Consider the following 57,671-nt stretch of genomic DNA (forward strand, 5'->3'; position numbering starts at 1 on the left):
CGGGGACAGTGTCAGGCGGGCAGTTTGACTGGGGCGGTCGCCTCCTAAAGAGTAACGGAGGCGCCCCAAGGTTCCCTCAGAATGGTTGGAAATCATTCGCAGAGTGCAAAGGCAAAAGGGAGCTTGACTGCGAGACTGACAAGTCGAGCAGGGACGAAAGTCGGGCTTAGTGATCCGGTGGTACCGCATGGAAGGGCCATCGCTCAACGGATAAAAGCTACCCTGGGGATAACAGGCTTATCTCCCCCAAGAGTCCACATCGACGGGGAGGTTTGGCACCTCGATGTCGGCTCATCGCATCCTGGGGCTGAAGTAGGTCCCAAGGGTTGGGCTGTTCGCCCATTAAAGCGGTACGCGAGCTGGGTTCAGAACGTCGTGAGACAGTTCGGTCCCTATCTGTCGTGGGCGTAGGAAATTTGAGAGGAGCTGTCCTTAGTACGAGAGGACCGGGATGGACGCACCGCTGGTGCACCAGTTGTTCCGCCAGGAGCACAGCTGGGTAGCTAAGTGCGGACGGGATAAGCGCTGAAAGCATCTAAGCGTGAAGCCCCCCTCAAGATGAGATTTCCCAACTAGTAAGACCCCTTGAAGACGACGAGGTTGATAGGCCTGAGGTGGAAGTGCAGCAATGTATGGAGCTGACAGGTACTAATCGGTCGAGGGCTTATCCAAAAAATCACCCCACAAAGTGAAGAACAGCTTCGATGCTGATTCCGATTACTTTGCGGGGACCCCGAAAACCAAGTAGGGGCTAATTCGCAAATTCGTTTCGTATCCAGTTTTCAAGGATTAACGCCTTGAATCGTTTGGTGGCGATGGCGGAGGGGTTCCACGCGTACCCATCCCGAACACGACCGTTAAGCCCTCCAGCGCCGATGGTACTTGGACCGAAGGGTCCTGGGAGAGTAGGACGCCGCCAAGCAACTGAGAAAGAGCACTACCGTATGATGCGGTAGTGCTCTTTTTGTATGCTCAATAAGTATGCTTTATAAAATACCTGCAAATCTGCAGGAATTTCCGAGCGTTTTAGCCTCGAAAAGCGAAAAAGATGCAAAAGTGCAGGGATTTTCGGCTCGTCCGCCCGAATGGGGCTCCTACAGCAAAAAAGCCTGCAGATTTGCAGGAATTTCGCTCAGCAGGGGCTATCTCCCCAAAAATTCCTGCACATTTGCAGGAATATGGCCCATAAGGGGCTCGCCCCAAAGATTTTGCGGTATCGCAGGAATGGAGAGGTTAAGGGATCGTCAATTTTTCCGCAAAAGTAAGAAAAAACTGTAACGGACATTGTCATCCGTTCAGGAAAGAAATGGGATACAATAGAACTTGGCACGGAACACCCTAGGGCGTCCCTAAATCATTCCCTAAACTTCAGAAAGTACCAGAGGGAATGTAACCTTTTTGTTACCGACGGCCCGGTGACTAAGGATATAATTAAGATTGGTGTTTTAGCGTTGTTGAAGGGCTTATTGACATCCTACATTCGGGTTAACACCGGTGTACAAATACACAATGAGAATAAGGCAGGGTAAGGAGGGATACATCATGCGGCAAAGAGGAATAAGGCATTCCTTGTGCTTCATGGGAGGAGTCTTGCTGATGTTGTTCATCATCGCAGGCTGCGGCACTTCCGAGCCTACCTGGTCGACGTTTGTCGGATCGGCGGTAGAGAAGAGTTTTCCGGTTCCTAAGGAAGCCAAACGCACGGAGACCGCGATGAATAATTCGAAAATGGATTATGTTCATTATTCGCTGTCGGGTCTTAAAGAGAGCAACAGCGTGCCGGAAGCCTACGAGAAAGCCATTAAGGAATGGGGCTGGACGGAGGAGAAGGAAGAAAGCGCAGGAACGACGAGGGTGTATCATAAAGATAGATTGGTAGTTCAACTGACGATACACGATAACGCCTTTACGGTATTGGTGCCGAAAATGGAAGGGAAAGCCGTGATACAGGGATTGGAGAGTCCTTAGCGATGATTCGGGCAATAGCCCTGCGCCGACCGTGGTCGCTTGCCATATATTTGTTGACTATACAAAGAAGCCGGATCCTGTTAGGAGATACCAACAAGGAGCCGGGCTTTTTTTGTTATATAGAAGTTACGAGATCAGGACATGTAATAAGAGGTGTCATGCTCGTTAAACTTGATCCAGCCGTTTTTGGGCTGCTTTTTAAGACCCGCCAGGATATACAGCCGGGGGGCCAAGAACCAAAAATGCCATACGAGCAGCGATATAATGAAGGAGAGGGGAGACCAGGGGATCAGAATGGCGATGATGCCAAGGCCGATCCAGGATGCATGCAGATGCACTTGCCGATAAGTGCTATAGCTCACGTACTGATCCGGTAAATAACCGACCCAGGGCAAGCGCCGGGTAAACCGCCAGCGTTTGCGATAAGAATGGCTGGTGATGATAAGTACGGACCGTGCAATAACGAAATGAACCCATAATACGATGGGAACGGCAAGCACAAAGTAAAATATACTCGTCCACGAGATGAAGATCATTTCCGCGATCAGCCAAATAAAAGGGAGAGTCAAGAAACCTTGAATCAAAGGCTTGGGCAGAACGATTTTTTTCAATAACCGATAATTGTAAAACGTCGCATTCCTTCCCGTATCAGCAGACATCTGAAACAGCAATCCTCCTTGGCTAACTTGGGTGCGTCCACTAAGGATGACTACAAACAATACCAGCAAAAAAACACACCTTACCTTGTATATCGGTCGAGTCGAAACAATTTTTGAGTTGGATGCCGTACAAACACGGACGAACGCAAACCGGCATATATATAATATTAGAAAACCAACTATGAAAAGGTTTAAAATAGTAGAATCTGCGCCATACTGGTAGTAAAACATACAAGGTGGGATCGACAATGGACCAGCATGCCGAAAGCACGTGTATCATTTGCGGGGAACCGAAGTCGGAAGGCATCCATATCGTATCGGAGTTCATTTGTGATGCCTGCGAGGCGGAAATGGTGCATACGGATGTACAGGAGGAAAAATATCATTTCTTTATTCATCGCATGAAACAGATATGGGTAGAAAAAAATGCATAAGAGTACTAGGGGAGGGACCTGTTCTGTGAATTGACGGGTCCTTTTATGTTGCCCTTTCCAAAGGGAACGCGTTACAATGAAGCGAAAGAGTTTTTGCAAGACAAGCGTCGAAAGGGTCAGATCGAGTTGAATGCGGAACAGAAGCACGGCAAGGATACAAAACAATTGAACCAAACTATCGACCAGGATGATTATCATAAAGACCCGAACGCGGGAAAAAAAGAGCCGGCGGCCCAAGGTACGCGCGCAAGCGCTCCCTTATACACCGCTTTGCAGGAGTATATCGCCAAGCGCGACGCTTCTTTTCATGTGCCGGGGCATAAGAACGGCACGGCCTATGAGCGAGGCGCGGCGGGGGCCGAGCTCGCCGGGGTGTTGGCCTTGGACGTGACGGAGATCAACGGCACGGACGATTTGCACCACCCGGAGGGCGTCATTCGCGAGGCGCAGGAACTGGCGGCCGGCGTGTTTGGCGCGGAGGAGACGTTTTTTTTGGTTGGCGGCAGCACGGCCGGCAACCTCGCGATGATCCTGAGCGTGTGCACCGCTCCGGGAGATGTCCTGCTCGTGCAGCGTAATGTCCATAAATCCGTGATCCACGGATTGATGCTGGCGGGCGCGCACGCGGTGTTTCTGGCGCCGCAGCAGGACGCAGGCAGCGGCCTGGCGACCATCCCGTCGGAGCGGACGGTGCGTGAGGCCCTGCGCCGGTATCCCGGCGCCAAGGGGCTGCTCGTCACGCACCCGAATTACTACGGGATGGGAGCCTCGCTGCGCCCGCTGGCCGAGCTCTGCCACGCCGCCGGCGTGCCGCTGCTCGTGGACGAGGCCCACGGCGCCCACTTCGGCCTGCACCCGGCTCTGCCGGAGAGCGCGCTGCAGGCGGGCGCCGACGGCGTCGTGCAGTCCACGCACAAGATGCTGACCGCGCTCACCATGGGCGCCATGCTGCACGTACAGGGCGGCCTGCTGGACCGCGGTCTGCTGCGGCAGCGGCTGGCGATGGTGCAAAGCTCAAGCCCGTCCTATCCGATTATGGCGTCGCTGGACCTCAGCCGAAGCAAGCTGCAAGCGGAAGGGCCCGCCTTTTTCGAACGCGGCTTGGCCGCCGCGGAGGAACTGAGGCGGGGCCTACGTGATCTCCCTCGCTTCGGGCTGCTGAAGCCGGGCGCAAGCGGAGATCATCCAGCATATGCTATACAAGATCCGTGGAAGGCGGTTCTCTACGATACCACCGGCGAATGGAGCGGATATGAACTGCACGCCAAGCTGGAAGAAGGGGGCTGCGTCCCCGAAATGAGCGACGAACGGTACGTTGTGCTGGCGCTTGGCCCAGGGACCACGAATGAAGATGTCTCCCGCGTATTGCGGAGATTGGGGCAGCTTTCGGCGGCCGGAGATGCCTCCCGTTTTTCCACGTGGAACATCCAAACCGATGCGAAATGGCCGGCGTGGGATGAGGTATCATCGCCGGTAGCCTTCGGGCTTCGCCCGGTGGGGCCGGAGGAAAAGGAAACGATCCTCCTTGAGGAATGCGAAGGACGCCAAGCTGCCGAGATGGTAATCCCCTACCCTCCAGGCATTCCGCTTCTTTATCCGGGGGAGTCGGTCAGCCGCCGTATGAAGGAGCAGTTAATGGCGCTCCGTCGAGCCAAGGCCAAGTGTCAGGGGCCGGCCGATCCGACGTTAAAGACCATACAAGTGATTAAGCACAGGACGGAAAGCAGGGAAGGGCATTGAACGTAAAAAAACGGGGATTATTTATAACGCTGGAAGGCGGCGAAGGATCGGGAAAGACATCGGTCATCCATGAATTGGGTAAAGCATTAGAAGAGAGAGAAATTCCCTATCTCGTAACTCGGGAGCCGGGAGGAATTCGGATCGCCGAGCAAATCCGCGAAGTGATCTTGAATCCCGCCCATACGGAAATGGATAGTCGAACCGAAGCGCTTCTTTATGCGGCGGCCCGCAGGCAGCATCTTGCGGAGAAGGTGGAGCCGGCTTTGGCTCAGGGGATCACGGTGTTGTGCGACCGATTTGTCGACAGCAGTCTGGCTTACCAGGGCTACGCCCGGGGACTAGGCATCGACGAGGTGCTGTCGATCAACTTGTTTGCTACCGCCGGCCGGTTTCCGGACATCACCTTTTACATGGATATTGAGCCTGAGGTGGGAATCGCCCGAATCGCTGCGGCCCAGGGCCGGGAAGTCAACCGGCTGGATCTGGAAGGAATGGATTTTCACCATAAGGTTAGGGAAGGCTATGAGATTCTGGCGGCCATGTATCCGGATCGTATTCGCAAGGTGGACGCATCGGTCAGTCTCGAAGAGGTGGCAACCGAGATAAGGGGCCGGCTTGCCGCGGCTTTAAAGGATTTTGGACTGTAAGTGTCAAATAGTAAAGAGAGCTATTCAATCATAAGTTAACGAGGAGGGGCTGCAAATGAAACTGATCGTTGCAATTGTCCAGGACAAAGACAGCAACCGGTTATCCAGCGCGTTGGTGAAGGAAAACTTCCGGGCGACCAAGCTGGCGAGTACCGGAGGGTTTCTGCGGGCGGGGAATACGACGTTCATGATCGGGGTGGATGATAACCAGGTTGAAGCCGTGATGAATGTGATCCGTAACAGTTGTAAAGTACGCGAGCAATTGGTTACCCCGGTTACGCCGATGAGCGGAACTACCGATTCGTATTTACCGCTGCCGGTGGAGGTTCAGGTTGGAGGAGCTACGGTTTTCGTTCTGCCGGTAGACCGGTTTGAACATTTTTAAGACAAATCCTTAAATCCATTTAGATTATAGAAAGACGGCGGTGATTGCTGTGAAAATAGATCCGGGTTACCGGCCGCTAAAAAGCGGTCTGGGTATCAATGAAAATGCGGCCAAGCCGGTTCAGGCGAAAAGCTTCTCCGATGTCATGCAGCAGCATGGCACGCAGGCATCCAAGGATGAGCTGAATCGCAGGTTTAAAGAGATACAAATGCAGGGGGATCGGCTTGCCCATTCCATGACGATTCGGGAACTTAAGGCATACCGTCTGCTTGTGAAACGATTTTTGGAGGATACGGTCCGCCGGGGCGTAGGTATTAAAGAAGCTCGGGGCTGGGATCGCCGCGGGCGCGGCAAACGCTACAAGCTGTTGGATGAAGTGGATGCCGCCCTGTTGGCCATGGCCGATGAGCTGCTGGAAACCGAAGAAGGAAAAATCGAGCTTCTGCAAAAAATCGGCGAAATCCGAGGGATGCTGATCAATCTCTGCTTTTAGAGTCGGCGCTCCCTCCTTTGGAAAGGTAGACCAGAATTATGTCTTTCAAGGATATTATCGGGCAGGAGGCGGCGAAGCAATTATTGCAGAGCGGCCTCCGTCAACATCGTATTTCCCATGCTTATATATTCAGCGGACCGCCGGGAAGCGGACAGAAAGAGATGGCCTTGGCTTTTGTTCAGGCCTTGTTTTGTACCTCGGGGACCGAGGATGCCTGCGGAGAGTGTCTGGAATGCCGTAAATTGCTGCACGGCAATCACCCCGACCTGCATGTCATCGCACCCGAGGGGGCAACGATCAAAATCGATCAAATCCGCGATTTGCAGCGCATCTTTTCGTACCGTTCGGAAAGCGGTAATCCAAAGGCGTACATTATTGAACAGTCGGACAAAATGACCGTGCAGGCGGCGAACAGCCTGCTGAAGTTTTTGGAGGAACCCTCTTCTCCGGCGTTGGCGATTCTGCTCTCGGACAATGGACGCGCCCTGCTTCCGACGATTCAATCGCGGGCTCAGTGGGTACCATTTCAGCCGCTCGATCCGGAGACGATGCTGCAAATTTTGTCTGGCGAGGGTTTTTCCGGAACGCTGGCCCGCTGTGCCGTCCAAGTGGCGGCCGGACCGGAGGCATGCCGCGAACTGCTGCGCCAGAATTGGTTTGCAGAAATTAGAAACGTAGTGTTACAATTAGGGAAGGAGACCGCTGGCCGTGGCGGAACTCCGTTGGTAACAGCGCAGCAAAGCGTATTTAAAGCAGGTTTAGGCGATCATTTGGACATGCTCTTTGACCTTTTCCATTTGTGGTTTAAAGACATGCTCCATGCGCTCTATCAAAGACATGATCATATCGTTTTTATAGATGAGCTGGACTTTATTCGTAGACACGCTTCTTCCCGTAATCCGGGGCAATGGATCGATGCCATGACGCTGGCTGCGGAGAGCAAGAAGAAGCTGCGTCAGCATATGAATAGCCAGCTCTGCCTCGAACAGTTCCTGATCGGTATTGGCGGATAACGCCGATCTCAGGGTTTTAGCGATTTCGGACCGGACAGTTAAACTTTCTCCCGTGCAAGAACATGGGTTTTTACAGAATTTGTGTGTTTTTTATTGGTATACAAGGGGGTTAGTTTTTGTACACTGTAGTAGGTGTCCGTTTTAAAAAGGCGGGCAAAATATATTACTTCGACCCGCTGGAGCTTCCCGTAGAGAAGGATCAGAGTGTGATCGTCGAAACGGCGCGCGGGATCGAGTACGGTAAAGTGGTTGTCGGCAAGAAGCAGGTCGGAGAGAATGATGTCGTGCTTCCGCTGAAGAAGGTCATCCGGATCGCCGATGAGTCCGACGCCCGTGTTGTTGAGGAGAACAAGTTTGCGGCAAAGAATGCCTTTGCTACATGTTTAAATAAAATCAGAGACCATGATTTAAAAATGAAGCTGGTCGATGTGGAATTTACGTTTGACCGCAATAAAATTATTTTTTATTTTACGGCGGAAGGCCGGGTCGATTTCCGTGAATTGGTTAAGGATCTGGCCAGTATTTTCCGGACCCGGATCGAGCTGCGGCAGATCGGTGTTCGCGACGAGGCCAAGATGCTTGGCGGAATCGGGCCCTGCGGGCGGGTATTATGCTGCTCTTCCTGGCTAGGCGACTTTGAGCCGGTGTCGATCAAGATGGCCAAGGATCAAAGCTTGTCCTTGAATCCGACCAAGATATCGGGGCTTTGCGGCCGATTGATGTGCTGTTTGAAATTTGAGCATGATAATTATGAAAGCGTGCGAGAAGAGCTCCCTTCGGTCGGGAAATTGGTCGTCACTTCGCTGGGTGACGGTAAAGTGGTCGGCCTGAACGCGGGGGCCCGGACGGTTCATGTACAGCTGTTTGAAATCGGCAAAGTCAAGGAGCTCCCGCTCGACGATGTCGTCGTGAAATAGAAGACAATACATTCAAGAAAGACTTTAGAGAATGGACTCTGGGGTGGGAACTTGGAGAATAAGGATATATTTAATCATATGCAGGCGCTGGAAAAACAAATGGGTAAGGTTCACGGCCAATTTAGCACGCTGATGCTGGAGGTCAAGAGGCTGCTGGAAGAGAATCAGCAGCTTCGCCTGGAGAACGAGAAGATGCGCAAAATTCTGAAAGGGGAAGGCGCGGAAGGTAATCCGCCCATCGATTCCCCGGCTTCTCCGGCACCGATGCCGGAGGGCGGCGAAAGCATCGATATCGTCGGTGAAGGGTACGATAATCTGGCGCGTCTTTATCACGAAGGGTTCCACATCTGCAATGTCAATTACGGACATTTGCGCACGGAAGGCGACTGCCTGTTCTGCTTGTCTTTTTTGAATAAATAACGAACCGTAGGGATGCTTCCTACGGTTTTTTTTAAAGATTTAAGAATGTTTCGATTACTTTTTACAGAATGGAAGATCAATTTGAAGAAGCAACCTGTACTCTATGAAAAAGAGCGTATCGATGACCTGCTGACTCACGAGTTGGGGATTATTCAAAGCGACGAGGTGTTCAGCTTCTCGATGGATGCCGTGCTGTTAGCCCGGTTTGCCCAAATTCCCGGCCGCGGACATGTGCTGGATATGTGTACCGGCAACGGCGTTATTCCGCTGCTGCTGTCGACCCGCAGTCGGGCAAAGATCGACGGCATTGAAATTCAGCCGCGGCTTGCGGATATGGCCCGGCGGAGCGTGGAGATGAACGGGCTTACGGAGCGGATCAGGATACGCGAAGGGGATCTACGGGAACTCCCTAAGGAGAAGGACCGCCCGGTTTATGACGCCATAACCGTCAACCCGCCTTATATGCCGCTGACGGGGGGAGATTTGAAGATTAACCCGCACCAAGCCATCGCCCGGCACGAAATCCACTGCACGCTGGAGGAGGTCATAGCTGCGGCCATGCGGCTGCTTCGACCCGGCGGCAAATTCTTCATGGTACATAAACCCCAGCGTCTTGGGGAAATGATGACCTTACTGCGCCAATACCGGCTCGAGCCGAAAATCGTTCGCTTTGTTCATCCCCGAATCGGGACGGAAGCCAACATGGTGCTGATTGAGGCATTGCGCGACGGCAAGCCGGATGTTCGGATCCAGCCGCCGTTGATTGTTTACGACGAGTCCGGCAGCTACTGTCCGGAAATTATGAATATCTATTACGGACCAAAAGAGGGAGAAGCATGAGTCTAACGATACAGAAGAGTTTTGCGGAAGCGCAGGGGACCCCTTACGGTAAGTTATACCTGGTGGCTACACCGATCGGCAATCTGGAGGATATGACCTACCGGGCCGTCAGAACGCTGCGGGAAGCGGACATTATTGCGGCGGAGGACACGCGGCAAACCCGCAAACTGTTGACGCATTTTGAAATTTCGCCGGGCAAGCTGCTCAGCTACCACGAGCATAACAAGGCGGCGAGCGGGCCGGAATTAATCCGGTTTATAATAGAAGGAAAAAATTTGGCCCTGGTCAGTGACGCCGGATTACCGGCGATTTCCGATCCGGGCAGCGATTTGGTGAAATTGGCGGTAGAAGCCGGAATTTCGGTGATTCCGATCCCGGGGGCCAACGCGGCTTTGTCGGCGCTGATCGTATCCGGTCTCCCTACCGAACGGTTTCAATTTATCGGTTTTCTGCCGCGGGATTCCAAAGAGCGCGACGTTCTGCTCCGTTCGCTGGAGGACGAGGCGAGCACATTGTTGTTGTATGAATCTCCCCATCGGGTGATCAAGACGCTGGAGGCCATTCTGGAGGCCTGGGGGGACCGTCGGGTCGTGTTGGCTCGTGAGCTGACAAAAAGATACGAAGAAATGGCACGGGGCCGTGTGAGCGATTGCTTAACGTGGCTGACGGAACATCCGCCGCTGGGGGAATACTGCCTGGTGGTGGAAGGAGCGGATCCCGCCAAGGTCAAAGAGAGGAAGGACGCTTGGTGGCAAGAATTATCGATTGAGGCGCATGTACGCCACTATGAGGAAGAGCAGAATCTCTCCCGAAAAGAAGCGATGAAAAAAGCGGCCTCCGACCGGGGAATGACCAAACGCGACGTCTATAAATTGTTATTATAGTGGGCTTCCTTTGGATCACGATAAAAAAAGCGCACAAAAAAAGGGGCCTTGCAGGCCGGGTTCAAGCCTGAAGGCGCCAAGGAGATATGAAAAAGGTTAGAATTAACAGTTTTTAATAAACCTATTATATACTATATTTCTTAATTTGTCACAGGGGTAGGAAGTTCGGTCAAACATTCCTGGCAAACAATTTTGCCTTTGAAGTAAGTGACGTTCTCAGCATTGCCGCAGAAAATACAAGCGGGCTCGTATTTCTTTAGCATAATGCGCTCGCCGTCGACATAAATCTCGAGGGCGTCCTTCTCACCAATACCGAGCGTGCGGCGCAATTCGATAGGAATTACGACCCGTCCCAATTCGTCTACTTTTCTTACGATACCTGTTGATTTCATCATAACCGATGATTGCCCCTCTCGCTATAATTTAAAAGTGTCATTATTCGACAAACTTCTATCTTTTATGATAATTATAATACCAACCATTGCCAGATCAGTCAACCTATTTATGGTAGAGTTCAGTATAATTTCTAATTTTAAGCTTTTTGAGGTCATGATGCAATGGGATTCTTGGCGTTTTACCCCATAATTTATAGATTCGACATCTTGGAAGTTACTATACTGACTTATTACGACAAAATTCGACATAAAAACCTACGACATCAGTCACAATCCTTCTTTATTTATCAAAAACTATTTTTTGAAATTAAGAAAGGGGATTTTATGCCATGCACCTTCAGCTTCGGGAAGAAAAAGTTTTTAAGGATCCTGTTCATAATTATATTCATGTTCAGGATGAAATGATTTGGTCGCTGATTAACACGGCGGAATTTCAAAGGCTGCGTCGGATCCGCCAATTGGGAACCTCTTATTTAACCTTCCACGGAGCCGAGCATAGCCGTTTCTCCCACTCCTTGGGCGTTTACGAGATTACACGTCGCATTATATCGCAGTTTGAGCGCGCCCATTATCCGGATTGGCCGCAGGAGGAGAAGCTGGTCGCGTTATGTGCGGCGCTGCTGCATGACCTGGGGCATGGACCGTTCTCCCATTCCATTGAGCAGGCGTTTCAGATGCATCATGAGGACTGGACCTGCAAAATCCTGCTCGGGGATACCGAAGTAGGCGAGGTACTGCGAAGACATGCCGAGGATTTCCCCGAGAAGGTGGCCTCGGTCATCCGCAAAGATTATGAGCATCCCATCGTGGTAAACCTGGTTTCCAGCCCGCTCGATGCGGATCGCATGGATTATTTGTTGAGGGACGCCTACTTTACCGGCGTCAACTACGGAACGATCGATATGGACCGGATATTACGGATGCTGCGTCCTTTCCAGGGCCGGATTGTCGTCAAGGAATCGGGAATGCATGCGGTGGAAGACTATTTGATGTCCAGGTATCAAATGTATTGGCAGATTTATTTTCATCCGGTGACGCGCAGTTCGGAGATTATTTTGCGGCAAATCTTTCGGCGGGCGAAGGAGCTCCATGCGGGGGGACACGAGTTCCGGTTTCTTCCGGAACCGCTGCCGGGTCTGTTCAAACGGGATTTGACCGTGCAGGAATACCTGCTGCTTGACGAAGCTTTGGTTCAAACCGCCTTTATGCAGTGGAGGAACGAATCGGACGAATTGTTGAGCGATTTGTGCTCCCGTTTCTTGAACCGCAAATTGTATAAATATGTAGAAGTGGAGTCGCTGGACCTGGAAACGATTGATGAAATTCGCGCTGCCTTCGGGAGAATCGGGCTTCATCCGGAATATGACCTGGAAATTGATTTTCCGACCGATCTGCCTTATGATGTGTTTCGTCCGAACGGCGAATTTCGGGACAAACAGATCCTGTTGTTGGACCGGCAGGACCAGCTGAAGGAAATTTCCGAAGTGTCGGATATTGTGCGTTCCATTAGCGGTTTGCACCGGGGCAAGTATCATTTGTACTACCCGGAGAATAAATTGAGACCGGTTATGGATCGGCTGCCGCGGCATATCGCGGAATATTTTGAACAGGGAACATAGGAGGGACAACCCATGGAACTATTTGATACACATACGCATATGGATGCGCCACAATTTGACGAAGACCGTCATGAAGCGATCGAACGCGCCTTGGCGCAAGGCGTGACGCGGATGATCAACATCGGTTTTAACCGCGATACGATCCCGACGACGATGAAGTTGGCGGAGACTTATGACTTCATTTATGCGGCGGTAGGCTGGCATCCGCAGGACGCCATTACGATGAAAGAAGAGGATCTCGACTGGATTGCAAATTTATGCAAACATGAAAAGGTTGTCGCTATCGGGGAAATCGGTCTGGATTACTACTGGGATACGTCCCCGAAAGAGGTCCAGCACGAGGTATTCCGCAAGCAAATCCGGCTGGCCCGAGAGCTGGGAATGCCGATTTCCATACATAACCGGGATGCCCACGAAGACGTTGTTCGGATTCTCCGCGAGGAGCGGGCGAACGAAATCGGCGGGGTCATGCATTCCTATTCGGGCAGCTGGGAAATTGCCAAAATGTGTCTGGATTTGGGATTTCATTTGTCGTTTGGCGGACCGATTACGTTTAAAAATGCAAAGCAGCCCAAAGAAGTATTGGCGAAGACTCCGCTGGACCGATTGCTGATCGAAACGGATTCCCCATATTTGACTCCCCACCCATTTCGTGGGAAAAGAAACGAGACCGGGCATGTCCGTTTGGTCGCCGAGGCCGCTGCCGAGTTAAAGGGGATCTCGGTGGAGGAAATCGCTGAAATTACAACTCAAAATGCGCTGGAACGATTTGGTATCTCGAGTAATCGGGAGAAAAACGGGTGAAAAAAAGAGTATTTCGGAAAGATTAATGCTTTTTAACCAACTCCAGTGAGTATATTACATTTTTTTAACCAATTATTAAAATAAACGTTGTTGATTCGTCCTTTACAACATGCATCGAAACAGGATAGAATCTTTTCAGTAATCGATTTGGGGTCGTTAACTTGCCGTTGACGATTCCGTTATATGGTTCCATGAACCAGTCTCGCTGAGTCTCCGAACATGGAGAACGGGGGAACCGACTACAGTGCCGAAGGGATTTCCAACCGGACTGTAATTGATTTCTTTATCGGGTCTTTGGGGTGAATTCAAGGTCATTGCGCCGTGAGCGAATGGCGGAGAAAGGGCGGCTCTCTGCGTCCTAACCCGACAGCTAACCTCGTAAGCGTACTAAGAGAGGGCAAACTCGTGCATCCTATTACACCAAGACATTCGGAAGCCACGAAAGAGAGCCTCTTACTCTTTCTAGGGCTTCTTTTGTTTTGAATAAACGTAATAGGGTCATCATACTGTGTTAAACAGGAGGTGACTTGATGCCGGGTAGACTGGGACGGGATGCGGAATGCGGCTTTCATTAGGCATTTCGTAAAAATGAAATGTAGTCACGTCATATGTAACACGATTCGACCTAGACGGCGGGACTATGAAGGAGGACGGAAGAAATGGGCATTTTCCGCAATGAGGAATCCCATGAATCGCGCTCATCCAGCATGTCTTACGCAATGCGGTGGAAACAAGAACATCTACGTCAGATTTCGGTCGTCGGAATTTTGTCCATCGCGGTAGTTCTCATCATCCTGATTTGGTTTTACAGCCAAAGCAACAAAAAAGTATACTTGGTTGTTGACGGGCAGAGTCAGCAGATCGAAACCCGGAAATCGCTGGTCAATCAAGTGCTGGAAGAACAGTCCATCGTTTTGAAGCCGGAGGATAACGTGTCTCACTCTCTGGCCAGTTCGATTCAAGACGGGGACCGGATTGTCATCCATCGCGCCGTGCCGGTCAAGGTAAGCGTGGATGGAACGACAAAGACCCATTTCACGACACAGGATAGTGTCCGGAAAGCAATCGAGGAACTTGGCGTCACTTTGGGGCAGGAAGATAAAATTACACCGGCCTTGGACAGCAAAGTCTCGGCGAACTTGAACATCAAGGTCGTCCGCGTTACCAGACATAAAATACAGACTACGCAAAACGTTCCTTTCACCGTGGTGAAAACCTCCGACAAGAACCTGCTTAAAGGAACGACGAAGGTGATGTTCCCCGGGAGCGAAGGCGTTGTAGTCCATAACATCGAAAAAGTGTATGAAGACGGAAAGTTCGTGTCCAAACACTGGCTCGGCAAAGAGGTCAAAAAGGCCGCTTCACCGAAAGTCGTTGCCGTTGGCACGAAGAAACCGACAGCAGTCGCATCCGCCAGCATTTCCCGCAGCGCCAACGCGGTTAATATCAGCGGCCTTACGACGAAAGGCGGCGTCTCTTTTAAATATAAAAAAGTGCTCAAAAACGTGACTCTTACGGCCTATTCCGCCGAGGAGGACGGCATCGGCACGCGCACGGCTTCCGGTACCCGGGTAGCGGAGGGAAGAACGATCGCGGTCGACAAGGATGTCGTTCCTTTGGGATGGTGGGTTTATATCGAAGGGGTCGGCTTCCGCAAGGCTGAAGATACCGGCGGAGCCATCAAAGGCCACAAAATGGATGTCTATTACGATTCCTTGAAATCGGCGAAGAATTTTGGACGCAAAAAAGGCCGGACCGTTTACGTCATCGGACCGACCAAACCGGAATTGAACTAACCGGAGCGTTTACTTTGCTTGGGGAATGGGATAATATTAGGATGATGAATAAGACGCGGATAAGAAGAGGAGAAATCCTCTTCTTTTTGTTATTGTGATGATGGAAACTATAAGCGGTCTTTAAACCAAAACGAGAGAGGTAAGTGCGGGGATGATCAAGGAGGTCATTGTGGTCGAGGGCCGGGACGATACGGTCGCCGTCAAACGGGCGGTGGAGGCCGACACCATTGAGACGGGAGGGTCGGCCATTAATGAGGCGACCCTACGTAAAATTGAGCTGGCTATGGAACGCCGGGGAGTCATTATTTTCACCGACCCGGATCATGCGGGGGAGCGGATCCGCAAAATCGTGGCGAAGCGGGTACCCGGCTGCAAGCATGCTTTCCTTCGGGAGGCGGACGCGACGAAGGCCGGCGACATCGGTGTGGAGAACGCCTCGCCGGAAGCCATCCGCGAGGCGTTGGAGCGAGTCCGCACCGAAGCCCCCCCGGAAGAAGAGGCGGCTCCCGCTCGGATCGACTGGGAGGACCTGCTGGAGGCCGGGTTGATCGTTCATCCGCGGGCGGCCGAGCGCCGGCGTTTTATGGGTGAACGGCTGGGAATAGGGTATTGCAACGGGAAGCAGTTTTATAAACGGCTCGCCATCTTCCGGATCAGCCGCGAAGAGTTTGCGGGCGCGCTGGCCCAATTGGAGACGAAAGAGGCGAAGAACGAATGACGATGAGAGAAGAAGTGGCGACACCGCGCCGAACGAAGGAAATTATTCAGCGGCATGGTTTTTCATTCAAAAAAAGCTTGGGTCAAAACTTTTTGATCGATCAGAATATCCTCGGCAAAATCGTCGGCGCCGCCGATTTGGACAAGTCCAAAGGGGCGCTGGAGATCGGACCGGGGATCGGCGCTTTAACGGAGAAGCTGGCGCAGCAGGCGGGGCGCGTTGCCGCCGTTGAGATCGATCAGCGGCTTTTGCCGATTCTGGAAGAAGTCCTGGAGCCCTACCCTCAGGTTCATGTGATCCATGGCGATGTGCTTAAGCTTGATCTTCATGCGTTATTTGCGAGTGAATTCAAGGAATGCGAGAAAGTCAGCGTGGTGGCCAACCTGCCATACTACGTGACAACGCCGATTTTGATGAAGCTGCTGGAGGCCGGCCTTCCTCTGGAGAACATCGTGGTGATGATTCAAAAGGAAGTGGCCGAGCGGATGGCGGCCGGACCCGGCGGCAAGGAATACGGCAGCCTCAGCATCGCCGTGCAGTATTACAGCGAGCCGGAGCTGGTATGCATCGTGCCGCACAGCGTGTTTATTCCGCAGCCGAACGTGGAATCGGCGGTGATCCGGCTGAAGGTCCGCAGCGCGCCGCCGGTGACCGTGACGGAAGAGGCTTTCTTCTTTGAGGTGGTTCAGGCCGCATTTGCGCAGCGCCGCAAGACGATCTCCAACAACCTCAAGAGCCGCTTCTTCCCGGGCGAGGGACGAGAGCGCCTGGAGTCTTTGCTGGCGGAGGCGGGCATCGAACCGGCGCGCCGGGCCGAAACGCTCAGCCTGGAGGAGTTCGCGAAGCTGAGCAACACCCTGCATGCGGCGGGAATCGGCGGTTCAAAGCTGTAACCAATCCCTCTTTTCGCCCATACGATGGGGTAGAGGTGATGGAGTTGACGAATTTGGGAGACTTGGTCGTCCGCAAATCGTACGGTGGAGATATTACGTTCCGCGTCGAGCGTTTTGTGAGGGAGCAGGCCATTATCAAGGGAACGGAGTTTCGTCTGCTAGCCGACGCGCCGATATCGGATTTGGTGGTCATCAATGCGGATACGCCGGGAGAAAAAACGAAGCGTGCCCGGATCAAGGCAACCGAATCTCTGCAGCGGCTGCAAAAGGATCGGCTGGACCTGACCGAGCGCAATCGGTCGTCTTTGGGCCGCGATTTTATTCCGCAGGGGGAGCCGTCTTTTTTTGAGGTACCCGGTAAGGTCCTGCATTTGGACGGGGATGAGAGGTACCTGAAAAAGAGCCTGAGCCTGTACGAAAAGCTCCGTGTACCGGCACACGGCTATTACGTCACGGAATCGGCGATGGCCGGGGCGCTGTACCGCCTGCTGCCGAACATCCAGCCCGATATTTTGGTGGTGACCGGACATGATGGGGTATTGAAGAACCGCCCGACGGCGGACTTGTATAATTTGTCCAGTTACAAGAACTCCAAGCATTTCGTCGAGGCGATCGCGGCGGCCCGCCAGTATGAGCGTAATTTCGATGCGCTGACCATTGTGGCGGGCGCCTGCCAATCCCATTTCGAGGCGCTGCTGCAGGCGGGCGCGAATTTTGCCAGCTCGCCATCCCGGGTATTGATACACGCCCTGGACCCCGTGTATATTGCGGCTAAAGCCGCATTGACCTCGATCCGCGACACGATCCATATTACCGACGTGCTGACGCATACGATCAGCGGCACCCAGGGAGTCGGCGGCATCGAAACCCGGGGCAGCTACCGGATCGGATTGCCGAAACTCAAGGATTTATCCGCGTTAAAGGTCATTCCCTCGATGTAAAATCGAGGGATTCAAGGGATTGCGGACAGTCTCGAAAAAAAATCGTTGACAACGCTTTTTTAGTGCTGATATAATTATTTATTTCGATTTGACAAGTGACTCCTTTTCGTGTATAATCAATACAGAAGGAAGGTGGTCACAGGCAATGGCTAAAAATGCGCTGTCAGAAATCAAACACAGTCTCGAAGCTCACGTAGGGCAGAGAATTACGCTGCGGGCAAACGGAGGTCGCCGAAAGACCGTCGAACGCACCGGCGTATTGGAGGAAACCTATCCTTCGGTCTTTATCGTGAAGCTGGATGAAGAACAACAGACTTTTAAGCGTGTGTCTTACAGTTATGCCGATATACTTACCGAATCCGTTGAAGTCATGGTTTGTGACGATAACAATGAAATGCGGCTGTCGTATATTAAACCGTGAACATCATGATGATTGCAGCAAACGGCCTTGGCGTCCGAAGGGATGCGGGGCCGGTTTTTGTTTTTACCCGCAAGGAGAGAACGTGCACCCAGCGCGGACACGCGGGTGAATGAAAGCGAAGCCCGGTACGCATACTACGGGTGTTCTTGATCCATGACTTTCTAAGGAGGAATGGCCCATGTCGCGCAGAAGACGCAGCTTCATGTCCGAGGATTTGAAAGTCGAGTTGGCGAAGGATCTCGGGTTCTATGATACCGTCCGCAAGGAAGGCTGGGGCGGAATCCGGGCCAAGGACGCCGGAAACATGGTGAAGAGAGCCATCGAGCTTGCGGAGCGGGCCGCTGCCAAGCAGCCCTAATTCGGCCGCGCCTAACAGGTCTCCCCTTGGGAGGCCTGTTGTTTTTATCGGGGGATCAAGTAAGATGGAGGAAAGCCGGAGTTTGAAGTTATCGCATCTGTCTCCCGTGCATAGACGAAGAACCGAGTTTTTCTTATAATATGTAAGTCCGATGGGACGCGTTGAAAGCGGATTCCATTAGCGATACAATGAATGGATTATCGAAGGTGGGTGAGCGTCTTGAAAATTTATGAGAAAGCTCCGGCAAAAATAAATCTGATGCTTGATGTTTTACATAAAAGACCGGATGGCTATCATGAAGTGGAAATGATCATGACGATGGTGGATCTGGCCGACCGGCTGGAAATGAGCGCTCTCCCGCGGGATACGATTATTATCTCGAGTCAGGCCGGTTATATTCCGCTCGATGAGAAGAACCTGGCTTTTCAGGCTGCCAAGCTGATTAAAGAGCGTTATGACGTCCGAAGCGGCGTATATATACATTTGGATAAGAAGATTCCGGTAGCGGCCGGGCTGGCCGGGGGCAGCAGCGATGCGGCCGCGACCCTTCGGGGATTGAACCGGCTGTGGGAACTGGGCATTCCGGATGAGGAATTGATGGAACTCGGGGCGGAGCTGGGATCGGATGTCCCGTTTTGCGTCACGGGGGGAACGGCCTTGGCGACGGGACGCGGCGAGAAATTGACCCCGCTGGCCAATCCTCCTCAATGTTGGGTCGTTCTGGCCAAGCTGCCGATCAATGTGTCCACGGCGGAAATCTACGGGCGGCTGAGAAGCGATCAAATTCACGTTCATCCTTCCGCCGGCCGGATGCGGGATGCGATCGAGCGGGGGTCTTTTGCCGGTGTCTGCGGCGAGCTGGGCAATGTGCTTGAGGAGGTGACGCTCCGGCTCTACCCGGAGGTGGCCCATTTAAAAGACACGATGATCCGCCTGGGGGCCGATGGGGTGTTGATGTCCGGCAGCGGGCCGACGGTATTCGGGCTCGTATCCAAGGAATCCAAGGTGCCGAGAATCTATAACGGCCTGCGCGGTTTTTGCAAAGAAGTATACGCCGTACGATTATTAACTTGAATAGAACCGTACAAAGATGATATATTTTCTATAAAATATTCGGATTTAGCGAGGGGTCCTTCGTGAAAAAATTAAAAAGAAGCGCTCGATTGGTGGAGATGACGCAGTATCTGTTAACCCGTCCGCATCAGCTGATTCCGCTTACGACGTTCGCGCAGCGGTATGGAGCCGCCAAATCCTCGATCAGCGAAGACTTGGCGATCATTAAAGAAGTATTCGAGGATGAAGGGAACGGAGAGCTTCAAACCTTGGCAGGCGCGGCCGGCGGCGTGAAATATATTCCGAAGATGGGACGGGAGCAGGCGCTTCAATTCATCAATCAGCTGTGCGAGAAGCTGTCGGAGCCCGACCGGATTTTACCCGGCGGATATTTGTACATGTCCGATCTGCTGGGGCAGCCCGCGTTCATGAACGAGGCCGGCAAATTGTTCGCGACGGCTTTTGCGGGACGGGCGATCGACTGCGTGATGACCGTAGAGACGAAGGGCATTCCTCTGGCCTACGCCACAGGTGCCGAATTGAATCTGCCGGTCGTCCTCGTTCGCAGGGACCATCAGGTTACGGAAGGGTCGGCCGTAAGCATCAATTACGTATCCGGTTCCCACAAGAGTCTGCATACGATGTCCCTGTCCCGCAGAGCGCTTAAGGAGAAGTCCAGAGTCCTGATCGTGGATGATTTCATGAAAGCCGGCGGAACGATTCAGGGGATGGTGGATTTGTTGGGCGAGTTTGATGCCGAGGTAGCCGGGGTTGGCGTTCTGGTAGAATCGGGCGAGGTGGAGTCGGAACAACGGCTGCTGGAAGATTATGTTTCCCTCGCGACTTTACGGGCGGTCGATGCCAAAGGCAAGGAAATTTCCGTGGCGCCGGGGAATTATTTTACCGGCAAGTAGCGGTAGAAGCATTTTGTCGATATTCTGTAAAACATCCGGAGTTTACGACGAATCGTGTCGAAATCTCCTAATGTTCAAAAAAATTCCTGATTTTAGGGCATTTTATTCGGTGAAAAAAAAGGATTTCCGTAAGCTATGTGGAATATTACACCAAGTCTCTGATGGAAAAAGGTGGTGAACACATATGCAAATTACGGATGTAAGACTCCGCCGAGTCAGCTCTGAAGGCAGGATGAAAGCTATCGCATCCATTACCATCGATAACGAGTTTGTGGTTCATGACATTCGCGTCATCGACGGAAACAATGGAATGTTTGTAGCTATGCCAAGCAAGCGTACTCCTGACGGGGAATTCCGGGACATTGCGCATCCGATCTCTTCGGGTACACGCGAGAAGATCCAAGCCGCAGTCCTGGCGGAGTACGAACGTGCTGCCGAGCAAGAAGAAGTGATTGAAGAAGGGGCTTAAGTCTCAGTTTTGTCTCAACCAATTGGGGTTCGAGAAAAGGGAGCCATGTAACATGGCTCTCTTTTCTTTTTGTCCCAAATGAGATATATTCAGTAATGAGTTTAAGAGAAGGAGGCCGGGGCCTTGAAAAGATTTGCGATTGTTCTTGCTGCAGGACAGGGGAAACGCATGAAGTCCAAGCTATATAAGGTACTCCACCCTGTATGCGGCAAACCGATGGTCGGGCATGTCCTGGACACGGTTAAGAAAGTCCAATGTGAGCGCAGTATCGTGGTGGTAGGCCACGGTGCCGAAGCGGTCAAGTCTTATCTGGGAACGAAAGCCGAGTATGTGCTGCAAGCGCAGCAGCTGGGAACTGGCCACGCCGTAAAGCAAGCCGGAACGTTATTGGGTCAGGAAGAGGGCACGACGATCGTCATTTGTGGGGATACCCCGCTTGTGACGGAGGAAACTTTGCAAGCGATGCTGGAGCTCCATGAACGCCAAGGAGCGGCCGCTACCGTGTTGACGGCTAGCATGGACCGTCCTCAAGGCTATGGCAGAATCATTCGCGACAGCGTCAAAGGTTCCGTCGCCCGGATTGTGGAGCAGAAGGACTGCTCGCCGGAAGAGGATGCCGTCAAGGAAATCAACACCGGCACGTATTGTTTTGATAACGCGAAATTATTTGCTGCGCTGGAGAAGGTAACGAACAGCAATGCACAACAAGAATATTATTTGACGGATGTCATCGGCATTTTGGTCGGAGAGGGCGAAGTCGTCGAAGGCTATATGACCGAAGACTTTGCGGAATCGATCGGAGTCAACGACCGTTTGGCGTTGTCCGAGGCGGAAGGCTACATGCGGGAGCGGATCAACCGTAAACATATGCTGAACGGGGTTACTATTATTGATCCGAGCTCCACATACATCGGAGCCGATGTAGTTATCGGAGCGGATACGGTCATTTATCCGGGCAGTCATATCTCCGGAGCAACCGTAATCGGAGAGGACTGCGTCATCGGACCGGCAGCGGAAATTGAAGACAGCCGTATTGAGGATGGCGCGAAGGTTAAACAGTCCGTTCTTTGTCAGGCTGAAGTCGGCAAAGAGACGACGGTCGGACCGTTCGCTTATTTGCGTCCGGGAGCCAAACTGGGCGAGCATGTGAAGGTGGGCGATTTTGTGGAAATCAAAAACGCCACGCTGGATGACGGCTCCAAGGTTTCGCACTTGAGTTATATCGGCGACGCCAAGGTAGGCAAGAATGTAAATATCGGCTGCGGCGCGATTACCGTCAACTATGATGGGTATAATAAATCCATTACCGAAATCGAGGATGATGCGTTCATCGGCAGCAATGTCAATTTGATCGCACCGGTGAAGGTCGGTAAAGGAGCTTATGTCGTGGCGGGCTCTACCATTACCCAATCGGTGCCGGATAATGACGTGGCGATTGCCCGTAACCGTCAGGAGAACAAACCGGGTTACGCCGAGAAACTCCGTGCACGGGCCAAAGCAAAGAAGCAGAAGGAACAGGAATCATTTAGTTGATCGTGGACTTTTTTTCAGTAGGAATACGACTTATCTTTGAATGACTTGCGGAATCAGGATGCAGTGACCATTTCAATGACGGATAGTTGATCTATCTACACAGCACGGAGGGTAATAAAATTTATGACTTATTGTGATTCTAAACTGAAGATCTTCACCTGTAACTCCAATCCCAAGCTGGCTCACCAAATTGCCGATTACATCGGAATTCCGATGGGAGACTCGGAGACGACGAGCTTCAGTGACGGCGAAATTCAAGTCAAGCTGTCCGAAAGCGTTCGCGGCTGCCACGTTTATGTGGTACAGTCCACTTGCGCTCCGGTCAACGATAATCTGATGGAGCTTCTGGTGATGGTAGATGCTCTGAAACGGGCTTCGGCCAAGAGCATCAACGTGGTCATTCCTTACTACGGTTATGCCCGTCAGGACCGGAAGGCCCGCTCCCGCGATCCGATTACAGCCAAGCTGGTTGCGAATCTGATCGAGAAAGCCGGTGCGCACCGTGTAATTACGATGGACCTGCATGCGATGCAGATCCAGGGTTTCTTCGATATTCCTGTGGATCATATGCTGGGCGTACCGATCCTGGCTCAATATTTCCGCTCGAAGCATATTCAGAACCCGGTCGTTGTGTCTCCGGACCATGGCGGTGTCGTTCGCGCCCGTAAACTTGCGGATTTCCTCAACGCTCCGTTGGCGATTATCGACAAACGCCGTCCCGAGCCCAACGTCAGCGAGGTCATGAATATCATCGGGAACATTGAAGGCAAAACCGCAATTCTCGTCGATGACATTATCGACACGGCCGGAACCATCGTCCTGGGCGCAAACGCGCTGAAGGAAGGCGGGGTTGAGGAAGTTTACGCTTGCTGTACGCACCCTGTGCTGTCGGGTCCGGCGATGGAACGCCTGGAAAACTCTCCGCTGAAGGAAGTTATTGTAACGGATACCATTCCGATCACGCATCCGAATCCGACCAGCAAGCTGAAGGTCTTGTCTGTAGCTCCTCTGATGGGTGAGGCGATCATTCGCGTCCACGAGGAACTGTCGATCAGTAAGCTGTTCGAGATCGAATAGAAAGTCGTCCTACTGCATTCATTGGGTTGCATCTTCCGTTTTCGGAGGTGCAGCCCTTTCTGTATGCGGACGGGGTCGATAGCTCAATTGATAGGTAGAACCTAATACATTGGAGGACCACAGATGAAATGGATCGTAGGCCTCGGCAATCCGGGGTCCAAATATGAGAACACCAGACACAATATCGGCTTTATGGCGCTTGACGAATTGGCCCGCCGGCACGGGATCGCCATCAAGCAAAGCAAATGCAAGGCTCTGATCGGTGAAGGCATGCTGCCCGGTGGGAAGGTGGCTTTAATCAAACCGATGACGTATATGAATTTGTCGGGCGAGGCGGTTCGGGCTTTTATGGATTACTATAAAGTCCCGCTGGAAGATATGATCGTCGTATACGACGACCTGGACACGGAGATCGGCCGAAACCGCCTTCGCTATCAAGGAAGCGCCGGGGGGCATAACGGAATCAAGTCGATCATTCAGCATACGGGCACGCAGACGTTCAACCGGATTCGGATGGGCATATCCAGGCCGGAACCGGGATATCCGATCGTGGATTACGTCCTTTCCTCGTTTGCGAAAAAAGAAGCCCCCTTGCTCAAACAGTCGATTGAAGCGGCATGCGACGCGCTGGAATACAGTCTCGACCATACGTTTGAGCAGACGATGGCGAAATTCAACGGGTAGTGCATTCCGGTGAAACTTTGGGGCTAAGCGGGGATTTTTTAGGGCATACTGAGGGGTATATCGAACCTTCAGGAGGCATATACATGGCAATAAACTATGTTTGCAGGCATTGCCGTACATTTATTGGTAGAATCGATTCTCCCGGGATAACGGAATCCCAGCTGGGCTTCCATTTCTTGACCCCCGAGGAGCGGCGGGATATAATAGCGTATGATTCGAATGGCGAAACAACGGTCCGGGTAACTTGCGATTACTGTAGCGAAGCTCTAAAGGATAATCCCGAGCTGACGCTGCTTTCAAACCTCTTGCAATGATCTGCGGGAGGGAACCTGCGGCTACCTGATGAAATGGGATACAGAGCCTTGGCACGTTTGCTGAGGCTCCTTTCACGTTTGCTGAGGCTCCTTTTTGGTGGAGTCCGGCCTTGTTGTCAGGGGACAAGGCCCAATCCCGGTATGGACATCATAGATCTCGCGCGGGGAAGGCGATATAAATAAGGGTGACATGAACCCCGCTTGCCTTCACCAATTCGGTTTACGGATAATAGATATAAAAAGGTTTCTACAAAATACTGCAATTCGAAATGAGAGAGGTGCCTCCATTGTTACAAGCACTTATTCAAGCATTCTCCCGGGACTCGGACTTTACCTCTATGGTGGCAGGGGTAAATGCCGGAATGAAGGAGCAGTTGATTTCCGGTTTATCGGGGTCCTCGCGGCAGGTCGCGTTGGCGGCACTGTATCAGGAAACGAATCGGCCTTTGCTGGTCGTCACGCATAACATGTTCTCCGCCCAGAAAATATTCGAAGATTTACAGGAAGCGCTGTCACCGGAACAGGTGATGCTCTATCCGGCCAATGAGCTGGTAGCCGCCGAAGCGGCGGTTTCGAGCCCCGAGACCTTGGCTCAGCGCATCGAGGTACTGCTGCAGTGCTCCCGGTCTTTCCGGGGGGTTGTGGTCGTGCCTTATTCCGGTGTGCGCCGGTTTATCCCGACGACGGAAGCGATGGCGAATGCCCGGCTGACGATCGAATTGGGCGGCACGCTGGTGCTGGATGATTTTCTGGCACGGATGGTCGAGTTGGGTTACGAGCGGGTGGAACGCGTCGAATCGCGCGGGGAGATGAGCATCCGCGGGGGGATCATCGATTTCTATCCGCTGACCTCGAACGTCGCTTATCGGGTCGAGTTGTTCGATGATGAAATCGATTCGATCCGTACTTTCGACCCGTCCGATCAGCGTTCCATCGAGCAAATCAAGCAGGTCGACGTTACCCCTTGTAAAGAACTTATCGCTTCCCGCGAACGGCTGGAGCGGGCGGCTGAAGCAGTCCAAGAGAGGCTTGACCGGCAACTGGAGAAAATGACCGACCGCCAAGCCAAAAATAAGCTGGAAGAGGAAATCTCCCGGGAAATCGAAATGATGCGGGAGCATGTTTATTTTCCGGAAATCTATAAATATATCTCCTTGATTTACCCCGAGAACAACACCTTGTACGATTACATGCCGGAGGATACTTTGCTGATTCTGGACGAACCGGCCCGGCTGCTGGAGACGTCCCGCCAGTTGGAGCGGGATGAAGCGGAGTGGAATTTGCATCTGTTCCAGAACGGCAAAAGCCTGCCTGAGCTTCCTCTCGCCCGCGATGGCGCCGAGGTGCTGTACCAGCGGCCGTATCCGACTTTGTTCTTCTCGCTGTTTTTGCGTCAGGTTCCCCACACGCAGCCGCAGAATATCATCAATTTTGTGAGCCGGGGGATGCAGGATTTCCATGGCCAAATGAATGTGCTCAAGGCGGAAATGGAGCGCTGGAAGAAGAGCGGGGCCAACGTTATCATGCTGGCCAGCGGAGAAGAACGGCTCGAACGGATGCGGCGGGTTCTCCAGGATTACGGCATCGACGAGCCGACGCTGCTGCTGGGGAACCTGCAGTCGGGCTTTGAGCTTCCTTCCGTCCATCTCGTCGTGATCACCGAAGGTGAAATGTTCTCCCAGAAGCAGCGGAAAGCCCGCAAAGCCAGCAAGAACATAGACAACGCGGAGCGGATCAAGAGCTACACCGAACTGAAGGTGGGCGATTATGTCGTTCACCAGAACCACGGGATCGGGAAGTACCTGGGGATCGGGACTCTGGAGGTCGGCGGTATCCATAAGGATTACATGCATATCCTCTATGCGGGGGGCGACAAGCTCTCCGTACCGATCGAACAGATCGATATGATCCAGAAATACGTAGGTTCGGAGGATAAAGAACCGAAAATCTACAAGCTCGGGGGCAACGAATGGACCCGGGTCAAAAATAAAGTGCGCTCCTCCGTTCAGGATATTGCCGACGATCTGATCAAGCTGTATGCGGAACGTCAGGCTTCCCCCGGTTACGCGTTCGAGAAAGACACGCCGGAGCAGCAGGAATTCGAGGCCATGTTCCCCTACGATGAGACGCGCGACCAGCTCCGGGCGATCGAGGAAATCAAAAAGGACATGGAACTATCCCGGCCGATGGATCGGCTGCTGTGCGGCGACGTAGGCTACGGAAAAACGGAAGTCGCGATCCGGGCCGCGTTCAAGGCGGCCATCGAGGGCAAACAGGTGGCCGTGCTGGTGCCGACGACGATTTTGGCGCAGCAGCATTATGAAACGTTCCGGGAACGGTTTGCGGGGTATCCGATTAATATTCAGACGCTGAGCCGGTTCCGCAGCCGGAAAGAGCAAAACGAAACGATTAAAGGGGTCCGCCAGGGGACGGTGGATATCGTTATCGGGACCCATCGCCTCCTTTCGCAGGATCTCGTATTTAAGGACCTGGGTCTGCTGATCGTGGACGAGGAGCAGCGGTTCGGTGTGACGCACAAGGAAAAGCTGAAGAAGCTGAAAACCAACGTGGACGTGCTGACCTTAACGGCCACGCCTATTCCGCGCACGCTGCACATGTCCATGCTGGGCGTCAGAGACCTGTCGGTCATCGAAACGCCGCCGGAGAACCGTTTTCCCGTCCAAACCTATGTGGTGGAACACAGCCAGGCCCTGGTTCGGGAAGCGATCGAGCGGGAATTGGCGCGCGGCGGACAAATTTATTACCTGTACAATCGCGTACAGGGCATTCAGGAAATGGCGGCGCAAATATCCATGCTGGTTCCGGACGCCCGGGTAGGGATCGGTCACGGACAGATGTCCGAGCAAGAGCTCGAGAAGACGATCCTGGATTTCCTGGACGGCGAATACGACGTGCTCGTCAGCACCAGTATCATTGAAACCGGGGTGGACATTCCGAACGTCAACACCTTGATCGTCCACGATGCCGATAAAATGGGCCTTTCCCAGCTTTATCAGCTGCGGGGCCGTGTCGGCCGTTCCAACCGGATCGCTTACGCCTATTTTACGTACCAAAAGGACAAGTCGCTGACCGAGGTCGCGGAAAAACGGCTGCAATCCATCAAGGAATTCACCGAGCTGGGATCCGGTTTTAAAATCGCCATGCGCGATCTGTCCATCCGGGGGGCCGGGAATCTGCTCGGGGCGGAGCAGCACGGCTTTATCGCTTCGGTCGGGTTCGACTTGTATTCCCAAATGCTCGCGGAGGAGATCCAGAAGCGCAAAGTCACGATGCTTGGCGAAGCCCTGCCGGATGAATCGAAATGGAATACGACGATCGATCTCGGCATCGATGCTTACCTGCCTTCGGATTATATTTACGACAGCATCCAGAAGATTGAAATTTACAAGAAGACCGCTTCCGCTTCCACCTTTGAAGAGGTGGGCGAGCTGGAGGACGAACTGCTCGACCGTTTCGGCGAGCTTCCGGAAGCCGTTCGGAACCTGCTGGCCGTCGCCCGGGTCAAGCTGTACGGCAGAAAATACGGCATCGAGTCCATTAACTTGCGGAATGAAGAGATCGTCCTGAAGTTTTACGAAGGCCGCGAACGGGATATGATTCCGTCTAAAATTGCGGAAGTTGGAAATCTGTTCGGAAGACGTGTACAATTTAACCAAGGATCGGAAATTCTGATTCGCATCAAAGTCAAGGGAATGGACGATAAAGAAATGATGGGCTTGCTGGAGCAGTTTTTGGAGGCTCTAAAGGACTCGTTCAAAGCGAAAGGGGAACTACAGGATGTTTCGAAATAAAAGCCGTTCATGGAAGACGGCGTTGATGGCGCTCACGCTTGTATTGGCATTGGCTGTAGTGGCTGGCTGCGGCAAGAAAAATGTAGTGGCTACGTATGAGGGTGGGGAGATCACGGCCGCGGAATTCGATTTGGAGCAGCGGATTTTACTCGCCGTCTCGGACCCGATGATGCAGCAGTTGATGCAGATGGACGAGTACAAGGAAAATTTGCTGAAACAGCAAGTCGCTTTTAAATACCTGGCGGCCAAGGCGGACAGCAAGTTCAAGGAGACGGGAAAGACGAAGGGAACCGAAGCTTTCAACAACATGAAGAACTATTACGGCGCCGACAAATTCAAAGAAATGCTGAGCAGTCAGAAGGTGACCGAAGACGATATCAAAAATTACATGATTCGCTACTATACCGTTCTGGAAACGGAGTCCGTGAATATCACCGATGAGGACATCAAGAAGGAATTTGAGGCTACGAAGGAGGATTACATCACCGCTTCCGTGCGTCATATCCTGATCGGATTCAAGGATGCCGAGGGCAAGGAAGTCAAGAAAGAGGACGCCCTGAAATTAGCGAAGGAGCTGAAGAGCCGGCTGGAAAAAGGCGAGGACTTCGCCGAGCTGGCCAAGAAATACTCGACCGACCCCGGTTCGAAAGACGACGGCGGGTTGTACGCGGATTATCCGGTAAGCCGCTGGGTACCCGAATTCAAGGAAAAGGCTATGACCCTTCCCTTGAACACCATCAGCGATCCGGTCGAAACTTCGTACGGTTACCACATCATGCGGGTTGAGAAACGGACCGAAAAGAAATTCGAGGATCTTACCACCAATGAGAAGGACATCATCAAATTGTCTTTGGCTTCCGGGAAACTGGACGAGTTTATAGCCGGAGACCTGGAGAAAAAGATCATTAAGAAAATCAACCTGCCTAAGACGGAGAAGAAGGAGAATTCCGGATCGGGCGGAAACAGCACCGGTACCCCGGATAGCGGAGGCACGTCCGGCGGCAACAAGGATGCCGGCAACGCAGGAGGCGCCGGAACCGGGAACAATGCCGGAACCGAAGGCAAATAATCAAACCGGTTACGGGCATATCAGGCAGCGCGGAGAAATCCGCGCTGTTTTGCTGTGCTTTTTTTGTGGTAAATATACAGATTGAATAAGTAATTTAGCATGCATAAGCTGCTGGGAAGGGATGAATACTATGGTCAGAATCACAAGAGCCGAATCCCTCCATTTGCTAACCAAATCAACCGCCGGCGGTGTGAAAATCAAAATGAAACTTACCGCAACTTTTTTACCGGCAATGATGTAATAACATACCGAAGGGTAAATGAATATTCACCAGTCAGTAGTTCAATACTTCTTTAGAAAGCGGGGCAACATGTGACATGAAAGCTACTGGAATTGTACGCCGTATCGATGATTTGGGCCGTGTGGTCATCCCTAAGGAAATCCGCCGAACCTTACGGATTCGGGAAGGGGACCCTTTGGAAATTTTCGTGGACCGCGACGGCGAGGTGATTCTGAAAAAGTATTCGCCCATCGGCGAGTTGGGGGATTTCGCCAAGGAATATGCGGAGTCGCTTTACGAAAGCACCGGCCATATTACCCTGATTTCCGACCGGGACTCCATTATTGCTTTGGCGGGTGCATCGAAGAAGGAATACCTGGACAAGCCGATCAGTTCGATGCTGGAGAGCAATATGGATAACCGGAAAATCCAGCTGGAGACGAATAGCGGAAGCTACGAAATCGTCCGGGATCACTCGGAGACGCTGTCCACCTTTGTGGTGGCACCGATTATTTCCGGCGGAGATCCGATCGGGGCCGTGATTTTGATGAACAAGGATGATTCGGTAAAAATGTCGGCGCTCGAGTCGAAAATGGCCGAGACGGCCGCCGGCTTTTTGGGCAAGCAAATGGAGCAGTAACAAGGGAATTTGGCAATCTAGCACACTCCTGTTGTCATTGGACGGTAAGGCCGTCCGATGCGGGGAGTGTTTTTTTTCTTGCGGCTTTCGTCATATAATGGAATCTATGACGAAACCGCAAAGTGGGTAGGTTATGAACGAACGAGAAACCTCATCCTCGCGCTTGCTCAAAGGAGCCGCCGTGCTGAGCTTGGCGGCGATATTGAGCAAACTGCTGGGGACACTGCAAAAAATACCGCTGCAAAACATCGGGGGAGACGGCGTTTTTGGCATCTACAACACGGTCTACCCCTTTTATACGATCCTCGTTACTTTGGCAACGGCCGGGTTTCCCACCGCGGTATCCAAATACGTAGCCGAGCGGCATGCGCTGGGGCTGGAGAACGGGAAGCGCGAAGTGCTTCGCATGGCCACGCTGATGATGGCCTTGTTGGGGATCCTCGGCTTCGCTCTAATGTATTTGGGGGCCCCACTGCTGGCCGTCTGGATCGGAAACGGCCATCTGGTACCGGCGCTGCGCAGTGCGGCCCCGGCGCTGCTGTTCGTCCCGCTTAGCGCCTCGCTAAGGGGTTACTTTCAGGGGCTGCAGAATATGATGCCGACGGCCGTATCCCAAGTGGCCGAACAAGCCGTTCGCGTGGCGGTGATGATCGGCCTGCTGCTTTATTTCACCGCGGCCGGCGGCTCGGAAGCGGTGATTGCCGGCGGAGCTCTTGCCGGTTCGGCCGTCGGCGCCGTCGCTGGACTAGCGGTGATGCTCGGATATTGGCGCGGTCACCGCAAACGTGCCGGAATCAGGGCCGGTCAACCGGGAGACGCCAATCCAGGCGGGGACCTCCACCGACCGGCTCCGGCCGCGGGAGTACATTCGCAGGGATTCCGTCTATTGCGGGAAATGCTGCGTTACGCGATCCCCATCTGCCTGGCCTCTTTGGCTATCCCGCTGCTTAGTCTGGTGGACACGTTTACGCTGCCCCGTCTTTTGGCGGGTCATGGCGACGAACTGCGGGCGATGGTGGATGTGGGCGTGTATAATCGGGGCATTCCGCTGGTCCAACTGGTCACTATGGTGGCCTCGTCCTTGTCGGTACTGTTTATCCCCGTTCTGGCGGAGATGAACCTGCGGAACGACCGGGACGGCATTGCCAGACAGACGCGGCTGGCAATGCGCTGGTTTTGGCTGATCGGGCTGGCGTCCTCGGTAGGCCTGGCGCTTCTGGCCGAGCCGATCAACGTGATGCTGTATGAAGACAGCACGGGGACCGGGACGATGGCCTGGGTGGCCTGGACGGCTGCGCCGGGCGCGCTGGTGACCATCACGGCCGCCCTGTTGCAGGGGCTCGGAGCGGTGCGAGCCCCCGCGGTGCACCTGCTGGCCGCAGCGGGGCTTAAAGCGGCGCTGAACGCGCTGCTCGTGCCCCAGCTCGGCATCAGCGGCGCGGCGATCGCCGGCATCGCCGCCTACGGCGCAGCGGCAGCGCTCAACCTGGCGCTGCTGCTGCGGCGCACGGGCCTGCGCCCGCGCCTGCGGGACGCGGCGCTGCGGCCCGGGGCGGCCGCCCTGGCGATGGCGGCCGCGGTGCTGCTGCTGCGCCTCGGCGTGGACGCCGCGCTGCCGCCGGGCCGCCTGGCGGCCCTGGCGGAGAGCCTGCTCGGCGTGACGCTCGGCGCAGCCGTGTTTGCGGCCGCGGTGGTGCGGGCGCGCCTGATCAGCGCGGCCGAGCTCGCGGCCCTGCCGCGCGTCGGACCGAAGCTGCTGCGCGCGCTTCGGAAGCTGCGGCTCATGCCATAGGGCAGCGCGGCGATATTTGGGCCGCGGGGGCGTGGGATGGTATAGTTAGAAGGAGAGCTTGATCCCTTCGGGATCAGAGACAGGAGTGTGACGAACGAATGACGGCACAAATTACGGTCGTCGGGCTGGGTTCGGGAGACCCCGACCGGCTGACGCTGGGAAGCCTGAAGCTGCTTCAGGCGGCCGGGAAACGGATGGTGCGGACGAAAGATCATCCGGTAGTAAGCTGGCTGGAAGAGACCGGGGTGACCTTTACGTCGTTTGATGAGGTTTATGAGACGATGGCGGATTTTCCGTCCGTCTATCGGGAGATTGCCGACCGGCTGATTCAATCGGCCAAATCGGAAGGCGGACGTTCGGTACTGTACGCGGTACCCGGCCATCCGATGGTCGCGGAAGCGACGGTGAAGCTGCTGCGGGAGCGCTGTCCCGCGGAGGATGTGGAACTTCGGATCACGGGCGGCGAAAGCTTCCTGGACGAAGCCTTCGTCCGGCTTGGCTTTGACCCGATTGAAGGATTTCAATTGCTCGATGCGTCCGACTTGGCGGTAATCCGGATCGATCCGCGGCGTCATACGCTCATCGGCCAGGTTTATGACGGGTTCACCGCTTCGGAAGTCAAGCTCGGCTTGATGGAGGTATACCCGGACGATTACCCGGTCGTAGTCGGCCATGCGCTTGGAGTAGAAGGTTCGGAGCGGGTGCTGCGGGTCCCGCTGTACGAATTGGACCGAATCGAGGGCTACGGGAACCTGTCGCTCGTCTATGTGCCGGCAAGCGACGACGATCGCCTGCGGATCCGCAGCTTTGAGCGGCTGCACGAAATCGTGTCGATTCTCCGCAGTCCGGAGGGTTGTCCGTGGGATCGGGAGCAAACGCACCAGTCGATCCGGAAAAACCTGATCGAGGAAACCTACGAGGTGCTGGAGACGATTGATGAGGACGACCCGGACCATATGCGTGAGGAGCTGGGGGATTTGCTGCTGCAAATCATGCTGCATTCGCAAATGGAGGAAGAGACGGGGATGTTCACGGCTTATGACGTCATCCAGGAGCTCAACGAGAAGCTGTTGTTCCGTCATCCGCACGTATTCGGCGATCTGAACGCGCAGGATGCCGAGGCGGCGCTTCAAAATTGGGAAGCGATGAAAGCGGAGGAGAAGCGCCGGAAGGGGCTGGAACCGGAAAATCTGTCCGCTCTGAACGGAGTGCCGCGGGATCTGCCGGCCCTGATGAAAGCCTACAAGCTGCAGAAGAAAGCGGCCAAAGTCGGCTTTGATTGGGACTCCATGGATGGGGTATGGGCCAAAATCGAAGAGGAACTGGCCGAGCTTCGAGCAAGCGTGGCGGAAGGTCAGCCGGCGGAGGACCAGGCGCTTGAACTGGGCGATGTGCTGTTCTCCTTGGTGAACGCCGCACGATTTATCGGCGCCGATCCGGAAGAGGCGTTGTCGCGGACGATCGCGAAATTTGTCAGACGTTTCAACTATGTGGAAGAGCGGCTGCGCGAAGCCGGGAAGACGCCCGGCGAAAGCAATCTGGCGGAGATGGACGCGCTCTGGGACGAGGCCAAGGCGGCCGAAAGAGCCGAGGAATCGTCAAAATTTGGCTAAAAAACGTGTTTTTTTTGCGAAATTGCAAAAAAAAGTTACCCGCTGGGCAGGATTTTGGGTTTCCAGGCAGAATACTCATACAAAGATATCCACGCGGCCTTATGCCATGAGGGATTTGGCCGGTAATATCCATCTATTTTTTCTATTATTGGGAGGCATTATTAAATGAACAAAACAGACCTGATCAACAACATTTCCAGCAAGAGCGGTTTGACTAAAAAAGACGTTGAAACCGTATTGAACGGCTTCCTTGGCGAAATCACCGAGGCGCTTGCTGGCGGAGACAAAGTACAATTGATCGGCTTCGGCACGTTCGAAACCCGCAAACGTTCCGGTCGTACAGGCCGTAACCCGCAAACCGGCAAAACGATCGAAATCCCTGCATCCAACGTTCCAGCTTTCAAAGCGGGCAACAAACTTAAAGAAGCTGTAAAATAATGCGTCTCGATAAATTCCTGAAGGTGTCCCGGTTGATCAAGCGGCGCACGGTGGCGAAGGATGTCTCCGAACAAGGGAGAGTCTTAATCAACGGGCGTGAATCCAAACCGAGCAGCACCGTTAAGGTGGGCGACGAGATTACCGTACAATTCGGCCAAAAGCTGGTGACGGTCCGCGTCGAACGCCTGGCGGAAACGACTCGCAAGGAAGAGGCCGCCACCCTGTATACCTTAGTTAAGGAAGAACCGATTGCCAAGGACTCCGGTCTGGACTGGAACTAGGCAAGAGATATGTAACGCGCTCCGTTCATGTAACGGGGCGCGTTTTGTGTTTAGGCGTGCCGTTCCGAGAAAGGAATGTCTTTTAACGCAAGGAGGATCTATCGAACGGTTCTAAACGTGAAGCCCCTCCCATAAGCTAGTGGTAAGAAGGAGGGGTACATGCCATGATCGACCAAGGAAAAGGGAAGCGTCAGGAGCTGCATCTGCTGCACAGAAAACTGCTGGAGATTACGGGCGTCCTGAATGTGGAGAGTTTTGACAGTGAGGAATTTCTGCTTCAAACGGAGCTGGGGCATTTGACGATTCGCGGTCAGAATTTACATATCAAGAATTTGAACCTGGAGCAGGGGCTGGTCAGTATTGAAGGGCTCGTCAACTCGCTATCCTATCTGGATCCCGGGTCGTCTTCGTCCGGCAAAGGCCTGCTCGGCAAGCTGTTCCGATGAATTTGCAGACGCAATGGGCGACGCTTTTGTGGATGCTGATTTGCGGGGGCATTCTGGGCATCGCCTTCGACAGCTACCGGGTCGTATCGGGACAGCTCCGCTTTCCCCGCTGGAGCGTACATATGCTGGACCTCTTCTATTGGCTGGCCGCTTCCTTGTTTGTGTTCCGTACGCTATATCATGTTAACCAGGGAGAGCTCCGGTTTTACGTATTCCTGGGGTTGTTTATAGGCGTTTGGATTCATTTTTTGTTTCTCAGTGTTATAACGGAACGTTTTGTGGTAAATTTAATGAAGATAGTCCAAAGGGTATACGAGATTATCGGAAAATTACTGGTTCTTTTCGTGGTGAAACCGCTGCAATGGCTGCTAAAGTGCATAAAAATGCTTTTGGGTTTTACCTGGATCGTGTTATTGTTTATGGGGAGGGTTACGCTGTCCCCGATTTGGAAACTTCTGACCTGGGCCACAAGACCTATATGGAAACCGCTGCGTCTGCCGGACAGGCTCCGGGCTGTGCGGAATATCGTAGCGGAGTATTGGAAGCGTTGGTTCCGCAGATCAGATGATGAATAAAAGTGACTGGAGGTGCCCCATGCGCGAAGCAGCGGCAAACACATCCCGTAATAATCATCAACCCCCCGCGAAAACGGCAGGGGCGCGCCGTCGACTCCGGCTCTGGGCCGCGTTTATGGTGCTTTTTCTCGGCTGGGCGGGATACACGTTCATTTCCCAGTCCGGAGAGATCGGGAAGAAATCGGTACAGTTGGCGGAGCGGAAAACGGCAAGGGCAGAGAACGAACAGGCCCTCAACCAGTTGAAATATGAATTGAATCGCCTTAAAGACCCCGAGTATATCGGTCAAATTGCTATGAAAAAGTACGGACTTTATAAACCCGGCGAAATTCCGGTGCGCGTCTCCGGCTCGGAGTCGGGAAATGACTGATGCCATGCGGGATATACGGCTGTTGACCTTGTTTCAGTCATTATGTATAATCAAATCACCGCAGTCATGATTTCGAGGCCTGGCTGTATATTTTTAAGGGAGGATCATTTTATTTTATGTCAATTGAAGTGGGCACCAAGTTAGAAGGAAAAGTGACAGGCATCACGCATTTCGGAGCATTTGTGGATCTGTCAGGAGGTGTCACGGGTCTCGTTCACATCTCGGAGATCGCCGACAATTACGTTAAAGACGTCAATGATCATCTGAAGATTGGCGATACGGTTACCGTTAAGGTAATCAATGTCGACAAGGACGGCAAGATCGGACTTTCCATTAAACAAGCGGTTGACAAACCGGTTGAGGCAACCAGACCGCCTCGCGCACCGCGCACCGATCGTCCGGGTGGAAGAGACGGAGACCGGCCAGGCGGCGGATTTAACCGAGATCGGGGAGGACGTCCTTTTAAGCCGCAACCGAACAAGGCTTCATTTGAAGATAAAGTTTCCCGTTTCCTTAAGGATAGCGAGGAGCGTATTTCCTCGCTGAAGAAGAACACGGAGGGCAAACGCGGAGGACGCGGAGCCAAACGGATGTAGTTTGATACCCAAGCCAAACCCTGAATAATGAACCACCGCAGGCAGATCATGCCTGCGGTTTTTGTTTTTTCGAGCAATCCCTCCGCCGGATTCTATTTTTGTCGTCTGCCCCGCTTAACCGACAGGTTACAACGCAATCCACGAACTTCTCGGGTGAAATTAACAGATATTGGTTACTCCTTTTGTAACCTTTCATGCGAACACAAAATCCCCTTGACGCGCTCATTCGCTTGGGCGGCCTGGGTTCGCGGAGATTCGGGAACCGCTCTCAATTTGTCGGAAAATTCTTTGCCCCAGATTCCGGTATATGACAAACTTTCCGCTTGCCGCCTCCTATAATGGGACATACCTTACAAAATTGGAAAAGGCGGTGCCAGGCGATGGAGAAGTGGAACGTGATCCCATTTCCAGGGATGAAGAAGGCAAAAGGACAAGCAGGGGAGGTTTCTTGGGACGGTTGGAAGCAGATCCCGTTCGTTGCGGCCTGCAGCCGAATGTTTGCGGCCAATAAATGGACCGGTTTGCTCCTGCTGATGAGCTTCCTGCTAGGCAAAGCGACGATCTTGGACGAGCTGGCTCCTTTTGCCGCGGCGTTTTTTGCGGTGATGATGTTTATGCGGCGGGACATCGCCGTGGTGACGGGAGCGCTTATGATTGCCGGAGCCCTGTTTGTATCCGGACATCACGCTGCCGTGATCGCGGCGGAACTTCTCATCTTTTACCTCATCCATAAAGGCATGGAGTCCTTTGAACGGGCCGAGCTGTCTTACGCCCCGTTGATGGTGTTTACGAGCACCTTTTTCGCGCTGTTGTTTACGGCCGTCATCGGACCTTCCCTTACCTGGTATGCTCTGGTCGTGACTGTCATGGATGCGATTCTCAGTTTTGTGCTCACCTTGGTATTCATTCAGGCGGTCCCCGTATTTACGTATCGGAAAAGAAATTACCAACTGCGCACGGAAGAAATCGTCTGCCTGGTCATCTTGCTCGCCTCGATCATGACCGGTACGGTGGGTTGGGAGATCGGCGGACTGTCGATCGAGCATATTTTGACAAGGTATTTGATCCTTCTGTTTGCGCTGGTCGGCGGCGCCGCGCTCGGCGCATCGGTAGGGGTCGTAACGGGTCTGATCCTCAGTCTGGCCGACACCTCGGCCCTGTACCAGATGAGTTTGCTCGCCTTTTCGGGCATGTTGGCGGGGATGATGCGGGAGGGGCGCAGATGGGCGGTAGGCTTTGGCATGCTGCTGGGTTCCTCTATCCTGTCCATCTATTTGGCGGGCCCGGCCGAAGTCATGTCCTCCACTTGGGAAAGCTGTGCGGCGGTCCTGCTGTTTCTGCTGACCCCAAGAAGCGTGATTAGCGCGATCGCCAAATATATCCCCGGTACGCAGGATCATACGAACACCCAACATGAGTACGCCAAAAGAATGCGGGAAATAACGGCCGGCCGGGTCGCCCAGTTTTCCGAAGTGTTCAAGCAGCTGTCGCGAAGCTTCGGTCAAATCGCGAGCTCGGGGGAAATCGCCAAGCGCAGTGAAGAGGTCGATCACTTTATGAATGCGGTTACCGAAGGAGCCTGCGCAACTTGTTTTCGCCGAAATGCCTGCTGGGACGGCAAGTTCTATCAAACCTACAAGTATATGACCGAAATGATGACGGCTGTCGAAGAAACCCCCGAGATCACCAAGGATGAGCTTCCCCCCAAATGGGATAAGATCTGCATCAAAACCGATCAGGTGCTTGCGCTGATGAAGCGGGAATACAACCTTTATCAACATGATATGCACTGGAAACGCCAAATATACGACAGCCGGTTGCTGGTTGCGGAGCAGCTTTCCGGCGTGTCCCAGGTGATGGAGGACCTGGCCCGGGAAATCCAGCGGGAAGGACAAGCCTTGTACAAGCAAGAGGAACAGATCCGGGAGGCTCTTGAAAAAATGGGCCTGTCCATTCATAACATCGATATCGTCAACCTGGATCACGGCAACGTGGAGATTGAAATCGTCCATGCCTATACCCGCGGTTATGACGAGTGCCGAAAAATTATCGCCCCGCTGCTGTCGGATATTTTGGGCGAACATATCGCGGTGGTCGGGGAGGTGATGTCGGATCGGCGGGACGGTCTGGCAACGGTGACATTCGGTTCGGCGAAGACCTATGAAATTACGACCGGGGTGGCCGGCGCAGCCAAAGGAGGGGACCTGCTGTCCGGGGACAGTTTTAGCGCAAGGGAACTGGGGAACGGGACATACGCCGTAGCGCTGAGCGACGGGATGGGCAACGGCGAGCGTGCCCGGCTGGAAAGCAGCACCGCCCTCAGCATTCTGGAACAATTGCTTCAATCGGGGATGGATGAGACGCTGGCGATTAAATCCGTCAATTCCGTATTGATGCTGCGCTCCCCGGATGAAGTGTACGCTACGGTGGATATGGCGTTAATCGATGAGTATTCGGCACGGACCACCTTTTTGAAAATCGGTTCCTCCCCAAGCTTCATTAAACGCGGAAACGAGGTGATCCCGATCACGGCCAGCAATTTGCCGATCGGCATCATCCAGGATATTGAGGTGGATCTGGTGACCGTGCAGCTGTATCCCGGCGATACACTGATTATGATGACCGACGGCGTGTATGACGCACCGGGGTACGCGGTGAATAAGGAATTGTGGATCAAGCGGCTGATTCAGGAAATCCGGTCCGAGGATCCGCAGGATATCGCCGACGGATTGCTGGAAGCCGTCATCCGCTACCAGAAAAATACGATCCAGGACGATATGACCGTAGCGGTGGCGAAGGTCGATCATTACCTGCCGCAGTGGTCGACCCTGCATATTCCGGGGCTGAGCCGGTTGGAGCGGCCGCGGACGGTGAGTTAAGAGGAGAACTTGAGGTGAAAGCCTCAGGTTCTTTTTTTTGTCGAAGAAAACCCCCAGTTTGACTGGGGGTTCAGGAAAGCTTATAGCTATGAGTAAAAATCCCTTGACCTTTATGATAAAATGATAGCCGGTCTGCCAACCGCATCATGAAATCAAGGAGGACAAGGGAAATGGATAAGAGCAGTCTAGCACATACACGCTGGAACTGCAAATACCATATCGTATTTGCGCCAAAGTACAGACGACAAGTGATCTATGGGAAATTAAAAAGAGAAATCGGAAAAATCATTCGAGAGCTATGTGAGAGAAAAGGTGTGGAGATTCATGAGGCGGAGGCATGCCCAGACCATATTCACATGCTGGTAAGTATCCCTCCTAAGTTAAGTGTGTCGGAATTTATGGGATACTTGAAGGGAAAAAGTTCGCTGATGATCTTCGATAAGTTTGCGAATCTAAAGTATCGGTACGGAAATCGACAGTTTTGGTGTAGAGGATACTTTGTGGATACGGTAGGACGTAACAGGAAAGCGATCGCCGAATACATTCGGAATCAGCTAACAGAAGATAAGAACTACGAACAACTCACGATGAAAGAACTGTTCGACCCGTTTACGGGTGAGTCGGTAGGAAAGGGCAAGTAAAAAAGCCCCTTTAAGGGGCATGCCCGAGACCGCTCGCGGTTGGCAGACTTTCAGTGCGCCTTCTTAGGCGCTTGCTAGTACCATGCCCTTATAGGGCTGATGGAAGCCACCGGCTAAGCCGGTGGTTATGACTGAATTTTTCAACTGAGTCCGGGGGATGCAGAAATCCATGGTCGATACGGTGGGGGAAGCAATAACAGCGGCGGTATCGTGGGAGAAAATCCAGAAAACAAATGGAGGCTACTATGGGTCGGACTTGGCGCAATGATATACTGAACTCGGGCAAAACGGACAAGACCTTCGATCTAGGATAAAAAATGATAATTGAGAGGGAATGAATGTGAAAAAAACAATTCAAGAGAAGATAGCTTTGATGAAAAATGTCCTTGAGGTAAATCCTTTTAATCTTGTGATAGGAGAAATTCAAGAGAGAATAATTACTGAAGCTGAACTTAATATCAAGGATGGTCAGTTACAAGATTATCATAATTTTTTTAGAGAGTATGGATCTATGAGATGTGGAAGCATTGTTATTTTTGGAAAAAGTGAATTAGGTGATTTTCAGTTTCCTGTCGCTGAAATGCCAGGTGGATTTGAAGAATGGATTTGTATTGGAAAGATTGATCCGTATCCATTATTTATAAACAAAAAAAGTGGAGTGATTTATTGTTTATTTGAAGATTCAAAAATTAAATCATATGAAGGATGGAATGACTTTTTGGAGAATTATGTTTTCGGAGAACGTTATCTTGAGATTATTGGTAAAGATGAGTGGTACGAATTATTAAGAGAACAACAGATTATTTGAAATAGTCATCACATTGAACAGATTGATTATGGGGAATGGGGAACAGGATATAAAACGAAGTACAAGATAATGAAGTACGTATTAGAGATTTGTACGATTTAATGGAATGGACAGCGGATTTACCGGATGAACAAGTGATTCATCTTGAAAATGGTTATTACCATATCACAGTGTTCAGTAATTTACCTGATTCAAAAATACGTGGTGACCATCAGGAAATTTATCTTTATTTTAATCCATTAACTGAAATGCCGAGAATAACGTATTTAGGAGTACCGACATTGGAATAGTTGAATGGACTGCACCTTGGTATTGATACACTGAAATACATAGTGGGATGCTCTAATCAGTTGTAGGAGGTTTTATTGTGAAATTGAAAAAGATTATCTTAGAAGGAGATTCTAAATATGAAAAGGCGAATCAAGCATTCCCGATAAGGTGGAAGTCGCATCATGTAACTGAATTATTTGTGGAGTTATTTCCTGAAATCGAATTAGATGGGAACAGACAGTTAACTATTTTAGCTACAAGGAATAGAAGAGAAAATGCCAAGAAATACAATAATTATAAAGCGTTTAATGTTTCGTCATACTATCTTGAAGAAGAACAAATAAAGGCTTTAGAGGCCTTAAACCCAGAAGATGAAAATTTCATTTTGGATATTATTGAAGAGGTATTAGTTGATATAACCAACATACTTGGTGAAGATGAAGAAAAAAGAAGTGCTATAAAAGATACCATAAAACAAGTGAGGGAAATGGAGTTCTCACTAAAGAAAAAAATGAAAACCTTATCCAAAAAGTCGAAAGTAGGAAAATATAAAGCAGATGTGTTTAGATGCCTGAATAAAACATCTGGTGAGGCATGGTGTGTGGAATTAGAAAATGGGATTTCAGGTGAGACAAGAGTGGAGTGGTTGACCGGCAAACCGGATTATCTAGATCGCAGAGATTACTTTAAAAAATCCAAGTGGGAAGAAAATAAATTTATAATCACGAATAGATTAGGTATAGAGGTCTTTTCAATTGAAATTGGTATGGAAGAATCATAATGCTACAATTCCAAAAGAATGAAAAGACTAATTATGCTGAGATGAATCCATAATTGTAGATATAAACTCCCACCGTCGGAGTCTCCATCATTAACGGGAAAATATCCTGTTAATATACCGCTCTTGGCTTTTCGATCCGATTTAGCTGGAAAAGCTCCAGCTATTTCGCGGCCCTGTTGCCGAAATACACAATTTCGAGCGAATTAACGGGAAGTTTTCCAGCTAATTCGCCTCTGCAGCCGCATACGTACCAAAATAACGGGAAGAATTCCCGTTAATTCAAACCAAACATACCCCTGGATGATATCCGGTACGGTCAGGTCAGCATTATTACTTTTGAGGAGTGACATTGCAAAGAAGTAAGCACCGGAAGATACCTACATATATAGTGCCAAAGACACAAAGCCGAAACCCATTTGGTTTTTTTTTCATGGGAAAGTATTGAAGAATGTAGTAAAATTGACCTGCGCATCAACCGATACACTATTTATGGGACATTTTCTCAAAATTTGATATTTCTCTTTGGCAAAGCTGTCGAAAGGCAGTGACGCAAAGCTATAGGGACTACCTCCTGTAACGGGAAATGTCAGCCAGTTGCTTTTTTTGCGGTAGCCTATAGTTTTTTTACTGTAGGCTATCTTTTTATGCCCATTTCGGGGCCATCCTGCCGCTCTTGGAGAGGAGATGATAGCGGGCTTTGGTTAAGATGTTTCAAGGGTTGAACGATGACCCGGATGGATCAAATTTCAAGAGAGAAAGAGGAGAAACCGAAAATGAAACAACCCCGCTTAGTCGGCGGAATCCGCCAATGGAGTATTGTCACAAAGAATATGGTCTTAACGAGTATCTCGATCTTGCTAACGGGCGTCATTCTCATCGCGTCGAGTTTTTATATTCAAGGACAGGTTTTGACGAAGCAGTTGAAGTCCGATTCGCAAGAGGTCATGGAAGCCTGGTCGCATAAAATCACCCCGGCGGAAGCCGCCGAAGCCATGAAGAATACGGACCGGAATTCACCGATCCAGAAAAAGCTTACCGGGATCTTCGACGATTTATCGGCCACGCATCCGAACGTAGCTCAAGGGTATATTTTTGGCTCGGAAATCGTGGATAACAGCACGCTGATGATCGCCTTCCCGACCGCCGTTTTGGATATGTTCGAAGGAGAAGGGCTCCACTTGGGAGACAAGCTTGGACAGCCGGCTTTCCACGTAAAAGGCGTTCAGGAAATGATGAAAACGAAGAAAATTACCTTTACAAAACCGTACAATGACGATTACGGCACCTGGCTGACCGTGCTTTATCCGATCCAGGACGAAAGCGGCAAGATCTTCGCATATATGGGGATGGACTTTGACGCGAGCGTCATTTTACAGGGGCAGAAGGATCTGCTGAAGTATACCTGCCTTGCGCTGGTGGCGATTTTGGCGTTGGTGCTGACGATTCAATACATATTTACAAGACGGACCTTTGCGCCGGTCAAAGATTTGATGCATGCCTTGGATCGGCTGAGCCAGGGTGATTTCAGCGTGCGTTTGGAGACGAGCCAAAGCGAGCTGGGACAGGTCAATGCGAAATTCAATTCCACCGTCGCCAATATAAATGAGCTGGTCTCCACCATCAAGGCGGTTTCCACCCAATCGGCCGAGCAGGCGCGCGTCCTGTTTACCGCTTCGGAGGAAAACCATAAGACTTCCACGGACATCACGAATCATATTGAAGAAATCTCGGACAAAGTGTCGATTCAGAGCAAATCGATTACGGAGAGCGTGACGTCTTTGGAGGAAATCAATTCGGGGGTTTCCACCATCGCAGGCAGCACGTCCGCTTTGTCGGAAGCTTCGGTACAAATGAAAGAACAATCCGAACTGGGCGGCGAAAATATCAACAAAGTTATTAAGCAAATGGATTCGATCCGCGAATCGGTACAGCATTCCGTAGCCTCGATCGAGCAGCTGCGCAAGCGGTCCGGTGAAATTGAAGAAATCGTCCAAGTCATTACCCAAATTTCGGCCCAAACGCATCTCTTGTCTCTCAACGCGAGCATCGAGGCAGCGCGGGCCGGCGAGGAGGGCAAAGGGTTTGCCGTCGTAGCCAACGAGGTCAAGAAACTGGCCGAGGAATCGGGCAAGTCGGCGGAGAAGATCGCCGATCTCGTGCATTACATCCAGAATGAGACGCTGACCGCCGTCCAGGCGATCAGCGAAGGCGAGCGGAACGTTCAGGCGGGCATCCATGTGGTAAAAGAAACCGGCGAATTGTTCTACAGCATCTTGGATGCGACGGATTCCATCACGAGCCAAATTCAAGAAGTGTCCGCGGCCACGGAGGAAATGGTGGCGGAGACCGAGCAGATTACGGCGACGATTCGCCAAATCGCCGTTCTTGCGGAGCGAAACGCGGACGTGTCGGAGTATATCAAGAACAGCGCCTTGGAACAGCGCTCCTCGGCAGGGAAGATCGTGGATTCGGCCGAGAGCTTGAACGAAATTTCCGGGAAACTGGAGCACATGGTGGAAGAGTTGAAAATATAGAGAGAACTATAAGGAGCTGAGTGAGTGGATACCTTACTAACGGACCGCAAAGTCCGGGACTTTTGGCTAAATGAACTGCAGTTGCCGTTATCCGGATTCGATATGTACACGGACTCTCCCAAAGTGAACTACAAAGGTGATTTGGTTACAACTACGCATCGATTGGCCTTGCCGGAGAACGCTTTTACCCGGATGGGCAAGGACCGCGACTTGGAAAACTGGCTGCTCGCCGGTTATGTCGTATTTATGTTTCGAATGAGCGGGGAACCGGATCAGATCGTCGGAGCTAGAAATTCGGCAGGCCGCGTTCTTCCGCTGCGTTTGAACTGCGATGGCAAAGCAACCTTCGGGCAGCTGTACCGGATGGTGAAGGACAAGCGGGCGGCTTTGGACGCCGTCGATATGCCGCTGAAAGAAATCGAAGAGACGATCGGGCATTCGCCCGTGCTTTATACGGTGTTTGAAAAACAACCCAAAGCGGGCGTTGCCGGCTTGAATGGGGACGCTCCCGGAAACGTCTATATGCATTGGCGGTTTGATTGGGTAAACGACGACGAGGGCCAGCTTCGGATCGATTACGAGCGTCACCTCTTTAACGAGGGGACGATTGCGGAATTCGCCGCCCACTTTGAGTTGATCATGCGGGCCGTTCTGGAGAATGAAGACCAAGCGATCGGCGGCATCCCGATCTTAACGGCAGACGATAAAATCGCCTATGCCGAGCTGAACGATACGGCCCGGGTCTGGCCGTCCCTGCCGGAGAGCATCCCCGATATGCTGCGAAGCACGGTAAGGCTCCACGGCGACCGCACCGCCTTGTCTTCCGGGGACCGTTCGCTGACTTACCGGGAACTGGATCTCGTATCGAACCGGCTGGCCCGGATGCTGCTTCAACGCGGACTTCAAAAGGGCCAGTTCGTGGCCCTGTTTATGGAGCGCAGTCTGGACGCCATCATCGCCATGCTCGCCATTCTGAAGGCCGGCGGGGCCTACATCCCGCTCGATCCCGAGCATCCGGAGGACCGGAATGCTTACATTATCGCCGATACCCGTACCGGCATCGTCCTGACCAAGGACGGATATGCGCCCCAGCTGAAGGCGCTTTTGGCAGCCGCGAAACGGGAGGTTTCCATCCTGCACCTGGATCGGGAGCTTGATGGAGACGATAGTGAGCTTGACCCGGTAAACTGCGTCTCGGGCGATGATGTGGCCTATATTATCTATACGTCGGGGACGACGGGAAGGCCGAAGGGCGTTATGATTCCCCACGCCGGGGTCCTTAATCTGGCGCTGGCTACGGTGGAGCAGCTTGGACTGCGGGAGAAGGACATCATCCTTCAATACTCGACCTTTAGCTTCGATGCTTCGGTCTACGATATTTTCAGCGCCATTTGCTGCGGCGCCCGGCTTCATTTGCTCTCGAACGAGCAGCGTTATTCGGTCGAAGCGTTCACGGCGGCGATCGAGGAACAGGGCGCGACGCGTATCGGCATTCTGCCAACCGTATTTTTTAACCAGTTATCCGCTCATCTGAATGCGGAGCAGGCTCTAAAATACGGAAACATCCGCAGCTTCGTCATCGGCGGTGAGGCGCTTCCCGGCGAATCGGTGCGTTCGCTGCAAAGAAAGCTGCCGCATCTGCCGGTCATCGTGAACGCATACGGGCCGACCGAGGTTACCGTGGCTACCACCACGCATTTGATGGACAGCCCCGTCCCGGATCACCTGAACACGATCAGCATCGGCAAACCGCTTGCCAATTATGAAGTGTTGATCGTGAACGAACTGCTGCAGCCGTGCCCGGTCAATGTGGCCGGGGAACTTTTGATCCATTCCGTGGGCTTGGCTAAAGGGTATCTGAATCAGCCGGAGAAGACCGAGGAGGCCTTCATTTTGGACCCGGTCAACCCAGGCTCCGGCAAGCGGTATTACCGGTCCGGCGATCTGGTTCGCCTGCTGCGGGACGGCGGTATCGAATACGTCGGCCGGAAGGATTTGCAGGTCAAGATCCGGGGCTACCGGATTGAGATCGGCGAAATTGAAGAGAATCTGATCAAGCATGGGGATCTCAAAGATGCCGCGGTGATCGTCAAAGAGGACGAGTCCGGGGAAAAGCTGCTCGTCGCCTTCTACACCTCCAAAAACGGAGCGCCGGTGGAGAAGACGGAGCTCGTGGCCTACATGAAATCCAAGGTACCGGCTTACATGGTACCCAGCCAATTCGTCTTCCTGGAGGCCATGCCGGTTTCGCCGACCGGCAAAATCGACCGCAGGAAGCTCGGCTTGTATGAACTGCCGGAGGAGGAAGCATACGCAGGAGCCGATGCGGCGCCGCCCGAAAACGAGCTGCAGGCCGAAATCGCCGCGGCTTGGGCCAAGGCGCTGCGGCTTCGCTCGGTCGGCATCCATGACGACTTCTTTGAAATCGGCGGCCATTCGCTAAAAATTCTGGAGACGCTCGTGCTGCTGAAGCCCCGTTTCCCGCAATTGAAAATCAATGACTTTTTCGCCTATCCGACGGTAGCCCGGCTCGCCGAACGGGTTGCCGAATTGGCGCAAGCCCCGTCGGGTAAAGGGGACGCCGCTCCCGGTCTGACGGGCGAAACGGTGGATCTCGCCGAAACTCCGCGCCAATTCGGCCGGGGTTCCCTAACCGGCGGGAAGCTGAAACCGGGACGGCAAGAGCATATTCTCCTTACCGGGGCTACCGGGTATCTCGGTTCCTCGCTTCTGGATGAATTGCTGCGGACGTCCCAGGCAACGGTGTACTGCTTGATCCGCCCGATGCAGGGCCAGGATGCCTATGAACGGTTGCAGCGGGTCATGGAGGGGTATTTTGGCCCCGAAGTCGTCCAGCGGATGGAAGGCCGCGTCGTTGCCGTGCAGGGCGATCTGGAGCAGCCGGACCTTGGACTGGTAGGGCCGGTCCGCGATCTGCTTCTGGCGAAAATCGACGCGATCCTTCACTGCGGAGCCGAAGTTAAGCATTTCGGCGAGGCCGAGTATTTCCACCGGGTCAACGTGGAAAGTACGGAGCGCCTGCTGGCATTGACCCGCGGGAGAAACGTTCGCTTTCATTATGTGTCGACGCTCGGGATCCCGGAGGATCTGGCCATGGGCGGACAATGGGAGACGTTTGCCTCGGAGGGCGGGTATCAGGACCCGAGCCTGGATACCGGCAACGTGTACACCAACAGCAAGCTGGCCGCCGAGCGGCGGGTCATCCGCGCCTGCGAAGAGGAGGGCGTTCCGGCGACCGTGTACCGCGTCGGAAATCTGTCCTGCCATTCGGAGACCGGCGCTTTCCAGCGGAACATCGACAACAACGCATTCTATCGGATGCTGAAGGCGATGCTCCTGCTGGGGAAGGCGCCGAGCGTCAGCTGGCAGGTCGATCTGACGCCCGTCAACTTCGCGAGCGGCGCGATCGCGGCCCTGGCCCTTCAGGATGGGACGGCCGGGCGGCTGTTCCATATTTGCAATCCGGTACAGCTGCCTTACGCGGAAATGGTCGAGTCCTTCCGCTCCCTCGGATATCGGATTGAGCTGCTGGATTGGGCCGAGTACGAATCCTGGCTGCTGGATGCGGGCCGGCCGAAGGATCAGGCCGGGCTGGAGTTGGCGATGGCCCAACTGGAAGGAGACGGGGCGAAGAACTCCCCGTTCCGGTTCGCTTGCCCGCAAACCGTCGAGTACCTGGAAGGGACGGGAATCCACTGCCATGTGCCCGACTCGGCATACATCAAAAGGTTGGTAGAGTATGCGGTAAAGGTAGGATATTTCCCGGAATCGCCATGAGAAACTGACAGATTATTAGAGGACTGACAGGTTATTAGAGTAGAGATAGAGCAATAGCGGATGCCATTCCCGAAACGTGTAGAAAGGGGACGGTATCCGTTTTTTTTGCCGTGCGGCACGTTGTCCTATTACATGTTGCGTGTATCCCGAACCGGCAAGTTATAATAGATCCAGAAAGGGGCGTACGACATTTGGCCTATCAACTGGATATCGAGTTTAAGTCTTTATACGAACTGACGAGCAGTCTTCATACGTATATTTGCCGAAAATCGCACAAGAAAATGCTGCTGGCCCCGGACTGGGCCAAGGAAGTCGGCGGAAGTCTAACCCCGGAGTTTGCCTCGTTGCTTAGCCGGATGGAAGTGGATGCCGACTGGAAATGGACCTACCTGTTGGTTTATCTTTGCCGGGAAGGGGAGGAAGCGGAGGATTTCCTGGCTTGGCTGGAGAGGAAGTCCGTCGGAGATCTTTATGAGTTAATGGCGGAATACGGCCAACCATTCCCGAAAGATATGGGGGAATTTCGCTCCCGCACGCTCTCGGTCTTTTCCCAGTGGAACGACCAATATTTTAAACGAACCGACCCGGCCGTCCGGGAGTCGCTTCGGCAGGATGCCGAGCAGAGGAAGAGGGAACGGGATGCGGGCGCGAGCTTCCGGGAGTTTGCCGAGCGAATTACCCATGGTCTGGTTTTTGAACCCAAGGAGGGGTTGGAACGTCTCGTGTTGGTACCGCAGTTTCATTTTCAGCCCATGAATGTGATTTATCATTTCGGTAAAGTCACACTGTGCCATTACTCCGCGCGAGTTTATCGCGATAAGCCATCCTCGTTTCCCCAGCATGAATACCTTACGATTCGAGCCCTGGGGGAGCAAAACAGGCTGAAAATTCTGCAATTTTTGCATCAAGGTCCAAGAAGCTTCAGCGAAATCGTCCGTCATCTGAACATCTCGAAGGGGATTACGCACGATCATATCTCTAAGCTGAGAAGGGGCGGTTTAATCCGGGCCCACATAGAGGGTGAAGCGGTGACCGAATACAGCCTGCGTCTCAATGCGCTGGAGGAGTTCCAGAAAAAGCTCATGGCCTATATCATGAACGAATAGAATGTTACGGTTACGGCTCAGCTCACAAAAACAAAGCAACCACCGCTGCCTGGAGGCAGGGTGGTTGCTTTGTTTTGCAAAAAGAGAAAAGAATTAAAGTTCTCTATTTACAGAACTTACCGGCCGAACTATAATATGCATTAACAATAACTTAGTTATCGCATCGGAATTAACAGAAATATAAAACGACAGGAGCGAGAGAAATGAAGAGAAATCGGATAGCCGAAGTCACTGCAGCCTTATTGATTGGTTCGTTGGTGTTGTCGGCTTGCAACGGAGGCGGTTCGGGCGTTGAATCCCCCGCAGGGAAAGCCACGGCGGCTACGACGGGCAATGCATCCGGGGCCACGGCGGATGGAAATGCCGCTTCCTCCGGAGATACCGACGGAGTAATCCTTGCGGCCGATTTATCCAAGCTGCCGAACGTGGCGAAACAACGCACGGATATGATCATTGTGGGGCTTACCGATCCCAGTGGCGCATTTACCCCCTATTTTCACCAAAGCGGTTATGACGGCAATGTTTCTTCCCTGCTGTATACTCCGCTCGTGACGGTGGACGATAAAGGACTGCCGAAGGCGGGGCTTGCGGAAAGCTGGGACATTTCCGAAGATCAACTGACCTATACGTTTCATCTGCGAAAAGACCTGAAATTCAGCGACGGTTCGCCGCTGACGGCGGAGGATGTGGCGTTCACCTGGACGCTCCTGCACGATAAGGCTTACGACGGCGACGCGCAGCTTCCCACCCTCTCCATTGAAGGAGGCGAGGCTTATAAAGCAGGTAAAGCGGACACGGTTTCCGGAATTACCGTCGTGGATCCGTTAACCATTTCGGCGAAGCTGCAGAAGCCGAATGCCATGGCGCTGGTGATTTTGGGCGGGGATGTTCTGTCCAAGGCTTATTATGGCAAGGATTATCGTTTCGGTCAGTTGGATTACATCAAAAAGCTGCACGAAAAGCCCCTGGGTAACGGGCCTTATGTGCTGGAGAAATTCATTCCCGGACAGGAAGTAAGGTATGTGGCCAATGAGCATTATTATGCCGGTAAGCCCAAAGCACCGCGGTTTATTTATAAAACCTCCGAAGGCGACACGTGGCAGTATCTGGAGACCGGGGAAGTCGATTATGCTTCGTTCAGCGCGACGAAGGAAAACATCGATAAGCTCAAGCGTTTGGGCTTCGTCAATATCCTGCCTTATACCCCGAGCACTTACGGTTATCTTCAATTAAATCTGGAACATGAACCGCTCAAGGATAAACGGGTTCGTCAAGCTCTCACCTACGGTCTGGACCGCCAGAGCATTTATGTGGACGCCAACCAGGGAGCCGGCGAGGTCGCCAACGTCCCCGCTTCGCCTATCTCCTGGGCTTACACGGAGGAAGGGACCAATCCATACCCCTATGACCCGGTCAAAGCCAATCAACTTCTCGATGAAGCCGGTTGGGCCAAGGGTCCGGACGGAATCCGCGAGAAGGACGGGAAGAAGCTGTCGATCCATTTCTTGGGCTCCAAGAACGCCCAAATCGATACCTTTATCGCGGTAGCCAAGGAGAACTTCGATGCGATCGGGGTCGAGTTCACCCCTGAGATCTTTGCCGATTTTAACGCCCTGGTGTCCAAAGTGGAGGGAGGCGATTATGATATCGCTTCGTTCTCCACACCGATGCTGACGGATCCGTCGGAAGGAGTGCTGCAATTTGTGGACGGGGAGATCAAAGGCTACGACAACCCCAAAGTGAAGGAGCTTTATGATCGGGCGCTCTCCACTACCGACATCGAGCGGCGAAAGGCGGTATATCAAGAACTGTTCCAATTGTTGAACGATGAGCTCCCGGTTATTTTTACAAGCTACAAAAAGACCGTTTACGCCTACAACGGGCGCATTCAGCATCTTTCCGTCAGCCCGTTCACCGGCTTGTCCTCCAGCCTGCCGAATTGGGAATTGAAATAAAAAACGGCCGCCGTTCCGGAAGATCGACGCGGCGGCTTACATAAGGAGCCGGATTATGAGCGTTTATCTGGGCAAAAGGCTGATATATATGACCTTGATCCTGCTTGCGGCATCTCTGCTCATCTTTAGTCTATATGCATTAACCCCCGGTGACTTCATCAGCGGGAATATTAAACTTACGCCGGAGAGGAAGGCCGAGCTCCGGGAGATTTACGGCCTGAATAAACCGGTGCTGGAAAGGTATGCCCTATGGATGAAAAACGCGCTCCACGGGGACTTAGGTTATTCGCTCGCCCAACAAAAGCCGGTCTTGACCCTGTTCAACGAATACCTGTGGAATTCGTTTCTGCTCGCGGCGGTGTCCACTTTTTTCACCTGGGTGATTGCGGTTATGATCGGCGTTATTTCCGCCTACAAGCAGTACTCCTGGTTCGACACGCTCGTGCTGGTCGCCGTGTTTGCGGCCATGTCGCTGCCTTCCTTTTTTATCGGTTTATTCCTGATTAAAATCGTAGCCGTCGATTTGAAATGGCTGCCGCCGGGAGGCATGCTGACAACGGGCAGCAACGCGACAGGCTGGGCTTATTTTACCGAAGTTATCCATCATATGACCTTGCCCGTCATCGTTATGACCATTTTGGGCGTGGGTTCGCTGACGCGGTACTTCCGTTCCAATATGATCGATGTGATCAAGCAGGATTATATCCGAACCGCCAGAGCCAAAGGATTGAAAGAAGGAAAAGTGCTGTTCTCCCATGCGCTTCGCAATGCTTTGCTGCCGGCGATTACCCTGGTGGGCTTCGAGCTTCCGGCCCTGTTCGGAGGTTCTTTGATTATTGAAAAAATATTTAACTGGCCGGGGATCGGCCAGCTGTATATGAGCTCTTTTTCATTGCGGGATTACCCGTTATTAATGGGGTTTACGATGCTGATTGCCGTCCTGACGGTCATCGGTACGCTTCTGTCCGATCTGTTGTATCGTCTGGCCGACCCTCGCGTCAGGCTTCATTAGGGGGTGGAGAATATGGAGAATGTCGATAGCGTAAAAGCGAAGGCGATCCGAACGGGATCTCGCCCAAGGAGAAGATCGTCGCTTTGGTCGCAGGCGCTGCAACAATTGCTGAAGAATAAATTGGCCGTTTCGGGGCTTGCGGTTGTGATGTTGGTGGCGATCGTCTGTTTTGCGGGTCCGCTCTTCTCCCCGTATACGGACAATAAAATCAATATGGCGCTGATGAACAAGCCGCCGAGTATGCAGCACTGGCTGGGGACCGATAAGCTCGGACGGGATGTTTTGACCCGGGTGATGCAAGCGGGACGGATCTCTCTTACGGTCGGCCTGGCTTCTATGGTGTTGTCCGTGTTTTTGGGGACGTTGCTCGGGGCGGTTGCCGGCTACTACCGGGGAATCGTGGATCAGGTCATCATGCGGGTCGCCGATTTGCTGCTGACCATACCGGGACTGCCGCTGCTGTTTATATGTGGAGCCTTGCTGTCCGATTGGAAGGTGCCGACCGATTACAGAATGTATATCGTCATGCTGATGCTGAGCCTCGTCAACTGGCCGGGACTCGCGCGAATGATCCGGGGGCAAATGCTCAGCTTGCGGGAGAGGGAGTTTATGCAGGCGGCCGTCGTACTTGGATTAAGAGACCGACGGAAACTGTTCTATCACTTGATTCCCAATCTGATCCCGTTAATTATCGTCATGGCTACGCTGAACATCGGCGGTGCGATTCTGAGCGAATCGGTTCTCAGCTTTTTCGGGTTGGGGGTGATGCCGCCGACTCCGACTTGGGGGAATATGATCGACGCCGCGAATAATATGATCGATTTTCAAGAGCACCCCTGGCTATGGATTCCCCCGGGCGTCTCCATTTTTGCGACGGTTATCGCGATCAATGTGTTTGGAGACGGCCTTCGCGACGTCCTCGATCCCAAAATGAAAAGATAGGTGAAAAGATATGTCGATTCTGCTGAAAATTGATCGGCTTGTGACGCAATTTCCTGCCGAAGAGGGCGTCATCAAAGCGGTGGATGGGGTAAGTCTGCGTGTGCTGCAAGGCGAAACCGTCTGTATCGTCGGGGAATCCGGCTGCGGAAAAAGCGTGACCGCCCTCTCGGTAATGGGTTTGTTTCAAGGGATCGCGGGGGCGGACATCCGGGGAAGCATCCTTTTTGAGGATAGGGACCTCTTGGCCCTGAGCCGCCACGAACTCCGGGCGGTTCGCGGAAACGAGATCGCCATGATTTTTCAGGAGCCGATGTCTTCGCTAAATCCGGTCCTCACGATCGGCGAGCAGTTAATGGAGCCGTTGCTAGAGCACTTAAAGCTCAGCAAAAAGGAGGCCCGGAAAAAAGCCGTTGAATTGATTGAACAGGTCGGCATCTCCAGGCCCGAACAAATCGTCAAATGCTATCCGCATGAGCTTAGCGGAGGGATGCTGCAGCGGGTCATGATCGCCATGGCCATATCCTGCCGGCCGAAGCTGCTTATCGCCGATGAACCGACCACAGCCCTGGACGTGACGATACAAGCTCAAATCCTGGATACCTTGCGCAGGATCAAGGAGGAATCCGGGATGTCGATTTTACTGATCACGCATGATCTCGGCGTTGTGGCCGAGATAGCCGATTATGTCGTCGTCATGTATGCCGGTAAAGTCGTGGAGGAAGGTGAGGTCACCCGGTTGTTTGAGGCGCCGAAGCATCCATATACCCGCGGTCTGCTGCGTTCCAAACCGGTGCTGGGGCAGCGGGAGGAATCGCTGTATTCCATTCCGGGCCAAGTGCCCGACCTCCTCGCATTAAGTCCGTCCTGTTACTTTTATGATCGCTGCGAGCACGGGATGGAGATTTGCCGGCACCGGGAGCCTGCGTTGGGAGAAGTGGGAGAGCGGCAGCGGGCGGCCTGCTGGCTTTACGAGGAGGCGAAGGCGCATGCATGAACCCTTGCTTGAAGTGAACCGCCTGAAAAAATATTTTCCGATTAAAACGGGCCTGTTGCAGCGGACTACCGGATATGTTCGAGCGGTCGACGATGTCAGCTTCACCCTTCTCCCGGGGGAGACCTTCGGGCTTGTGGGGGAATCGGGCAGCGGAAAGAGCACGGTTGGACGCGCGATTGTACGCCTCGCGGACAAGACCGGGGGAGAAATCAAATTTAAAGGAATCGACATATACGGCCTTAAGGAGGGAGACTTGCGCCAAGTGAGGCCGAAAATCCAAATGATTTTTCAGGATCCCTACAGCTCGTTGAACCCCCGGATTCGAGTCGGAGACGCCATCGGCGAAGCCTTGCTGGATCACGGGCTTCAGCCGAAGGAGGAGATCCGCGACCGCGTACTGGAAGTGCTGGGCTTTTGCGGCCTGTCGTCCTCCCACTACGACCGCTACCCTCACGAATTTTCGGGCGGGCAAAGGCAGCGGATCGGGATCGCCCGGGCGCTCATCCTCCAGCCTGACCTGATCATCGCGGATGAACCGGTTTCGGCGCTGGATGTGTCGATTCAGGCCCAAATCATCAATTTGTTCAGAAAGCTGCAGGAGACGCAGGGGCTGGCCTCTCTTTTTATATCCCATGATTTAAGTGTGGTGGAGCATTTATGCTCGCGCGTCGGGGTCATGTATTTGGGAAATTTGGTGGAGATGGCGCCGCGCGACGAGATTTTTAACCGTCCGCTTCATCCCTATACCAAAGCGTTGCTGTCGGCCGTTCCCATCCCGATTCCCCGAATAAAAAGAGAGCGGATCCTTTTGAAGGGGGAAATTCCGAGTCCGGCGAATCCGCCTTCCGGATGTAAGTTCCATACCCGCTGCCCATATGCCAAGGAGGAATGCGCGGAGAGGAAGCCGGATTTCCGCGATGTCGGGAGCGGGCACTATGTGGCTTGCCATTTGGTTGACTGAGAAGAGAAGATATTACCGGGAGGAGGATCGAGCGGATGCCGACGACGCTGCCACAACCGTACGCGCTGCGGCTGGAAATGATTCGGGCCGCGGGCTATTCGAACCAAGAGGCGATTTCGCTGATAGAGAACAAGGATACCGCTACATTGGTGCAGAACGTGGACCCGGAGGTAAACTGGGGGGAATTTCTTGATTACGCGCATCAAAACCGGGAGGATATAAGAGCGGCTATCGCCCAGGGATATCGGTTCAAATTTATTACCGCGGGAGGTCTGCAGAGCTTCTTGCGGATTAGTTTCGGCCTCCAAGCCGGTGAAGATTACCGGTTCGACGGGGAGCGTTTCACGGAAATCGGGCTAAGCGAGCCGGATTTTGAGCTGTTGCGGCATCGGGTTCCCGAACAGCACTGGACTTTCGTTATCACGAAAAGAGATGAAGGAAGCGGCGAAGTCCGGTTCGAAATCGAGCTGGCATCCGCCGCGTATTAAGGGAGGTTCTCCCCTTCGGGGACGGCCTCCTTTCTTTATGCAGCGCGCCATCCTCAGGAATAGCCTTGGCCCTTCATGATGCCGCTATGCAGGAGGGTTTGAATTCTACTCTCGCTGGAAATGATAGAGAAAGAGAGTCTATCAGATGGATCAAAGAAAGCGGGGATGGATGCAGATGAAGCAAATATTGCTGATTACCGACGGATGTTCCAATGTAGGGGAGAGTCCGGTGATGGCGGCCGCGCTGGCCCGGCAGGAGGGGATCGTCGTCAATGTGATCGGGATTGTCGACTACGGCACGATCGGGGAGCTGGGCAGTCTGGAAATCGCCGAAATCGCCAAGGCCGGGGGCGGGATGAGCCAGCTTTCCGGCACGCGGAAGCTGGCCCAAACGATGCAAATGCTGACGCGCAAAACCGTGGTTCAGACGATTCAGCACGCGGTTAATAAGGAGTTGAAAACAATTCTGGGGAATTCTTCCGTGGTGGACCTGCCTCCGGACCAGCGTTCCCAGGTGGTGGAGGTCATCGACGAACTGAGCGAGAACAGCCCCTTGGACGTGGCGCTGCTCATCGACGCGAGCGCCAGCATGAAGCCGAAGCTCGCCGCCGTGGAGGAGGCGATTCGCGATATGATGCTAAGCCTTGGGGCAAGGCAGGGGGCCAGCCGGATGGCGGTGTTCCATTTCCCCGGGGCGCACGGCGGCGAAGACGCCGTCCTCGACCTGGACTGGACCGATGACCTCGGCCAAGCCCGTTCGATCTTTCAGCGGCTTGCCATGCGCGGCGCGACGCCCACCGGTCCGGCCATTCTGAAGGTGATGGATTTCTTCCGGTATGGTACACTGGAAGGACATGGATCAAAGAAATGGCTGGAGGAACCAGGCAGAGGAGAAGGGATACTCGGTGACTACGTCGTCTAAAGGGAGCCTGGCGCCGGGAACGGTGGTGACAGGCCGTTGGAAGGGGAGGCGCTATGCGATTCAGCGCCTGCTCGGACAGGGCGCGAACGGGGTCGTCTACCTGGTCAAGCAGGTGGACAGCGCGAAGCTCTATGCCCTGAAAATGGGTTTCGACACGGTGGATATACAATCGGAAGTCAATGTGCTGAAAGCTCTTCAGCGGCAGAGATACCGGCGAGGCGTTACGGGACGGGATATTTCCTATCTGGTGGAAGTGGATGACTATTCCTTTCAAGGCCGGGAGATCCCTTTCTACGTCATGCGCTATGTCAAAGGGGAGCCGCTGAGGGCTTTTCTTGCCAAGAGAGGCGGGGCCTGGCTGGGGATTGCGGGCCTCCACCTGCTTCGCCAGCTCCGGCAGCTTCACGAGTCCGGATGGGTGTTCGGAGATTTGAAGCCGGAGAATGTGCTGGTCTCTCCTTACGGCGAAGTCGAATTAATCGACTACGGAGGAGTCAGCGGAATCGGCCGCAGCGTCAAACAGTTTACGGAATGGTATGACCGCGGGTACTGGGGCGCCGGCGGGCGGACGGCGGAACCGTCCTATGACTGGTTCTCTTTCGCCGTGGTATGCATTCACCTGCTGGCCGAAGGGCCTTTGAAACGGGCCGCCACCCAGTTGCCCCAGACGCGGAGCCTCAACGATCTTACCGCCATTCTTCGTGCGGAACCGGCTTTGGCCCCCTTTCGGGAATGGCTGGAGCGGGCGCTTGCCGGGCGGTTTAAGGATACGGCGGAAGCCTGCGAATTATGGCGGGAGCTGGCGACCGCCGCGTTCGGCCGCCGACGCAAGCCCAAAGGCCAAACCCCGCGCTGGATGCTGGGGGCTTTTGCCGTCTCTTTGACATTGCTGGTATGCGCATTATACCTGACATTGCGTTTTTGACCGCCGGGATCAAAATCCTTATTACAGCCATAGACTATAGAATCGTCCGGAAAGGAAGTGGCGCCGCATGAATCCCGATCTGTACCGTTTGGTGGAAACGGTGCGCCGTACCGGAGAGGAACATACATTATGGTCACCGGGGGACTGCATCGTCGTGGCGGTATCCGGGGGGGCCGATTCCGTAATTCTGCTGCACATATTGCAGGAGCTGTCCCGCGATCCGGAACTCGGCTTGAAGCTGGTTTGCGCTCATGTCAATCACGGGTTTCGGGGGAAAGAATCCGATGAGGAGGCCGAATTTGTCCGCGGTTTGGCGCAGCGCCTGGAAATCCCGTTCGAACTCGGCGTTTTTGACATACCTACTTATATGAAGGAAACCGGAAAGGGAGGGCAGCTGGCGGCCCGGGAGAAGAG

At 53.1% G+C, this 57,671-nt stretch carries 55 protein-coding genes, 2 rRNA genes and 2 riboswitches (2 of these 59 cut by a window edge); of the genes, 55 read left to right on the top strand and 2 right to left on the bottom strand.

Annotated features, from left to right (window positions below; all coding sequences use genetic code 11):
* The 3 genes from FRY98_RS17265 to FRY98_RS17275 form a co-directional block, all read left to right on the top strand.
* Positions 1–672 (top strand): 23S ribosomal RNA (locus tag FRY98_RS17265); it begins 2,267 nt to the left of the window's first position.
* A gap of 133 nt (positions 673–805) precedes the next feature.
* A 5S ribosomal RNA gene (rrf, locus tag FRY98_RS17270) occupies positions 806–922 on the top strand.
* A 620-nt stretch (positions 923–1,542) separates the two neighbouring features.
* Positions 1,543–1,968 carry a hypothetical protein gene (locus FRY98_RS17275; RefSeq protein ID WP_148454177.1) on the top strand — a complete coding sequence of 142 codons (426 nt, stop codon included), beginning with the start codon at positions 1,543–1,545 and terminating at the stop codon, positions 1,966–1,968.
* Positions 1,969–2,102: 134 nt separating this feature from the next.
* On the opposite strand, the gene FRY98_RS17280 is transcribed toward FRY98_RS17275, so the two are convergent.
* Positions 2,103–2,627: a hypothetical protein gene (locus FRY98_RS17280; RefSeq protein WP_148454179.1), complete on the bottom strand. Its 525-nt coding sequence runs from the start codon at positions 2,625–2,627 to the stop codon at positions 2,103–2,105.
* A 248-nt stretch (positions 2,628–2,875) separates the two neighbouring features.
* On the opposite strand from FRY98_RS17280, the gene FRY98_RS17285 reads away from it, so the two are divergent.
* From FRY98_RS17285 to rsmI, 10 genes are all read left to right on the top strand, one after another.
* Positions 2,876–3,061 carry a sigma factor G inhibitor Gin gene (locus tag FRY98_RS17285; protein ID WP_148454181.1) on the top strand — a complete coding sequence of 62 codons (186 nt, stop codon included), beginning with the start codon at positions 2,876–2,878 and terminating at the stop codon, positions 3,059–3,061.
* 45 nt (positions 3,062–3,106) lie between these two features.
* The gene (locus FRY98_RS17290; RefSeq protein WP_148454183.1) at positions 3,107–4,801 is read left to right on the top strand and encodes an aminotransferase class I/II-fold pyridoxal phosphate-dependent enzyme; all 1,695 of its coding nucleotides are present in this window, start codon (positions 3,107–3,109) and stop codon (positions 4,799–4,801) included.
* Entirely contained in the window at positions 4,798–5,448 is a 651-nt protein-coding gene (gene tmk, locus FRY98_RS17295; protein WP_148454185.1) for a dTMP kinase, read from the top strand. The genes FRY98_RS17290 and tmk overlap by 4 nt, the downstream gene beginning before the upstream one ends.
* A 55-nt stretch (positions 5,449–5,503) precedes the next feature.
* A complete protein-coding gene (locus FRY98_RS17300; protein ID WP_148454187.1) occupies positions 5,504–5,833 on the top strand; it encodes a cyclic-di-AMP receptor in 330 nt (109 codons plus the stop codon).
* Between the two features lie 49 nt (positions 5,834–5,882).
* Positions 5,883–6,326 carry a YaaR family protein gene (locus FRY98_RS17305; protein WP_148454189.1) on the top strand — a complete coding sequence of 148 codons (444 nt, stop codon included), beginning with the start codon at positions 5,883–5,885 and terminating at the stop codon, positions 6,324–6,326.
* A gap of 38 nt (positions 6,327–6,364) precedes the next feature.
* Positions 6,365–7,339: a DNA polymerase III subunit delta' gene (gene holB / locus FRY98_RS17310; protein WP_148454191.1), complete on the top strand. Its 975-nt coding sequence runs from the start codon at positions 6,365–6,367 to the stop codon at positions 7,337–7,339.
* Between the two features lie 116 nt (positions 7,340–7,455).
* The gene (locus FRY98_RS17315; RefSeq protein ID WP_148454193.1) at positions 7,456–8,256 is read left to right on the top strand and encodes a PSP1 domain-containing protein; all 801 of its coding nucleotides are present in this window, start codon (positions 7,456–7,458) and stop codon (positions 8,254–8,256) included.
* A gap of 51 nt (positions 8,257–8,307) precedes the next feature.
* Complete coding sequence (locus tag FRY98_RS17320) at positions 8,308–8,676, top strand: initiation-control protein YabA (RefSeq protein ID WP_148454195.1); 369 nt, start codon at positions 8,308–8,310, stop codon at positions 8,674–8,676.
* 81 nt (positions 8,677–8,757) lie between these two features.
* Positions 8,758–9,516 (top strand): tRNA1(Val) (adenine(37)-N6)-methyltransferase, encoded by a 759-nt coding sequence (locus FRY98_RS17325; protein ID WP_148454197.1) that lies wholly within the window; start codon positions 8,758–8,760, stop codon positions 9,514–9,516.
* Complete coding sequence (gene rsmI / locus FRY98_RS17330) at positions 9,513–10,400, top strand: 16S rRNA (cytidine(1402)-2'-O)-methyltransferase (RefSeq protein WP_148454199.1); 888 nt, start codon at positions 9,513–9,515, stop codon at positions 10,398–10,400. The genes FRY98_RS17325 and rsmI overlap by 4 nt, the downstream gene beginning before the upstream one ends.
* A gap of 140 nt (positions 10,401–10,540) precedes the next feature.
* On the opposite strand, the gene FRY98_RS17335 is transcribed toward rsmI, so the two are convergent.
* Entirely contained in the window at positions 10,541–10,795 is a 255-nt protein-coding gene (locus tag FRY98_RS17335) for an AbrB/MazE/SpoVT family DNA-binding domain-containing protein (RefSeq protein ID WP_148454200.1), read from the bottom strand.
* Positions 10,796–11,124: 329 nt separating this feature from the next.
* Here FRY98_RS17335 and FRY98_RS17340 point away from each other — a divergent pair, with 329 nt between their 5' ends.
* From FRY98_RS17340 to tilS, 42 genes are all read left to right on the top strand, one after another.
* Positions 11,125–12,414 (top strand): HD domain-containing protein, encoded by a 1,290-nt coding sequence (locus tag FRY98_RS17340; protein ID WP_148454203.1) that lies wholly within the window; start codon positions 11,125–11,127, stop codon positions 12,412–12,414.
* Positions 12,415–12,426: 12 nt separating this feature from the next.
* Positions 12,427–13,218: a TatD family hydrolase gene (locus tag FRY98_RS17345; protein ID WP_148454205.1), complete on the top strand. Its 792-nt coding sequence runs from the start codon at positions 12,427–12,429 to the stop codon at positions 13,216–13,218.
* A 193-nt stretch (positions 13,219–13,411) separates the two neighbouring features.
* A riboswitch (cyclic di-AMP (ydaO/yuaA leader) is annotated at positions 13,412–13,619 on the top strand.
* 258 nt (positions 13,620–13,877) lie between these two features.
* On the top strand, positions 13,878–15,014 hold the full coding sequence (locus FRY98_RS17350; protein WP_148454207.1) for a 3D domain-containing protein: 1,137 nt from the start codon (positions 13,878–13,880) through the stop codon (positions 15,012–15,014).
* 151 nt (positions 15,015–15,165) lie between these two features.
* Positions 15,166–15,732: a ribonuclease M5 gene (gene rnmV / locus FRY98_RS17355; RefSeq protein WP_148454209.1), complete on the top strand. Its 567-nt coding sequence runs from the start codon at positions 15,166–15,168 to the stop codon at positions 15,730–15,732.
* Positions 15,729–16,625 (top strand): 16S rRNA (adenine(1518)-N(6)/adenine(1519)-N(6))-dimethyltransferase RsmA, encoded by an 897-nt coding sequence (gene rsmA, locus FRY98_RS17360; protein ID WP_148454211.1) that lies wholly within the window; start codon positions 15,729–15,731, stop codon positions 16,623–16,625. The genes rnmV and rsmA overlap by 4 nt, the downstream gene beginning before the upstream one ends.
* 38 nt (positions 16,626–16,663) lie before the next feature.
* Entirely contained in the window at positions 16,664–17,566 is a 903-nt protein-coding gene (gene yabG, locus FRY98_RS17365; protein WP_148454213.1) for a sporulation peptidase YabG, read from the top strand.
* Between the two features lie 145 nt (positions 17,567–17,711).
* Positions 17,712–17,987 (top strand): biofilm formation stimulator Veg, encoded by a 276-nt coding sequence (veg, locus tag FRY98_RS17370; protein ID WP_148454215.1) that lies wholly within the window; start codon positions 17,712–17,714, stop codon positions 17,985–17,987.
* A 178-nt stretch (positions 17,988–18,165) separates the two neighbouring features.
* A complete protein-coding gene (locus FRY98_RS17375; protein ID WP_148454217.1) occupies positions 18,166–18,345 on the top strand; it encodes an alpha/beta-type small acid-soluble spore protein in 180 nt (59 codons plus the stop codon).
* A gap of 219 nt (positions 18,346–18,564) precedes the next feature.
* Entirely contained in the window at positions 18,565–19,419 is an 855-nt protein-coding gene (ispE, locus tag FRY98_RS17380; protein ID WP_148454220.1) for a 4-(cytidine 5'-diphospho)-2-C-methyl-D-erythritol kinase, read from the top strand.
* A 62-nt stretch (positions 19,420–19,481) separates the two neighbouring features.
* Positions 19,482–20,312, top strand: coding sequence for a pur operon repressor (purR, locus tag FRY98_RS17385; protein WP_148454222.1), 831 nt, complete (start codon positions 19,482–19,484; stop codon positions 20,310–20,312).
* A gap of 184 nt (positions 20,313–20,496) precedes the next feature.
* On the top strand, positions 20,497–20,781 hold the full coding sequence (gene spoVG / locus FRY98_RS17390; RefSeq protein ID WP_055105386.1) for a septation regulator SpoVG: 285 nt from the start codon (positions 20,497–20,499) through the stop codon (positions 20,779–20,781).
* A 123-nt stretch (positions 20,782–20,904) separates the two neighbouring features.
* Positions 20,905–22,314, top strand: a complete 1,410-nt coding sequence (gene glmU, locus FRY98_RS17395) for a bifunctional UDP-N-acetylglucosamine diphosphorylase/glucosamine-1-phosphate N-acetyltransferase GlmU (RefSeq protein WP_148454224.1) — start codon at positions 20,905–20,907, stop codon at positions 22,312–22,314.
* Positions 22,315–22,437: 123 nt separating this feature from the next.
* Positions 22,438–23,391 carry a ribose-phosphate diphosphokinase gene (locus FRY98_RS17400; protein WP_148454226.1) on the top strand — a complete coding sequence of 318 codons (954 nt, stop codon included), beginning with the start codon at positions 22,438–22,440 and terminating at the stop codon, positions 23,389–23,391.
* 123 nt (positions 23,392–23,514) lie between these two features.
* Entirely contained in the window at positions 23,515–24,075 is a 561-nt protein-coding gene (gene pth / locus FRY98_RS17405; protein ID WP_148454228.1) for an aminoacyl-tRNA hydrolase, read from the top strand.
* 83 nt (positions 24,076–24,158) lie between these two features.
* Positions 24,159–24,389: an anti-sigma-F factor Fin gene (locus FRY98_RS17410; RefSeq protein WP_148454230.1), complete on the top strand. Its 231-nt coding sequence runs from the start codon at positions 24,159–24,161 to the stop codon at positions 24,387–24,389.
* A 287-nt stretch (positions 24,390–24,676) separates the two neighbouring features.
* Complete coding sequence (gene mfd / locus FRY98_RS17415; protein ID WP_148454231.1) at positions 24,677–28,201, top strand: transcription-repair coupling factor; 3,525 nt, start codon at positions 24,677–24,679, stop codon at positions 28,199–28,201.
* Entirely contained in the window at positions 28,188–29,270 is a 1,083-nt protein-coding gene (locus FRY98_RS17420; RefSeq protein ID WP_148454233.1) for a peptidylprolyl isomerase, read from the top strand. Before mfd ends, FRY98_RS17420 begins: the two co-directional genes overlap by 14 nt.
* A gap of 317 nt (positions 29,271–29,587) precedes the next feature.
* The gene (spoVT, locus tag FRY98_RS17425) at positions 29,588–30,130 is read left to right on the top strand and encodes a stage V sporulation protein T (RefSeq protein WP_148454235.1); all 543 of its coding nucleotides are present in this window, start codon (positions 29,588–29,590) and stop codon (positions 30,128–30,130) included.
* 133 nt (positions 30,131–30,263) lie between these two features.
* The gene (locus tag FRY98_RS17430) at positions 30,264–31,922 is read left to right on the top strand and encodes a putative polysaccharide biosynthesis protein (RefSeq protein WP_148454237.1); all 1,659 of its coding nucleotides are present in this window, start codon (positions 30,264–30,266) and stop codon (positions 31,920–31,922) included.
* Positions 31,923–32,020: 98 nt separating this feature from the next.
* The gene (gene yabN, locus FRY98_RS17435) at positions 32,021–33,535 is read left to right on the top strand and encodes a bifunctional methyltransferase/pyrophosphohydrolase YabN (protein WP_148454240.1); all 1,515 of its coding nucleotides are present in this window, start codon (positions 32,021–32,023) and stop codon (positions 33,533–33,535) included.
* A gap of 165 nt (positions 33,536–33,700) precedes the next feature.
* A complete protein-coding gene (locus FRY98_RS17440; protein WP_148454242.1) occupies positions 33,701–33,973 on the top strand; it encodes an HU family DNA-binding protein in 273 nt (90 codons plus the stop codon).
* Entirely contained in the window at positions 33,973–34,254 is a 282-nt protein-coding gene (locus FRY98_RS17445; RefSeq protein ID WP_114498817.1) for an RNA-binding S4 domain-containing protein, read from the top strand. The genes FRY98_RS17440 and FRY98_RS17445 overlap by 1 nt, the downstream gene beginning before the upstream one ends.
* Positions 34,255–34,418: 164 nt before the next feature.
* Positions 34,419–34,700 (top strand): sporulation protein YabP, encoded by a 282-nt coding sequence (yabP, locus tag FRY98_RS17450; protein WP_148454244.1) that lies wholly within the window; start codon positions 34,419–34,421, stop codon positions 34,698–34,700.
* On the top strand, positions 34,697–35,275 hold the full coding sequence (yabQ, locus tag FRY98_RS17455) for a spore cortex biosynthesis protein YabQ (RefSeq protein WP_148454246.1): 579 nt from the start codon (positions 34,697–34,699) through the stop codon (positions 35,273–35,275). Before yabP ends, yabQ begins: the two co-directional genes overlap by 4 nt.
* A 19-nt stretch (positions 35,276–35,294) precedes the next feature.
* Positions 35,295–35,645, top strand: coding sequence for an FtsB family cell division protein (locus FRY98_RS17460; protein WP_148454248.1), 351 nt, complete (start codon positions 35,295–35,297; stop codon positions 35,643–35,645).
* 116 nt (positions 35,646–35,761) lie between these two features.
* Positions 35,762–36,241 (top strand): S1 domain-containing RNA-binding protein, encoded by a 480-nt coding sequence (locus tag FRY98_RS17465; RefSeq protein ID WP_148454250.1) that lies wholly within the window; start codon positions 35,762–35,764, stop codon positions 36,239–36,241.
* A 380-nt stretch (positions 36,242–36,621) separates the two neighbouring features.
* The gene (gene spoIIE, locus FRY98_RS17470; RefSeq protein WP_148454252.1) at positions 36,622–39,120 is read left to right on the top strand and encodes a stage II sporulation protein E; all 2,499 of its coding nucleotides are present in this window, start codon (positions 36,622–36,624) and stop codon (positions 39,118–39,120) included.
* A gap of 170 nt (positions 39,121–39,290) precedes the next feature.
* Positions 39,291–39,761, top strand: a complete 471-nt coding sequence (gene tnpA / locus FRY98_RS17475; RefSeq protein ID WP_148450426.1) for an IS200/IS605 family transposase — start codon at positions 39,291–39,293, stop codon at positions 39,759–39,761.
* A 334-nt stretch (positions 39,762–40,095) separates the two neighbouring features.
* Positions 40,096–40,569 carry a hypothetical protein gene (locus tag FRY98_RS17480; protein ID WP_249043438.1) on the top strand — a complete coding sequence of 158 codons (474 nt, stop codon included), beginning with the start codon at positions 40,096–40,098 and terminating at the stop codon, positions 40,567–40,569.
* A 367-nt stretch (positions 40,570–40,936) separates the two neighbouring features.
* Entirely contained in the window at positions 40,937–41,620 is a 684-nt protein-coding gene (locus tag FRY98_RS17485; RefSeq protein ID WP_148454256.1) for a hypothetical protein, read from the top strand.
* A 514-nt stretch (positions 41,621–42,134) separates the two neighbouring features.
* Positions 42,135–42,222, top strand: a riboswitch (cyclic di-GMP riboswitch).
* Positions 42,223–42,393: 171 nt separating this feature from the next.
* On the top strand, positions 42,394–44,154 hold the full coding sequence (locus tag FRY98_RS17490; RefSeq protein WP_148454258.1) for a methyl-accepting chemotaxis protein: 1,761 nt from the start codon (positions 42,394–42,396) through the stop codon (positions 44,152–44,154).
* Positions 44,155–44,178: 24 nt separating this feature from the next.
* Positions 44,179–47,952: a non-ribosomal peptide synthetase family protein gene (locus tag FRY98_RS17495; RefSeq protein ID WP_148454260.1), complete on the top strand. Its 3,774-nt coding sequence runs from the start codon at positions 44,179–44,181 to the stop codon at positions 47,950–47,952.
* 191 nt (positions 47,953–48,143) lie between these two features.
* A complete protein-coding gene (locus FRY98_RS17500; protein ID WP_148454262.1) occupies positions 48,144–49,058 on the top strand; it encodes an ArsR/SmtB family transcription factor in 915 nt (304 codons plus the stop codon).
* Positions 49,059–49,261: 203 nt separating this feature from the next.
* Positions 49,262–51,013: an ABC transporter substrate-binding protein gene (locus tag FRY98_RS17505; RefSeq protein WP_148454265.1), complete on the top strand. Its 1,752-nt coding sequence runs from the start codon at positions 49,262–49,264 to the stop codon at positions 51,011–51,013.
* Positions 51,014–51,068: 55 nt separating this feature from the next.
* On the top strand, positions 51,069–52,025 hold the full coding sequence (locus FRY98_RS17510; RefSeq protein ID WP_148454267.1) for an ABC transporter permease: 957 nt from the start codon (positions 51,069–51,071) through the stop codon (positions 52,023–52,025).
* A 12-nt stretch (positions 52,026–52,037) separates the two neighbouring features.
* On the top strand, positions 52,038–52,967 hold the full coding sequence (gene opp4C / locus FRY98_RS17515) for an oligopeptide ABC transporter permease (RefSeq protein WP_148454269.1): 930 nt from the start codon (positions 52,038–52,040) through the stop codon (positions 52,965–52,967).
* Between the two features lie 10 nt (positions 52,968–52,977).
* A complete protein-coding gene (locus FRY98_RS17520) occupies positions 52,978–53,961 on the top strand; it encodes an ABC transporter ATP-binding protein (RefSeq protein WP_148454271.1) in 984 nt (327 codons plus the stop codon).
* On the top strand, positions 53,954–54,922 hold the full coding sequence (locus FRY98_RS17525; RefSeq protein WP_148454273.1) for an ABC transporter ATP-binding protein: 969 nt from the start codon (positions 53,954–53,956) through the stop codon (positions 54,920–54,922). The genes FRY98_RS17520 and FRY98_RS17525 overlap by 8 nt, the downstream gene beginning before the upstream one ends.
* A gap of 35 nt (positions 54,923–54,957) precedes the next feature.
* Positions 54,958–55,410, top strand: a complete 453-nt coding sequence (locus FRY98_RS17530; protein WP_148454275.1) for a hypothetical protein — start codon at positions 54,958–54,960, stop codon at positions 55,408–55,410.
* A 175-nt stretch (positions 55,411–55,585) separates the two neighbouring features.
* The gene (locus FRY98_RS17535) at positions 55,586–56,332 is read left to right on the top strand and encodes a vWA domain-containing protein (protein WP_148454579.1); all 747 of its coding nucleotides are present in this window, start codon (positions 55,586–55,588) and stop codon (positions 56,330–56,332) included.
* Positions 56,316–57,257, top strand: coding sequence for a protein kinase domain-containing protein (locus FRY98_RS17540; RefSeq protein ID WP_211373317.1), 942 nt, complete (start codon positions 56,316–56,318; stop codon positions 57,255–57,257). The genes FRY98_RS17535 and FRY98_RS17540 overlap by 17 nt, the downstream gene beginning before the upstream one ends.
* A 67-nt stretch (positions 57,258–57,324) precedes the next feature.
* On the top strand, positions 57,325–57,671 hold the 5' portion of the coding sequence (gene tilS / locus FRY98_RS17545; RefSeq protein WP_148454279.1) for a tRNA lysidine(34) synthetase TilS. 1,105 nt of this gene lie beyond the right edge of the window; 347 of the gene's 1,452 nt are visible here — the first part of the coding sequence; the start codon lies at positions 57,325–57,327; the stop codon falls past the right edge of the window.

Origin of the sequence: Paenibacillus faecis, from assembly GCF_008084145.1 — a bacterium.
Taxonomy (GTDB): Bacteria; Bacillota; Bacilli; order Paenibacillales; family Paenibacillaceae; genus Fontibacillus; species Fontibacillus faecis.

Bases quoted from the DNA above. Each gene is read 5' to 3' on its own strand.
- FRY98_RS17275 (WP_148454177.1), top strand. From the start codon at position 1,543: ATGCGGCAAAGAGGAATAAGGCATTCCTTGTGCTTCATGGGAGGAGTC.
- FRY98_RS17280 (WP_148454179.1), bottom strand. From the start codon at position 2,627: ATGTCTGCTGATACGGGAAGGAATGCGACGTTTTACAATTATCGGTTA.
- FRY98_RS17285 (WP_148454181.1), top strand. From the start codon at position 2,876: ATGGACCAGCATGCCGAAAGCACGTGTATCATTTGCGGGGAACCGAAG.
- FRY98_RS17290 (WP_148454183.1), top strand. From the start codon at position 3,107: ATGTTGCCCTTTCCAAAGGGAACGCGTTACAATGAAGCGAAAGAGTTT.
- FRY98_RS17300 (WP_148454187.1), top strand. From the start codon at position 5,504: ATGAAACTGATCGTTGCAATTGTCCAGGACAAAGACAGCAACCGGTTA.
- holB (WP_148454191.1), top strand. From the start codon at position 6,365: ATGTCTTTCAAGGATATTATCGGGCAGGAGGCGGCGAAGCAATTATTG.
- rsmI (WP_148454199.1), top strand. From the start codon at position 9,513: ATGAGTCTAACGATACAGAAGAGTTTTGCGGAAGCGCAGGGGACCCCT.
- FRY98_RS17335 (WP_148454200.1), bottom strand. From the start codon at position 10,795: ATGATGAAATCAACAGGTATCGTAAGAAAAGTAGACGAATTGGGACGG.
- FRY98_RS17340 (WP_148454203.1), top strand. From the start codon at position 11,125: ATGCACCTTCAGCTTCGGGAAGAAAAAGTTTTTAAGGATCCTGTTCAT.
- FRY98_RS17345 (WP_148454205.1), top strand. From the start codon at position 12,427: ATGGAACTATTTGATACACATACGCATATGGATGCGCCACAATTTGAC.
- FRY98_RS17350 (WP_148454207.1), top strand. From the start codon at position 13,878: ATGGGCATTTTCCGCAATGAGGAATCCCATGAATCGCGCTCATCCAGC.
- rnmV (WP_148454209.1), top strand. From the start codon at position 15,166: ATGATCAAGGAGGTCATTGTGGTCGAGGGCCGGGACGATACGGTCGCC.
- rsmA (WP_148454211.1), top strand. From the start codon at position 15,729: ATGACGATGAGAGAAGAAGTGGCGACACCGCGCCGAACGAAGGAAATT.
- yabG (WP_148454213.1), top strand. From the start codon at position 16,664: ATGGAGTTGACGAATTTGGGAGACTTGGTCGTCCGCAAATCGTACGGT.
- veg (WP_148454215.1), top strand. From the start codon at position 17,712: ATGGCTAAAAATGCGCTGTCAGAAATCAAACACAGTCTCGAAGCTCAC.
- FRY98_RS17375 (WP_148454217.1), top strand. From the start codon at position 18,166: ATGTCGCGCAGAAGACGCAGCTTCATGTCCGAGGATTTGAAAGTCGAG.
- spoVG (WP_055105386.1), top strand. From the start codon at position 20,497: ATGCAAATTACGGATGTAAGACTCCGCCGAGTCAGCTCTGAAGGCAGG.
- FRY98_RS17400 (WP_148454226.1), top strand. From the start codon at position 22,438: ATGACTTATTGTGATTCTAAACTGAAGATCTTCACCTGTAACTCCAAT.
- pth (WP_148454228.1), top strand. From the start codon at position 23,515: ATGAAATGGATCGTAGGCCTCGGCAATCCGGGGTCCAAATATGAGAAC.
- FRY98_RS17410 (WP_148454230.1), top strand. From the start codon at position 24,159: ATGGCAATAAACTATGTTTGCAGGCATTGCCGTACATTTATTGGTAGA.
- FRY98_RS17420 (WP_148454233.1), top strand. From the start codon at position 28,188: ATGTTTCGAAATAAAAGCCGTTCATGGAAGACGGCGTTGATGGCGCTC.
- spoVT (WP_148454235.1), top strand. From the start codon at position 29,588: ATGAAAGCTACTGGAATTGTACGCCGTATCGATGATTTGGGCCGTGTG.
- FRY98_RS17430 (WP_148454237.1), top strand. From the start codon at position 30,264: ATGAACGAACGAGAAACCTCATCCTCGCGCTTGCTCAAAGGAGCCGCC.
- yabN (WP_148454240.1), top strand. From the start codon at position 32,021: ATGACGGCACAAATTACGGTCGTCGGGCTGGGTTCGGGAGACCCCGAC.
- FRY98_RS17440 (WP_148454242.1), top strand. From the start codon at position 33,701: ATGAACAAAACAGACCTGATCAACAACATTTCCAGCAAGAGCGGTTTG.
- FRY98_RS17445 (WP_114498817.1), top strand. From the start codon at position 33,973: ATGCGTCTCGATAAATTCCTGAAGGTGTCCCGGTTGATCAAGCGGCGC.
- yabP (WP_148454244.1), top strand. From the start codon at position 34,419: ATGATCGACCAAGGAAAAGGGAAGCGTCAGGAGCTGCATCTGCTGCAC.
- yabQ (WP_148454246.1), top strand. From the start codon at position 34,697: ATGAATTTGCAGACGCAATGGGCGACGCTTTTGTGGATGCTGATTTGC.
- FRY98_RS17460 (WP_148454248.1), top strand. From the start codon at position 35,295: ATGCGCGAAGCAGCGGCAAACACATCCCGTAATAATCATCAACCCCCC.
- FRY98_RS17465 (WP_148454250.1), top strand. From the start codon at position 35,762: ATGTCAATTGAAGTGGGCACCAAGTTAGAAGGAAAAGTGACAGGCATC.
- spoIIE (WP_148454252.1), top strand. From the start codon at position 36,622: ATGGAGAAGTGGAACGTGATCCCATTTCCAGGGATGAAGAAGGCAAAA.
- tnpA (WP_148450426.1), top strand. From the start codon at position 39,291: ATGGATAAGAGCAGTCTAGCACATACACGCTGGAACTGCAAATACCAT.
- FRY98_RS17480 (WP_249043438.1), top strand. From the start codon at position 40,096: ATGAATGTGAAAAAAACAATTCAAGAGAAGATAGCTTTGATGAAAAAT.
- FRY98_RS17490 (WP_148454258.1), top strand. From the start codon at position 42,394: ATGAAACAACCCCGCTTAGTCGGCGGAATCCGCCAATGGAGTATTGTC.
- FRY98_RS17505 (WP_148454265.1), top strand. From the start codon at position 49,262: ATGAAGAGAAATCGGATAGCCGAAGTCACTGCAGCCTTATTGATTGGT.
- FRY98_RS17510 (WP_148454267.1), top strand. From the start codon at position 51,069: ATGAGCGTTTATCTGGGCAAAAGGCTGATATATATGACCTTGATCCTG.
- opp4C (WP_148454269.1), top strand. From the start codon at position 52,038: ATGGAGAATGTCGATAGCGTAAAAGCGAAGGCGATCCGAACGGGATCT.
- FRY98_RS17520 (WP_148454271.1), top strand. From the start codon at position 52,978: ATGTCGATTCTGCTGAAAATTGATCGGCTTGTGACGCAATTTCCTGCC.
- FRY98_RS17525 (WP_148454273.1), top strand. From the start codon at position 53,954: ATGCATGAACCCTTGCTTGAAGTGAACCGCCTGAAAAAATATTTTCCG.
- FRY98_RS17530 (WP_148454275.1), top strand. From the start codon at position 54,958: ATGCCGACGACGCTGCCACAACCGTACGCGCTGCGGCTGGAAATGATT.
- FRY98_RS17535 (WP_148454579.1), top strand. From the start codon at position 55,586: ATGAAGCAAATATTGCTGATTACCGACGGATGTTCCAATGTAGGGGAG.